The following is a 55,684-nucleotide window of genomic DNA, read 5'->3' as shown; positions in this document are numbered from 1 at the left end:
CGAAGAGATGTCGCCGAACGTGTTCTACACCGGGGCAGCGCCCAACCAGCAAGCCATTCCAGCGGTCGAGTACCTGATGAGCGAAGACGGCGGCAGCGCCAAGCGCTTCTTCCTGCTGGGCACCGACTACGTCTACCCGCGCACCACCAACAAGATCCTGCGCGCCTTCCTGCACAGCAAGGGCGTGGCCGACAAGGACATCGAAGAGGTTTACACCCCGTTCGGCCACGCCGATTACCAGACCATCGTCGCCAACATCAAGAAGTTCTCCGCAGGCGGCAAGACGGCAGTGATCTCCACGGTCAACGGCGACTCCAACGTGCCGTTCTACAAAGAGCTGGCCAACCAGGGCCTGAAGGCCACCGATGTGCCGGTGGTGGCGTTCTCGGTTGGTGAAGAAGAGCTGCGAGGCATCGACACAAAACCGCTGGTTGGGCATCTGGCAGCCTGGAACTACTTCGAGTCGGTGGATAACCCTGTCAATCAGAAGTTCGTCGCCGACTGGAAAGCCTACGCCAAGGCCAAAGGCCTGCCCGGCGCCGACAAAGCGGTAACCAACGACCCGATGGAAGCCACTTACGTGGGCATCCATATGTGGGCCCAGGCTGCTGAAAAAGCTAAGTCGACCGATGTCGACAAGGTACGCGAGGCGTTGGCCGGGCAGACCTTCAAGGCGCCGTCGGGCTTCACCCTGACCATGGACAAGACCAACCACCACCTGCACAAGCCGGTGATGATCGGCGAGATCCAGGATGACGGGCAGTTCAGCGTGGTCTGGGAGACCGAGCAACCACTGCGGGCACAGCCATGGAGCCCGTTCATTCCGGGCAACGACAAGCGCCCTGATTACGCTGTGAAAGGCAACTGATGCGCGGGGCCGCCTAGCGGCCCATTCGCAGGTAAGCCCGCTGCCACAGGGACGTTTCAGGGTTCAGCCCTTGCTTCTTACCTGTGGGCGTGGGTTCACCCACGAAGAATCCACCGTCGATAGCCAGGATTGCTCGCATGCTCAGACTCCTGTTCACTGTGCTTTTGCTCTTGCTATTACCCTTGGCCACTCAGGCCAGCGAGGGCGAATTTTTCCTGTCCGCCAAGCCCGCCGAGCAGGCCCGGCTGCTGGAAAGCTGGGCGGCACAACCCGATGCAGCGCGTTTGCCGTTGCTGGAAAACCTTCGCCAGGGCCGCATCGGGCCCGATGACACGCGCAAGGTGCGCCTGAACAACCGCCTGCGCGGCCTGATCGACAATGCGCTGGCCAGCCACCAACTGCTCGGCCAGAGCAGCGCCACCCGGCTGGCCGCCGCTCAGCAGCTGCAAAAGAGTGCGCAGCCGGCACAGATGGCTTTCCTCGACCGGCGCTTTGCCAGTGAGCCGGATGCCGCGGTGCATGCGGCCCTTGGCCTGGCTTTAGCCAACCTGCAACTGGGCGCCAGTGAGCCAGCGGTGCGCTTGGCTGCCGTACGCCTGCTTGGCGAGACCGGCGACCCGTTGGCGCGTACCCGCCTCGAAGCCTTGCTGCAAGCGGATGCCGAAAGCGACCCTGGGGTGCGCACCGCTGCCGAAACCAGCCTGGCCCAAGTCAAGCGCAAGCTGCTGATAGGCGAGCTGCTGGGCCAAGCCTTCAGTGGCCTGTCGTTGGGTTCGATCCTGCTACTGGCAGCACTGGGCCTGGCGATCACCTTCGGTTTGCTTGGGGTGATCAACATGGCCCATGGCGAGATGCTGATGCTGGGCGCCTACAGCACCTACATGGTCCAGGTGTTGCTGCAGCGCTATGCCCCTGGCGCCATCGAGTTCTATCCATTGATCGCCTTGCCGGTAGCCTTCGCGGTCAGCGCCGGGGTCGGCATGGCCCTGGAGCGCACGGTGATTCGCCACCTGTATGGCCGCCCACTGGAGACCCTGCTGGCAACCTGGGGCATCAGCCTGATTCTGATCCAGGCCATTCGCCTGCTGTTCGGTGCGCAGAACGTCGAGGTCAGCAACCCAGCGTGGCTCTCCGGCGGCGTCCAGCTGCTGCCCAACCTGGTACTGCCCTACAACCGCTTGGTGATCATCGGCTTCGCCCTGGCAGTGGTGCTGCTTACCTGGCTGCTGCTCAACCGCACACGGCTGGGCCTGAACGTGCGCGCCGTGACCCAGAACCGCAACATGGCAGCCTGCTGCGGCGTCTCCACCGGCCGGGTCGATATGCTCGCCTTCGGCCTGGGCTCTGGCATCGCCGGGCTGGGTGGTGTGGCGCTGAGCCAGGTGGGCAATGTCGGCCCGGACCTGGGCCAGAGCTACATCATCGACTCGTTCCTGGTCGTGGTACTCGGTGGCGTCGGGCAACTGGCCGGCAGCCTTTGGGCCGCATTTGGCTTGGGTATCGCCAACAAGCTGCTGGAACCGCAGATCGGTGCGGTACTCGGCAAGATCCTCATCCTTGCGTTGATCATTCTGTTCATTCAGAAGCGCCCGCAAGGCTTGTTCGCCCTCAAGGGACGGGTAATCGACTGATGAACCAGCCACTGCTTGTCACCGCTTCGCAAAAAGCTGGCCCACGCTTGTCACTGGCCATTGGGGCGGTCGTCGTGCCGCTGCTGGTGGCCCTGGCGTTGCTGTCGCTGCTGCCGGCTGATCATCCACTGCACGTTTCAGCCTACATCCTGACGTTGGTCGGCAAGATCCTGTGCTACGCCATCGTCGCCCTGGCGCTGGACTTGGTATGGGGTTACGCCGGGCTACTATCGCTGGGCCATGGCCTGTTCTTCGCCCTCGGCGGCTACGCCATGGGCATGTACTTGATGCGCCAGGCGGCCGGTGATGGGCTGCCGGGGTTCATGACGTTCCTGTCCTGGAGCGAACTGCCCTGGTACTGGGTGGGCACCGAGCATTTCGCCTGGGCCTTGTGCCTGGTGGTGCTGGCGCCCGGCCTGCTGGCCCTGGTGTTCGGCTGGTTCGCCTTCCGCTCGCGGATCAAGGGCGTGTACTTCTCGATCATGACCCAGGCCCTGACCTTCGCCGGGATGCTGTTGTTCTTTCGCAATGAGACAGGCTTTGGCGGCAACAACGGCTTCACTAGCTTTCGAACGATCCTTGGCTACGACATCGCCGCACAAGGCACTCGCGCGGTGCTGTTCCTGTGCACCGTCGGCCTGTTGTTGGCCAGCCTGTACCTGTGCTGGCGCCTGACTCAAAGCAAGTTCGGCCGTCTGCTCACCGCCGTGCGCGATGCAGAAAACCGCCTGATGTTCTGTGGCTACGACCCGCGCGGTTTCAAACTGCTGGTGTGGGTGCTCAGCGCCGTGTTGTGCGGCTTGGCAGGCGCGTTGTACGTGCCGCAGGTGGGCATCATCAACCCCAGCGAGATGTCACCGACCAACTCCATCGAGGCCGCCGTATGGGTAGCCCTGGGCGGGCGTGGCACCTTGATCGGCCCACTGCTGGGCGCCGGCCTGGTCAATGGCATGAAGAGCTGGTTCACCGTGGCATTCCCAGAGTTCTGGCTGTTCTTTCTCGGGGCGTTGTTCATCCTGGTCACGTTGTACCTGCCTAAAGGCGTAGTCGGCCTGCTGAAAAAAAGGAGCCAGCCATGAGAGGCGTGCCCCCGGTACACCCCGAATTCATGCTCGAACCGGTTTTCGACCAACTTGGCAGCGGCCGCGAGGCGATAGGCCTGGGCCAAACCCGCAAGACCGGGCTCGATACCCGTCATGGCACGGTGCTGAGCCTTGAGGACATCAGTGTCAGCTTCGACGGTTTCAAAGCCCTCAATGCCCTGAACCTGTACATCGGTGTGGGCGAGCTGCGCTGCATCATTGGCCCCAACGGCGCCGGCAAGACCACGATGATGGACGTGATCACCGGCAAGACCCGGCCCGACACCGGCAGCGCCTTCTTTGGCGATACCCTCGATTTGACCCGCATGAGTGAATACCAGATCGCCCAGGCAGGTATCGGCCGCAAATTCCAGAAGCCCACGGTGTTCGAAGCATTGACGGTGTTCGAGAACCTCGAGCTGGCCTTGAAGACCGACAAATCGGTATGGGCCAGCCTGACCGCGCGCCTTTGTGATGAACAGCGTCAACGCATCGAGCAAGTGCTGACGACACTGCGCCTGCTGCCCTTGGCCCAGCGCCAAGCCGGCCTGCTCTCGCACGGACAGAAGCAGTTCCTGGAGATCGGCATGCTGCTGGTGCAGGAGCCGCAACTACTGCTGCTCGACGAGCCAGTGGCGGGTATGACCGATGCCGAAACCGAATTCACCGCCGAGCTGTTCAAGGGCCTGGCCGGCAAGCATTCGCTGATGGTGGTGGAGCACGACATGGGCTTCGTCGGCAGCATTGCCGACCATGTGACCGTGCTGCACCAGGGCAGCGTGCTTGCGCAGGGCTCGCTGGAGCAGGTGCAGGCGGATGAGCGGGTGGTCGAGGTGTACCTGGGCCGTTAGACACCAGGCCCCTTCGCGGGTGAACCCGCTCCCCAAGGCCTTGAGATGAGCTGCAACATGGGGGAGCGGCTTTGGCCGCGAAGGGGCCGCTACAGGCAAAGCAGATTTCCCTGGAGTTGCACATGCTGAAAATCGACACCCTGCACCAGTACTACGGCGGCAGCCACATCCTGCGCGGCCTGTCCTTCGAAGCCAAGGTCGGTGAAGTCACCTGCTTGCTCGGGCGCAATGGCGTGGGCAAGACCACTTTGTTGCGCTGCCTGATGGGCTTGGTGCCGGCCCGCGAGGGCAGCGTCGAGTGGGAAGGCAAACCGATCACCACACTCAAGCCTCAGCAACGCGTCCACGCAGGTATCGCCTATGTGCCCCAGGGCCGCGAGATTTTCCCGCGCCTGACGGTCGAGGAAAACCTGCTGATGGGCCTATCGCGTTTCCCGGCCCGTGCAGCGCGAGAAGTGCCCGCGTTCATCTATGAGCTGTTCCCGGTGCTGGAACAGATGAAACAACGCCGTGGGGGCGACCTGTCCGGTGGCCAGCAGCAACAACTTGCCATCGGCCGGGCACTGGCCAGCCGGCCCCGCTTGCTGATCCTCGATGAGCCGACCGAAGGCATCCAACCCTCGGTGATCAAGGAAATCGGCGCGGTGATCCGGCGCCTGGCAGAACGTGGCGATATGGCGATCCTGCTGGTCGAGCAATTCTACGACTTCGCCGAAGCGCTGGCCGACCAATACCTGGTCATGGCCCGCGGCGAGATCATCCAGCGCGGGCGAGGTGAAAACATGCAGGCCGAAGGTGTGCGCGGGCTGGTAACCATTTAATCTGCAGCCATCGACTTTGCGAGACGCTGCCATGAGTTACCACATACGCGACGCCCTGTTCACCGATGTGCCGGGCATCCTCGACATCTACAACGATGCCGTGCGCAACACCACGGCGATCTGGAACGAAACCCCGGTAGACCTGGGCAACCGACAGGCGTGGTTCGAAGCAAGGGGTCAGCAAGGTTACCCGATACTGGTGGCCGTGGATCAGACCGGGGTGCTGGGGTACGCATCATTTGGCGACTGGCGCCCGTTCGAAGGGTTTCGCCTGACCGTGGAACACTCGGTGTACATCCGTGGTGACCAACGCGGGAAAGGCCTGGGCCCGGCGCTGATGGCCACCCTGATCGAGCGGGCGCGGGCATGTGGCAAGCATGTGATGGTTGCCGCCATCGAAAGCGGCAATGCTGCCTCGGTGCGCATGCATGAGCGGCTGGGCTTCGTGGTGACCGGGCAGATGCCTCAGGTCGGGGTGAAGTTTGGCCGCTGGCTGGATCTGACGTTCATGCAGCTGATGCTCCAAGATGATAGCCAGCCTACGACCTGAATGCTTAAGCCTGGGCGTCAACGTCGCGCAGTTTGTCCTTGAACCAGTTGCTGGTGGAATAGTTGCCTAATACCTCAAGCACACACTTGCCATCCTTGAAATAGCAAATAGTGGGTGCACTGGCGACGTGGTTGAATGTTGTGGGATCGTCCTTCACCAGCGCCAGCGGCACTCGCAGAAATGCGACTTTCTGCTCCTCGACGGCCCACTTTTCAACATACTCGGTCACCGCCCTGCTCGCCGAGCTACCCTCGCGAAAGACCTCGACTACAACGATCCCTTTGCGATTGATAGCCGCTCGATAATCTTGCTGGGTACCAGCAACTTGAACGCTCATCTGTAAAGCCCTCTTGGAAGGATTAAACACGACGCGTTCAAAATATGGAGTCGGGCCGGGGCTCGTCTACTGGCAGAATTAACAGGTCAACCCTGCACGAAACGCCCCAACCGCTGCCTGAGCATTGTGTTCTCGCTACGCAGTTGCTGCACTTCCTGCAGCAGCTCCAACGCCAGCGCTACGCCTTCCCACTCCAGTTCCAGCTCCCGATGCAGCTTCGCTGCACGCCTGGCCAACAGCGGCGCCTGATCGTCGAACAACCAGTCTTCCGGGGTTTGCCCGGAGGGCTCGACAATGCCGTGCTCGACGATTTCGATCACGTAGTCAGCCGTGATATCGGCTTCCTGACACAAGGTACGCATGTCCAGTTGAACGATCAGGGTGCTGCTCATGATCACTTACTCCATTGTGTCCTCGGGTCGAACGCAGCCTTCTCGGAAAGCTGGGTCCACAGTTCACGGGTTGCAGGGTCTGAAGCCGGTGGCATCACCACTTTGAGCTGAGCGTAAAGGTTGCCACGCTCACCGTTCTTGTTGGCCAGGCCCATGCCCGGCACGCGCAGGCGCTGGCCGCTCTGGCTGTCGGGGCGAATGGTCAGGTTGATCTTGCCGGTCAGGGTCGGCACGGCCACCTTGGTGCCCAAGGCTGCCTCCCACGGTGCCAGCGGCACGGTGATGATCAGGTCGTGGCCTTCGACATCGAACAGCGGGTGCGGCGCCATGCGCACGGTCAGGAACAGGTCGCCATTGGCACCGCCACCAACGCCCGGCGCCCCCTGGCCTTTGAGGCGAATACGCTCGCCATCGGTGACCCCGGCCGGGATCTTCACGTTCAGGGTCTTGGTGGTGAACCCGGTGCGTTGGCCGGCCGCATTGGTTTGTGGAACCTGGAAGCTGATCTGCTTGGATTCCTTGCTCAGGGTTTCTTCCAGGAAGATCGCCAGTTCCAATTCCACGTCCTGCCCTCGCCTGCCGGCACTGCGTTGTTGTTGCCGGCCGCCGCCACCGAACGGGTTACCGCCGCGAGCACCGAAGATCGAACTGAAGAAGTCGGAGAAGTCGCCGCTTTCGAAGCCCCCGCCAGGCCCGCCATCACCACCGCGGCTCTGCCACCCAGGCGGCGCCTGGAACGGCCGGCCATGCTGGCCGCCATACTTGCGGATTTCATCGAATTCGGCGCGTTTCTGCGCGTCGCCCAACACCTCGTAGGCCTCGTTGGCCTCTTTGAATTTATCCTCGGCGTCACGCTCCTTGCTGACGTCAGGGTGATACTTGCGCGCCAGCTTGCGGTAAGCGGCCTTGATCGCCTTCTCGTCCGCCGTGGGCTCTACGCCGAGTATCTTGTAATAGTCTTTGAAGTCCATCGTTGGATCACCAATGTGAATTTTCGTATTGCAGCTGTAGATAGGGGTCAAGCATAGCCTTTCAAGGTTCGCTTGGGGTTGCTTCAAGGCAGACGATCGGTCTTGATTCTGTAGCCAACTGGCATAAACTGCGCGGCCGTTTTGCCTCCGGAAGCTTTTTCCCATGTCTGACGTATCGCCGGCCCGCGCGCTGGGTATCGACTTTGGCACCTCCAACTCCACGGTCGGCTGGCACCGCCCAGGCGTCGAAACGCTGATCGCCCTGGAAGATGGCAAGATCACCCTGCCATCGGTGGTGTTCTTCAATATCGAGGAACGTCGCCCCGTGTATGGCCGCCTGGCGCTGCACGAGTACCTGGAGGGCTACGAAGGCCGCCTGATGCGCTCGCTCAAAAGCCTGCTGGGCTCCAAGCTCATCAAGCATGACACCAGCGTGCTGGGCAGCGCGCTGCCGTTCAAGGACCTGCTGGGCATGTTCATCGGCGAACTGAAAAAGCGCGCCGAAGCCGCCGCCGGTCGTGAATTCGACCAAGTGGTACTGGGCCGCCCGGTATTCTTCGTCGACGAAGACCCGGCTGCCGACCAGGAGGCCGAAGACACCCTGGCAGAGGTCGCCCGCAAGATCGGCTTCAAGGACGTATCGTTCCAGTACGAACCGATTGCCGCAGCGTTCGACTACGAGTCCGGCATCAGCCGTGAAGAGCTGGTGCTGATTGTCGATATCGGCGGCGGTACGTCCGACTTTACCCTCATCCGCCTGTCACCCGAACGGCACCTGGTGGCCGAGCGTCAGAGCGATATTCTCGCCACCGGTGGTGTGCACATTGGCGGCACCGACTTCGACAAGCAGTTGAGCCTGCAGGGCGTAATGCCGCTGTTCGGCTACGGCAGCCGGATGAAAAGCGGCGCCCTGATGCCCACCAGCTACCACCTGAACCTGGCCACCTGGCACACCATCAATGCCCTGTACTCGCAGAAATCGCAGCTGGCACTGGGCAGCATGCGTTATGACATCGAGGACACCTTGGGCATCGATCGCCTGTTCAAGCTGATCGAAGAGCGAGCTGGGCACTGGCTGGCAATGGAGGTGGAAACCAGCAAGATCGAGCTGACCGAACAGCTCAGCCGCCGCATCGACCTCAGCCGCGTGGAACGCGAACTGGGTGTGGACCTGACCCGAGCGCTGTTCGAGGAGGCCATCGAGGGGCTGCTAGAACGCGTGCGCGGCAGCGTGACCGAGTTGCTGGCCAAGGCCGGGGTGAATGCCAGCCAGGTCGACACAGTATTCTTCACAGGCGGCTCAAGCGGGATCCCAGCCTTGCGCAACAGCGTGGCAGCCATGCTGCCCAATGCGCAGCACGTGGAAGGCAACATCTTCGGCAGTATCGGTAGCGGCCTGGCGATCGAGGCACGCAAGCGCTACGGAGCGGCCTGATTGCAAGGGGGGCCGCCAAGCGGCCCCAGCCTTCGATCAAACCAGCTCGGCCCGCCTCAACTCACTTTTCAGGTACGCGTAATACACCGGGCCCGCTACCACACCAGGTAAGCCGAACGCTGCCTCGAACACCAGCATCGCCAGCAGCAGTTCCCATGCCTTGGCCCTGATCTGGCCACCGACGATCTTGGCGTTGAGGAAGTATTCGACCTTGTGGATCACGATCAGATAACCCAGCGCAGCAGCCGCCACCCAGATCGACAGCGACATGCCGACGATGGTGATCAGGGTGTTGGACATCAGGTTGCCGATTACCGGCAGCAACCCCAGCAGGAAGGTCAGCACGATCAGCGTCTTGGTCAGCGGCAAGTGTACGCCGAACAATGGCAGCACCACGGCGAGGAAGATGCCGGTGAAGGTGGTGTTGAGCAGCGAAATCTTGATCTGCGCGAAGACAATGTTGCGAAATGCCTGCACCAGCAGGCTCAAACGCTCGAACAACGCCGCGGCCAGAGGCTTGCGCCGTGAGATGTCAGGGATGCGCTGCAAGGCGATGATTGCCCCCAGGATCATGCCGATCAAAAGCGTCACGAACATGTGCGCCATGCCCTTGCCCACCAGTTGCAGGTCGCTCAGGTGGCTCTTGATCCAGTCGCCGATGGCCACCTTGAACTCCGCCGCACTGGCCGGCAGGTAGGCCTCGATGAACGGTGGTAACTGGCTGCGGGCGCGCTCGACCAGCACCATGAACTTGTCCAGCGATGCGCCAGGGTTCTCGGCTTCGTGCAACAGAAAACTGAAGGCGCCGGCGATCAACAGGGTCAGTGCACTGACCACCAATGTGCCGAGCAGCGCCACCGCCAGCCAGCGCGCACGCTGCCCGGCGATCAGCGGCTGCAGCCGTGGGGTGAGCATGTTGACCAACTCGAACACCAGCAGCCCGGCCAGCAGGCTGGGCAGTAATTTCAGGGGCAAGGCCAATAGCAGCCCGGCCATGACGATGACCAGGCTTGCCAGGGTGATCTGACGGGGGGTGAAAGTCATACAGCCTCGAAGGCAGACGGCGGGAATGCCCGCAGTCTGCCAGCCTTCACGACATAGGCATAGGCGCAGGTCACTTCTTCTTTAAGCAGTCGCTCATGAACGCTTTGCGCGCATCCCCCTTCAACGCTTGACTGGTAGCGTCGGCATTGCAGGTTTTCATCTTCTGCTGCTGGGTCTGAGGCATGTCTTTTTTCAGGCAGGTGCTCATGAACGCTTTGCGCTCATCACCCTTGAGTGATTTGGCGGTGGCGTCGGCGTTGCACGTTTTCATTTTTTCCTGTTGCGCCGTGTTGGCGGCAAAGCCTTGCGCGCTGAACAGAAGCGCCAACGCCAGCAGTGGCATGTGCAGCAATTTCATGGAGAGGTCTCCTTGTCTCCGCGCCCGATGCACGGACATGGGCCTGAGTGTAGACAAGAATTTTTACACGCATCCGCGCAGGCTTCAGGCCAGGCGGCCACTAAAGCCCGGCAGCCTTGAGCCGCGCCGCGTGCTCAGTGAACAACCTTAGTGGTTCGGCGCCCTTACCAACGGCGCCCAGCGAATGGTTGACGATATCCAGGTGGTCGAGGGGAAAGTCATCGCCAATCACCTGCCCCAGGTGCGAGCTGAAACGCCCGACCATGCCGTCGCAATGGCCTTTTTCCTTGACGAAACTGCGTGCGAACAGGCGGCAGAAACGGTTGCTGCCGTCAAACCGGTTGCGGCCTTTGTCAGTCAGGCCGGGCTGCAAGGTGCCGGACCAGGAGTAGTAGCGCACGCCGTTGACTTCGTAGGCGCCCTCCCCGCCCCACGTTTCGGGCAGCCCTTGAGGATAGGCCTGATTGAACAGCGCCACGCCGGCGCTGGTCAGCGATTGATGGGAAGCGTGCACGTCTATTGGCAGTGGCTGACGGCGCCAGCCCGTTTCCAGCCATACCAGCATAATCGCCAAGCCATGCAAGATGGCCTTGAGAACGCGGCCTTGGGGCGAATCTCCGGGGGCTGTGCGCTCCAGGTGGTCAGCCAGCTCCGAGCCATGGTTAGGGCCAGCCACGGAAGTGACCGAAGCCACTCGGTCAGGGCGGCGGGCAGCGGCGTAACGTGCACTCAGCGCCCCTTGGCTGTGGCCGATGAGGTTGACCTTGGCCGCTCCGGTGCGCCGGCAGATGTCCTCGATGATTGCCAGCAGTTGTTCACCGCGCACCTCGCTGGAGTGCAATGGCGAAACCTGCACGGCAAATACCTGGGCGCCCCCGTTGCGCAGCGCCCGGACGATGCCGAACCAGTAGGGGTAAAGCAGCACGCGGACGAAACCGAGCATGCCTGGCACCAACACCAGTGGGTACCGCGTTGCCAGATCCTGCGCCATTGCATGGCCCCTCTGCCTAGACGATCTCGCCAACACTACAGAAGCTTGAATGACCATCGCAATCGAACTCCCGGCGCGCCGCGAGGTTCCAAACCAAACAGACCCTTAGCAAGGAGCGGGACCTATGTACAAACAGACCCTGGCTATACTTCTGGCCAGCGCCACGCTGGCAGCGTGCAGCAACCGCCCGGAAAACCCTGTGGACTACGTGACTTACCGAAACGAGCCGCTGGTCAAGCAGGTGGAGAACGGTATGACCATGCAGAAAGTTATCGCCATTGGCGGCAGCCCGTCGAATGTCATCGACCTGCCAAACGGTGGCACCTGCAACGACTACATTCTTAACCGTGACGGCCACCAACAGCCGTACTACGTGCGCTTCGATGCCACCGGCCACGTCGATGCCAAGGGCTTCAAAACCTGCAAACAACGAGAAGAAGACCGCAAGGCCGCCAACGGCGCCTGAGCCTTACGCCTATCCAGACCATCCGTTTTCAGCTGATTGGAGAGCATCATGAGCAATGTTGAACTGACCGATGTACAAACCTTGCGCAAACGTGCTCGCGAGCACGTCGAACAAGGTGCAGTGACTGAGGGTTACGACGCCGACCGTCAGGAAGTCCTGCGCTTGCTGAATGAGTCGCTGGCTACCGAATTGGTATGTGTCCTGCGCTACAAGCGCCACTACTTCATGGCTAGCGGCATCAAAGCCAGTGTTGCGGCGAGCGAGTTCCTCGAGCATGCCACTCAAGAAGCCGAGCATGCCGACAAACTGGCCGAGCGCATCGTGCAACTTGGTGGCGAGCCGGACTTCAATCCGGACAACCTGAGCAAGAATTCCCATGCCCAGTACGTCGAAGGCAGCACGCTGAAGGAAATGGTGCTGGAAGACTTGGTGGCGGAGCGTATCGCCATCGATAGCTACCGCGAAATCATCCAGTACATCGGCGATAAAGACCCAACCACTCGCCGCCTGTTCGAGGACATTCTGGCCCAGGAAGAAGAGCACGCGGACGACATGTCCGATCTGCTCGAAGGGCTGTAATTGAGTTTCCAGCTTGCTATTGGGGCTGTTTTGCAGCCCCAATAGCATTGGCGCACAGCCCCAATCTGCCCTTCCCTAAGCCGGCCTCGTGCCGGCTTTAGTTTGCCGCAGCTACAGCGTATACAGCGGCAAGCGCAGTCAGAACACCCTCACATACATTGCGCGTAAAGTGACTCCACAAACAAACCAGTCGCAGCGGATTTACCGCGAAAGGCTGCAAAGCAGCCCTGACAGGCGAACCTCACTGGCATCAGGGCACTGCGCCCTTTATTTTTTCGCCTTCACCGCAGCAGGCGCTTTGCCAGCTCTCATTTGCTGCAGCAATGGCGTGCATTGGTTGGGCTCATCGCCGCTACTAGGCGCTACCAGCGCCAGCAACCCTGCAGCAGGGCCTGCTACCACACCCAGCGCTACCATCCCCGCACCTCGCAATGCCAGCGGCACTGCCTGGACCCCAGCACTTGGCTTGGCGAAGGCCCCGCGTACATACAGCGGCGAGCGCAGCGAGAACAACCGCACGCCCTTGGACTCCGGATTGATCTTCAAGTCCAACTGCTCAGTGGCGAAGTTGGCCGTCCCATTGACATAGATGATCGCGTTCTCGGTATCGAAGATGAACAGACGCGTGCTTGCCAAGCCGTCCTTGATGCCAACGTCCGCTGCGGCGCAGTTGATCTGCACGTCCTCGTCGCCGAACAGCTTGCCAACCACGTAGTTACCGACATTAAGCCCGGCGATCTCCATCAGGCTGCGGCTGATGGCGCCATCGTTGATCAGCATGCGAAGGTTGCCATTGGCCGTGCCCAGCAAGGCAGCCACCGAATTGCCGCGGCCAGTGATGTCGGCATCGCCGTTGAGCTCGCCGAAGCTGGTTTGCATCGGTGCGAAGGTTGGGAACAGCTGCTTGAGTTTGAAACCGCGGGCCGTGAGTTGAGCGTGGCCTTGGAGCGGCACGTTTCGGCCGTCCAGGCGGATGTTGGCTGCCAGGTTCCCTCCCGCCACGCCAAAGCGCAGCGGTTCAAGGCGCAGCAGCCCATCTTCGAGGATTACGTGGGCCGACAAGTCGCTCAATGGCAGCTGTTCACTGTGCACGATGCGCTTGCCGGCGAAGCTTACGTCGGCATCCATGGCGCCCCAGCGCTCGGTGCGGAACTCCTCCACAGGCAGCACCTTGTCGGCGGGTTGCTTGCTCGCACCGCCGCGTGCCTTCTGCTCGGCATTGGAATCGGCACCGATCAGCGGCGCCAGGTCCTTGAACAACAGTTGATTGGACACCAGCTTGCCGGCCAGCTTCGGCCGCGGCTTGCTGGCGACGAAGCTCAGGTCGCCATGGATGTCACTGTTGCCGATTTTGCCGTTGAAATTCTGGTAGTTGAAATTGGCACCTTCAGGTGCGTGCAGGTTGACGCTAAGCCGACCATCGGTGGAGTAAGCCGGCGTATCGGGCAACGTTACCCCGGTCAATGGATACAGATTGCCCAGGCTGGCCCCAGACAGACGCAGACGCAGGTCCAGAGCGCCAAGATTGCGAGGATCAGTCAGGGTGCCAGCCAACACGACGTGGGTATCGGCGATACGCACGTCGGCCTGCAGCGGGAATGGCTGGCTGGCATCCTGCAAGGCCAGCAGCCCGCCGATTTTGCCGGTGCCTGATACTGGCTGGCCCTTGTAGCGACCTTGAGCTTTGAGACCAAATGCATAGTCTTGAGCCCCGCCCGCCTTCTCAGCGTTGGCCTTGCCGACGATCTCACTGAAGGGGATCGGTTTGCCGAGCGGATCGATCTGCACCTTCATGCTGGTTTTCAACGTCTGATCGTCGATGCTGACGTTGCCTTGGTCAAAGCCAATGGCACCGATATCCAACTCCCATTTGGACGGTGTTTGGTCTTCGTCTTTGGGCCCGAAGTCAAACGTCCAATTGGCGCGGCCATCGGCCAGGCGCGTAAGGCTCGCATTGGGCTTGGTGAGGTCGATGCGCGGGATGCTGATCTGCTGGTACAACAGCGGCAATGGCGCCAGACGAAATTCCACCCGCTCAAGCCCAACCATCTGGGGCTCCTTGAGCCAGTCGGGGTTGCCCAAGGTCAGGTCTTCTGCGATGAAGTGCGGCCATGGCACCCAGGCTCGCCAGCCTCCCTGGTCCGGTTCGGTACGCCAATGCACAGCGAGGTTGCCGTTGATCGCGAATGGCCGGTGCAGCGCTTCGGACACTTTTTCGTTGATCAGTGGCTTGACGCGGTTCCAGTCGAAGGTGGCAATGATGATCACCAGGATCGCCAACAGGGTCAGCAGAGTGGAAAGGGTCCAGACGATGATTCTGGCGGGGCGCGTCATTGCGTGAGTCTCCTGATGGCAAGGCACAAAGCAGGCGTAGCGATGGCATTCATTATTTCGGACTGATGAAAACCCGTCGGGTTTAATCGGCCTGTCCATGCTAGCGAGTTTTTTCAGCTTTCGTGCCCAGCTTTTGGCGTCGGCCATCCCCCACTGTTACCTCTTCCGGTACTGGCAAGCGCTCGTTTCACACCCGGAAACTGCCGCAATAGAGCCATCGCATCCGCTATCAATCGCATCGATTGTTACCATTACCCGTATGAACTTCTCTCTGGCGTCACCGAGCGTAGCATTGGCTCCGTACCCACTTTCCAGCCCCCGAGAGGAGCACCGAATCATGAAACGCACTCTGCTGACCCTGACCCTGTCCATCCTTGCTGCCAACGCATTCGCCCTTCCTGCTGCAGACCAGCACCTGACTGCCGAGTCGCGCTCCAGCGCCGCAGAAATTGCCCAACCGCTCAAAACCGTCGCCGAAGGTGGTTCTGACCGATTGATTGAGCGCAGTGGTCGGGTCGCTGAAGGTGGTTCTGACCGCCTGATCGAGCGCAGTGGCCGGGTTGCCGAGGGTGGCTCCGACCGCCTGATCGAGCGCAGTGGCCGAGTTGCCGAAGGTGGCTCTGACCGTCTGATCGAGCGTAGCGGCCGAGTTGCCGAAGGTGGCTCTGACCGTCTGATCGAGCGCAGTGGCCGGGTTGCCGAAGGTGGTTCCGACCGTCTGATCGAGCGCAGTGGCCGCATGGCTGAGGGTGGTTCCGATCGTCTGGTTGCCATCAGCCACGTGAGCTGATCACCATGACCGAAAACAACAACCGCTGTCACACCGTTTGCTCCCCTCCCAGCCCGGTCCATTGACCGGGCTTCGTTTTTTTATCTAGAGTGCCCAGCCTCACCTTCACAGAAACCAGCCCAATGCTGCCGCGCGCCGAACAGAAGCTACAGACCCGCCAGGCCCTGCTGGATGCTGCTTGCCAGCTGATGGAGAGTGGCCGGGGCTTTGGCAGCGTTAGCCTGCGCGAAGTGGCCAAGGCGGCGGGCATCGTCCCTACCGGTTTTTATCGGCACTTCTGCGACATGGACGCGCTGGGCCTGGCACTGGTCGCCGAGATCGACGCCACGTTCCGCCAGACCATCCGCCTGGTGCGGCATAACGAATTCGAACTGGGCGGTATCACCGATGCATCAGTGCGCATCTTCCTCGACGTGGTCAACGCCCACCGCGCACAGTTTCTGTTTCTGGCCCGTGAGCAGTACGGCGGCTCGCACGCCGTCCGTCAAGCCATCGCCTGCCTGCGCCAGAACATCAGTGACGACCTGGCCACGGACCTTGCGCGAATGCCGCGCTGGCAACACCTGGACAACGCCGCGCTGGCGGTGATGGCCGACCTGGTGGTCAAAACCGTGTTCGCGACCCTGCCGGAGCTGATCGATAACCCGCAGCCAGGTTATCCACAGTCGCTGAGCGCCCAGGAGAAAATCACTCAGCAATTGCGCTTCATCTTCGTGGGCGCACGCCACTGGCAAGGGCTGAGCAACCCGCATCCCTAGTTCTGCTACCATGGCGCCCTGCCCGAAAGTGACGAGCTCCAACATGCCCAGCCCCCTTCCTGCCCTGCCTGAATTGGCCCGATTCAACCAGCATTTTGCCGACTGCATCGTGCCTCTATGGCAAGGCCCTGGCTGGAATGCCGAGATGGCCCTGCCCTACGAGGCGCTCGACGCCGAACATCGCCCACTGCCGGTGCAGCGCTACCGCGCCATGGCCTGTGCTCGGCAGTTATACCTGTTCAGCAGCCGCATCGAGCAACCCGGCGCGGCCGAGCGGGCAGCGGCACTGCTGCGCTCGTTGCAAAAGCACTTTCATGACCCCGAGCATGGCGGCTGGTTTTACAGCATCGACGCCCAGGGCAAGCCACTGGACCGGCGCAAGGACCTCTACACCCACGCTTTCATCGTCTTCGCCTGCGCCCATTACTGGGGCAAGGTCGGTGACGGGCTGGTCGAAGCCACCCTCAACGCCGCGCTGGAAGTGGTGGATCAGCAATTTGCCCGGGACGACGGCCTATACGAAGCCAGCCTTGGCGAAGATTGGGCAGATCTTGGCAGCGGCCCACTGCAGAACCCGCAGATGCACCTGGCCGAAGCTTTTCTGCAAGTGCTGGCCGTGCGCGAGGACGCGCAGGTTCAGCAGGCGTTGCTGCAATTGTGCCAGGCATTGCAGGAGCACTTCATCGAGCCACAGCATGGCCTGATGCTGGAAAAACCGCTGGGGTCTGTGGATAACTGGTTCGAGCCAGGCCATCAGTTCGAATGGTTCTACCTGCTGGAAACTTCGTCATTGCTACACGGCACGCCGTTGCATGCTTCCTTGTCGCGGGCCTTCGGCTATGCCGAGCTTTGCGGGGTAAACAACGCCGCCGTACTGGCCATGCTCGATGTGGATGGCAACGTGCTGGATGCGACCCAACGGATCTGGGCCCAGGCCGAATACCTGCGGGCACTGGCGCTGCGCCCTGAGCATCAGGCAAAACTGCTGGTTCAGCTGAAGGCGATGGAGCAGCAGTTTCTGCATGCTCGGGGCTGGTATGAGTGCCGTAACGGTGAAGGCGTGGTGAGCCGGCATGATATGCCGTCGACCACGCCCTACCATCTGGCGACTTGTCTGAGCGGCCTTCTCAGCGCTGGCTGACCTAGCATTTTTGCCAGTTTCGGCCGCGTCATGGCGCTGCTAGGTTGGAACCTCCATCAACGAGGTGCCCATCATGGATAGACCAGCGTTCAAAGACTTCCTCGAAGCCCAGATCAATGGGGCCGCGAAGCAGATATTAGACAAACAGAAGGCCGACCTCGATCACATTGCCTTCGGCAAGCTGAGCTTTTTGCTCAGCCTTCGCCGCGTGGTGGACGGCACCGCGACCCGAGAGGACCTCGGGATGCATGATGCCGTCAACGATGTGCTGCAGACACTTGGCTTGATCGATTCCAAATCCACGTATCTGAAAATGATCCCCAAGTAGCCGGCTTAGGCTTTCGCCGAGCGATCGATCGAGAGCCCAGCGAAGTCCTGACGCACAGGCATCAATTCGAGGCTATTGATGTTGATGTGCGCAGGCTGGTTGAGAATCCAGAAAATGGTCTCGGCTATGTCCTGCGGCTGGATGGGCTCTGCGCCGGCGTAGGTCGCATCGTATTTGGCCTGATCGCCGCCATGGCGCACCAGCGAGAATTCGCTTTCGCACAGGCCAGGTTCGATGTTGCTCACCCGCACACCCGTGCCGCGCAGGTCGCAGCGCAGGCTCAAGGAGAACTGGCCGACGAAGGCCTTGGTGCCACCGTACACATTGCTGCCTGGATACGGGTAATTGCCCGCCACCGAGCCCACATTGAGGATCGACGCCCCGCGGCCATAAGCAATCAGGCGCGGCAGCAGCAGGCGTGTGGTGTACATCAGGCCTTTGATGTTGGTATCGACCATGGTGTCCCAGTCATCCAGGCTGCAGTTCTGCGCTGCATCCACGCCAAGCGCCAGCCCGGCGTTATTGACCAAACCACGCAATTTGTCGAAGCCGGCCGGCAGGCCGGCGATGGCCTGCTCCATGGCCTTGCGGTCACGTACATCCAGCACCAGACCATGCACTTGGGTTTTGGGCGAAAGCTCGGCGCACAGGGCATCCAAGCGCTCCTTGCGGCGCCCGGTGAGCACCAGCTGCCAACCAGCTTCAGCGAAGCGACGGGCGGTGGCCTCGCCAAAGCCGGAAGTGGCGCCAGTGATGAATACGGTGGACGTCATGCTCTGTTCCTCACGGTAGATTGTCATCGACAGCTTCGCAGCATGCCCGCGCCAGGTGCAGGCAGCAAGCCGCCAGAGCTACTGGTCATTTTTTGGTCATGTGCACGAAACACTTGTGTCAGCAGGCCCGGAGCCAGCTATACGCATGTTATCCACAGGGCTTTCCCCATTGATTGGGGGCAAGTTACCTCAGGCGGGCCCGGTGAATTGCGGGCCAGATCTGGAGATTGCTTTCAAGGTGATGGCTTAAAGCTTTCATCCATGCCGCCTACAGCCGTCTGTCCAAGGCTTTCCCACAGACTTATCCACAAGCAATCAAGCGCTGATGCAACTAGCCGGTGTCTTGTAAAAGCCCTGCAAATCCATGCCAAAACAGCGCCTGATCAAATTATGATCAGAAGCTTGTAAGCCACGGGTTAAGAGGGCTTGAGCGTGATGCCACCATGTTTTCCACAGGCGGTTCCACATTATCCGTGGAAAACATCAAGCCTGTGGAAACGGGGTTGGGATGCAGCGATCGGCATCGTCGGCAAGATCCATGCGACAAGTTGTCCACATCGCAACAGGGCTGCTACCGCAGCCCATATTGCGCGGCTCAGTGGCCGCCGAGGTAGGCGTTGCGCACCTCTTCGTTTACCAGCAGCTCCTGGCCCGTGCCGCTCATGCGGATTTGCCCGTTGACCATCACATAGGCTCGATCCGACAGCTTCAGGGCGTGGTTGGCGTTCTGCTCCACCAGGAAAATGGTCATGCCAGTCTTGGCTAGCTCGCGCAGGGTAGCGAAGATCTGCTTGACCACGATCGGCGCCAGCCCCAGTGACGGCTCATCCAGCAGCAATAGCTTCGGCCGGCTCATCAACGCCCGGGCGATGGCGAGCATTTGTTGTTCGCCACCAGACATGGTCATTGCACGCTGGTTACGCCGCTCCTTCAAACGTGGAAACAGTTCGAACATGCGCTGCATGTCCTCGGCTGCATGTTTGTCGCCGATGGGGATGGTGCCCATCATCAGGTTTTCTTCGACCGTCATGTCCGGGAACACACGGCGCCCTTCCGGCGACTGGGCGATGCCGTTGGATGCGATGTAGTGCGAGGTCTTGCGGGTGATGTCGGTGCCACGGTAGACGATCTGCCCCGAAGCTGCCCGGGGCTGCCCGAAGATCGACATCAGCAATGTCGACTTGCCGGCGCCATTGGCCCCGATCAGGCTCACCGTCTCCCCCTCGTTGATATGCATCGAAACTTTCTTGAGGGCCTGGATGGGGCCGTAGAACACGTCCAAGTCTTTGAGTTCGAGAATGGGTGCAGTCATACCAGCTCCTCTTCGTCAGCACCCAGGTAGGCGGCGATCACCGTTGGGTTGTGGCGGATTTCCTGCGGTGCGCCTTCGGCGATCACATTGCCGTGGTCGAGCACGACAATATGGTCGGAAATGCTCATCACCATGCCCATATCGTGTTCGATCAGCACCACGGTGATGTCGTGCTCGTCACGCAACACCCGGATCATGCCGCTCAGGGCTTCGGTTTCCTGGGGGTTGAGGCCGGCGGCCGGTTCGTCCAGGCAGATGATCTTCGGCCGTGTGCACATGGCCCGGGCAATTTCCAGGCGGCGCTGCTGGCCATAGGACAACTCGCCAGCCAGACGATTGGCGCAGTCGACCAGGTCGACCACCTCCAGCCAGTAAAACGCATGATCCAGAGCATCGCTCTCGGCCTTGCGGTAGGCCTTGGTATTGAGCACCCCAGCCAGCAGGTTGCGGTTTACCCACATGTGCTGGGCAACCAACAGGTTTTCCACCACCGACATTTCCTTGAACAGCCGGATGTTCTGGAAGGTACGCGCCAGGCCTGCACGGTTGACCAGGTGGGTACCGCCGAACATCTTGTAATACAGGCGGCTGGCAAAGCGCGCTGGGGATAGGAAGTCCGCGGCCTGGAAGCGTTCGCCGAGCAACTGGATGACATTGGTGTGGCTGCCGCGCACGTTGAGCTCGATGCGCCCGCCACTGGCCTTGTAAAAACCGGTCAAGCAGTTGAACACCGTGGTCTTGCCGGCACCGTTGGGGCCGATCAAAGCGAAGATCTGATTGCGTTTGACCTTCAGGCTGACATCACTGAGCGCCTTGATGCCACCGAACTGCATCATCAGGTTATCGACCGAGAGAATGATTTCGTCGCTCATGGCGCCACTCCTTTACGTGGGGTCACGCCGCTGCGGCTGATGCGGATCAAGCCTCGCGGTCGCCAGATCATCATCAGCACCATCAGCACGCCAAACAGCAGCACGCGGTATTCCGAGAAGCTGCGCAGCAGCTCTGGCGCAACGGTCAGCACGAACGCCGCGATCACCACGCCGACGGTCGAGCCCATGCCGCCAAGCACGACGATGGCAAGAATCAGCGCCGACTCGAAGAAGGTGAAAGACGACGGGTTGACGAAACCTTGGTAGGTAGCGAAGAACACCCCTGCCAGGCCCGCAGTAGAAGCACCGAGGGTGAAGGCCGAGAGTTTCACCAGCACGTGGTTCAGGCCCATCGAGCGGCAGGCGATCTCGTCTTCGCGCAGCGCCTCCCAAGCGCGGCCGACCGGCATGCGGGTGAGCCGGTGTTTGATGTAAAGCACCGCCAGCACCACCAGGAACAACACGGCGTAGATGAACACGAACTTGAGGTTGGCGTTGTAATCGATGCCAAGGAATTCGTGGATCGGCACACCGCCATCCTTGGCCCTGCGGCCGAACTCCAGGCCGAAGAAGGTCGGCGCTGGCGCGGGCATACCGTTCGGGCCACCGGTGAAGGACAACCAGTTGTTCAGTACCAGGCGAATGATCTCGCCAAAGCCCAGCGTCACAATGGCCAGGTAGTCCCCGTGCATTCGCAATACCGGGAAGCCGAGAATGCACCCGGCCAGCGCCGCAGCGATGGCCGCCAGCGGTAGCACGCTCCAGAAACCCAGGCCCAGGTACTGGTAACCCAGCGCCAGACCGTAGGCACCAATGGCATAGAACGCCACATAGCCAAGGTCGAGCAAACCGGCCAGGCCGACCACGATGTTCAGGCCAAGGCCCAGCAACACGTAGATCAGGCCGAGGATGACCACAGTCAGCAGGTATTTGTTGGCGAACACCGGGAAGATGATGGCAATCACCACCAGAGCCGGGATGATGTAGCGCAGCCGCGAGGTGTAGCCCGGCTCGCGCACATGCACGCCCGAACCACCGCTCTCGAAGCCTGCCAGCATACGCCGACCGGCAGCGGTTTGGACGTAAAGGCTGAGCAGAAAGCGCCCGAGCATCACCCCGCCGACCAGCCACGCTACCCGGCGAGGCTCGGCATTGAAGGAGTAACCGTCGAGCACCACGCCGACGATCGGGCCGAACACGATCAGCGCCAGCAAACCGGCGACGATGGTTTCGAGCAGGCTGCGTTTGATATCGAAACCTTTGGTTTCGGAGGCAGAGGCAATTTTGGCAATCGACATGTTCACACCTTAGCCACGAGCGGGCGGCCCAGCAGGCCTTGCGGGCGGAAGATAAGGATCATCACCAGCAGGGAGAAACTGAACACATCCTTGTAATCGGAGTTGATCAGGCCAGAGAACAGCGACTCGGAAATCCCCAGGATGATCCCGCCGAGCATGGCGCCAGGCAGCGACCCGATGCCGCCCAGTACCGCGGCGGTGAAGGCCTTGATACCGATGATGAAGCCGGCGTAGAAGTCGAAGGTGCCGTAGTTCAGGGTGATCAACACGCCGGCCAGTGCAGCCATCACCGCACCGATGACGAATACATAGGAAATTACCCGATCGGTGTTGATGCCAAGGATCGAGGCCATCTTGCGGTCTTGCTGGGTGGCGCGGCACATGCGGCCGAGCTTGGTGTACTTGATCACGTAGGTCAGCAGCCCCATGCCAACGAACGCCGCTACCAGAATGAAGATCTTGGTGTAGGTCAGTTGCACGAAGCCGGTGCCGACCTCGATGCGCATGGCACCTTCGAGTAGGGTCGGCACGCCTTGCTGGCGGGCGCCCTGGCTGATCTGCGCGTAGTTCTGCAGGATCAACGAAATGCCGATGGCACTGATCAGCGGTGCCAGCCGGGTGGAGTTACGCAGGGGTTTGTAGGCGATGCGCTCGATGGTGAAGCCATAGACGCCCGTGACGACGATGGTGAACAACAACGTGCCCAGCATCAGCAGAGGAAACGATTCGATACCGAAGTACGCCAGCAATGCCAGGCTGATCGCCGCGAGGTACGCGGAGATCATGTACACCTCGCCGTGCGCGAAGTTGATCATGCCGATAATGCCATAGACCATTGTGTAGCCGATGGCGATCAGGCCATAGACCGACCCTAGGGTCAGGCCATTGACCAGTTGCTGCAGGAAAATACCATCCATAACGCAATCTCACCTGAGCGAGGCTGCACGCGCGCAGATGCCCACGAGCTACCGATGAGGCAGCCTTGGCAGCGCAGCACGATGCAGGCCTCCGAATAAGGACAGGTACCGCAGGGGCAATGGCCCGGACGGGCGTCCGGGCCGGCTGCCGTTATTATTTTTGTTTTTCCAGCTGGTGGTACTTGCCTTGGGCATCCCACTGGTAGACCACGTAATCGGAGACGGTCAGGTCGCCCTTTTCATCCCACTTCTTCTGGCCCATGACGGTTTGCACTGGGTTGGCCTTGAGCCACTTGGCAGCGTCTTCGCCTTTGTTCGACTTGGCACCGTTGAACCCAGCGGCCAGCGCCTGCAGCGAGGCGTAAGCGTAGAGGGTGTAGCCTTCAGGCTCGGTACCTGCTTTGCGGAACTCTTCCACCACAGCCTTGCTGTCAGGCAGCAGGCGCGGGTCGGCGCCGAAGGTCATGTACACGCCATCGACGTACTGAGCACCACCGGCGGTGGACACCAATTCGTCGGTGACGATGCCATCATCGGACATGAACTTGACGTCCTTCAGACCCTGCTCGCGCAGTTGACGCACCAGCGGGCCGGCTTCAGGGTGCAGGCCACCGAAGTAGACCACGTCGGCACCGGCAGCGCGGATCTTGGTGACCACGGCGCTGAAGTCTTTCTCGCCACGGGTCAGGCCTTCGTACAGCACCGGCTTGACGCCGCGTTTTTCAAGCTGCGCCTTGGTGGCATCGGCCAGGCCTTGGCCGTAGGTGTCCTTGTCGTGCAGCACGGCAACTTTCTTGCCTTTGAGTACGTCGACGATGTAATCACCGGCGACGATGCCCTGCTGATCGTCACGGCCGCACATGCGGAACATGGCGCCAAGACCGCGCTCGGTGACCTGTGGGTTGGTGGAGCCTGGGGTGATGGCGATCACGCCGGCTTCGTCATAGACCTCAGAAGCGGGGATGGTGTTCGAGGAACAGAAGTGCCCTACTACGCCGATCACCTTGTCCTGGTCGACCAAGCGGTTGGCCACGGCTACGGCCTGCTTGGGCTCGCAGGCGTCATCGCCTTTGACCAGCACGATCTTCTCGCCATTCACGCCACCAGCGGCATTGATCTTGTCGGCCGCTGCCTGCGCGCCTTTCATGTACTGCTCGCCAAACGCTGCGTTAGCCCCGGTCATGGGGCCCGCGACGCCGATCTTGACGTCGGCCTGAACATACGAAGAAACACCCAGTGCCGTAGCGACGGCCAGAGCCAGGAAACCTTTCTTGTAAAACGTCTGCGACATGAGGCGGTGCTCCTAGAGTTTTTTTGGTTGGCACTACAACTTCTCAGCCCGTTGCTCCGAGCAAGCGCCGTGCCATCGGTTTTGTATTCCGGGAAATCACAGGGTCAAGGTCGCCTGCGAGCGACCGATGGGCGTCTCTTTATTGAGCGTGCAACCGTCTGCGACGCCAAAGGCGCCACCACACGTAAAGACAAGGCGCAACCAAACAGTGCCATCATTGCAACCATGCCAAGTGTTAACGTGCAACCATGCTGTAACAGTAGACGTCACCGAAGTGCACACCGCTGGTGCGCAAGTGCTACAGCCAGCACCGTTTCAAGGCTCGCCTGTGCACGAAAACCTCGCCTGGTTTGGCAGTAAAGGCACTTATGGCGACTTGGGCCTCATCCATAAAGGCCGGCGCAGACACTACGGCGGGCAAAAGACTGGCACAATGTGCAGCATTCGCCGCTTCTGGAGTCACATTGATGAGCGAGAGCGCATTCGCCGAGCGCATCGTGCACAACCTGCTCGACACTGATTTCTACAAGCTCACCATGATGCAGGGCGTGCTACACAACTACCCGGATGCTGATGTGGAGTGGGAGTTTCGCTGCCGCAACGGTGAGGATCTACGCCCCTACCTGGCTGACATCCGCCACCAGCTCGAACTGCTAAGCGACCTGACGCTCGATGATGGCCAACTGGGTTTTCTCGAACGCATCAGCTTCCTCAAGCCAGACTTCCTACGCTTTCTGCGCCTGTTCCGGTTCAACCTGCGCTATGTGCACGTTGGTATCGAGAACGATCAATTGGCCCTGCGGCTCAAAGGCCCATGGCTGCACGTGATTCTTTTCGAAGTACCGCTACTGGCCATCATCAGCGAAGTGCGCAACCGCCACCTGCACCCGCGCATGCGCCTGGCCGAAGCCCGGGACCAGCTCTATCGCAAGTTCGACTGGCTGCGCGCCAATGCCAATGACGACGAGCTGGCAAGCCTGCAAGTGGCTGATTTCGGCACGCGCCGGCGCTTTTCCAGCCGTGTTCAAGAAGAGGTGGTGCGGGTATTGCGCGATGAATTCCCTGGCCGCTTCGTGGGCACCAGCAATGTGGACCTGGCATGGAAGCTGGATATCAAACCGCTGGGCACCATGGCCCATGAATGGATAATGGCCCACCAACAGCTCGGCCCGCGCCTGATCGATAGCCAGATTGCCGCGTTGGATTGCTGGGTCCGCGAGTACCGTGGGCTGCTTGGTATCGCACTGACCGATTGCATCACCATGGATGCCTTTCTCAACGACTTCGACTTGTACTTCGCCAAGCTGTTCGACGGCCTGCGCCATGACTCTGGTGAGCCGCTGGCCTGGGCGGAAAAAGCCATCGTCCACTACCAGAAGCTGGGTATAGACCCAATGACCAAAACCCTGGTGTTCTCTGATGGCCTCAACCTCACCCGCTCGCTGGAAATTTTCCGTGCGCTGCGCGGGCGCATCAATGTCAGTTTCGGCATAGGCACCAACCTGACCTGTGACATCCCAGGGGTGGCGCCGATGAACATCGTGCTTAAAATGACCGACTGCAACGGCTCGCCGGTTGCCAAAATCTCCGACGAAGCCGCCAAGACCCAGTGCCGCGACGAGAACTTCGTCGCTTACATGCGTCATGTTTTCAACGTCCACAGCAAGGAGTAACCCATGCAAGCGGTTCAGCAAGAAATTGCCCAGGCGCTGAAAGTGCAGCCGCCGTTCGCCGATGCCGCTGCGCTCGAGGCCGAAGTCGCCCGCCGCGTGGCGTTCATCAAGGACTGCCTGGCCAATGCCCGGCTCAAGACCTTGGTGCTGGGCATTAGTGGGGGGGTCGACTCATTGACCGCAGCCCTGCTCGCCCAACGCGCGATCAACGAACTGCGCGCAGAAACCGGGGACAAGGCCTACACCTTCATCGCAGTGCGCCTGCCCTACCACGTGCAGCATGACGAGCATGACGCCCAAGCCTGCCTGGAGCTGATCAAGGCCGATGAGGTGCACACCGTCGACATCGCACCTGCAGTCAAAGCCCTCGCCGCAGAAGTGGTGGAGCTGAAGAATGGCTCACCGAGCCTGGTGGACTTCGTGGTCGGCAACGTGAAGGCGCGCACGCGCATGGTGGCCCAGTACACCATCGCTGGCGCCCGCGCAGGCCTGGTGATCGGTACCGACCATGCCGCCGAGGCGGTGATGGGCTTCTTTACCAAATTCGGTGATGGCGCCTGTGACCTCGCGCCGTTGAGCGGCTTGGTGAAAAACCAGGTGCGAGCGATCGCGCGCAGCTTTGGTGCGCCAGAGGCGCTGGTGGAGAAGGTGCCGACGGCCGATCTCGAAGACCTCGAACCCGGTAAACCCGACGAGGCTTCCCATGGCGTGACCTACCAGCAGATCGATGACTTCCTGCATGGGCTGCCGGTGGATCAGGCCGCGTTCGACATCATCGTCGCCACCTACCGCAAGACCCAGCACAAGCGCGAACTGCCGTTCGCCCCGTGAAAAACAACCGGGGCCGCATGGCGGCCCCGGCCTTATCTGCGCGCTTACTTGAGCGTTACAGTGCCTTTCATCATCGAGATGTGGCCAGGGAACGAGCAGAAGAAGCCGTACTTCTGATCAGCTGCAAGCTTGGACACATCGAACGTAAGCTTGTCGGTCTCGCCTGCACCGATGATCTTGGTGTGGGCGATGACTCGCTCATCACCGTCTTTGAGGTAGCTTTTCTCGATCCCGGCGGACAGACCGTCGGTTGCGATTGCCTGCATGTCAGCTTCCTTGCTGATCACCACGTTGTGCCCCATGACGTTCTTCGGCAGGTTGCCGGAGTGGGTCAGGGTGACGGTGAATTCTTTGCAGCTTTTATCGACGACGATGTCCTTGGTGTTGAACGACATCTGGTCGGTCGAGTCAACGGTCACCGAGCACTCGGCGGCGAAGACAGAAGCGCTGGCGAGGGTCAGCAGGGATACCGCTACAGCTTTCGCAAACATCATGAATCTCCTTGGCAGGGTTTTATCAATTGCGATACTGCCTGAACCCTTTCAGCCCTGCATGATGTGGGTCAAGGGCATGTCAAGTGGCCAGCCAGTAGAATTGTTCAATGGATTGTATACAACCAATCTAAGGGCACATCATGCACTTTTAATAGACGATGGGACAACATTTGAATTAGGAGCCATCGCTATGTCCCTCTCAAGTTTCATGAACAGCTTGCTCGCCGCCTACGCCCAGGGCGCCACAGGGGCCAGTTGCGAATTCTCGCGGCCGGAGTAGATCCACAATTGGAGGGATCGGACCATTGGCATTACCCTGTGGCCATCTGACTGGAGAAGCAGGATGTCCTTACGTTCCATTTGTGTTTTCTGTGGTGCCAGCATCGGCACCAACCCCGCCTACCGTGAAGCCGCTGTGGCACTGGGCCAGGCGATTGCCCGGCGAGGCATGACATTGGTCTATGGCGGTGGCGCGGTAGGCTTGATGGGTACAGTGGCTGATGCAGCCATGGCGGCCGGTGGCGAAGTGATCGGGATCATTCCCGAAAGCCTGATGAATGCTGAAATTGGCCACAAAGGCCTGAGCCGATTGGAAGTGGTCGACGGCATGCACGCCCGCAAGGCGCGCATGGCTGAATTGAGCGACGCCTTCATAGCTCTGCCGGGTGGCTTGGGCACACTGGAGGAGCTGTTCGAGGTATGGACCTGGGGGCAATTGGGCTACCACGCCAAGCCGCTGGGGCTGCTCGATGTGAACGGCTTCTATGAAAAGCTCGGCGGGTTCCTCGACCACATCGTCGAAGAAGGCTTCGTGCGGCCTGCGCATCGGGCAATGTTGCTGCTGGCGCAGCAAGCAGATCAACTGCTGGACGCCATGGCGCATTTCGAGTCGCCCGTAGTGCCGAAGTGGGTCGACAAGCAGCCAGATTGATCGCGACGGCGATCCTGGCTACTTGCCCCCTGCTGAAGCGGCTTCAGCCACGAAGAAGCCGTCACCGCAAAACAGGTCCGCCGCTCTCAGGAGGCTCTGTGGAGCACCTGGGAGCTTAGCGTGGTATCACGGGTTGCCGTGGCTTCTTACCCTTGCCGCCACCACTCTTGGCCGCTTCTTTGCGCTCCTTGGCCGCTTGCTGGTTACGGGCAAACGCCTCGGCCTTGGCTTTCTCGCGCTTGTCCCACGGCTTGCTGCCATCGCTACCACGCGGCGGCAGGCCAGTGTGCTGGGTCAGGATCTTCTGGTCCTTGCCCACCTTGTGGCTGCCAGCTGGGGTAGAGTTCTTGCGGCGCGCGCTCTGGTAGCTATCGGTCTGCGGCTGGTGCAGCGGGATCAGCTGGTGCTTGCCCGGGCCGATCAAGTCGGCACGGCCCATGCGCTGCAGCGCCTCACGCAGCATCGGCCAACCCTTGGGGTCGTGATAGCGCAAAAACGCCTTGTGCAGGCGGCGTTGCTCATCGCTCTTGACGATCTCGACGCCTTCGCTCTTGTAAGTGACCTTGCGCAGCGGGTTCTTGCCCGAGTGGTACATGGCCGTGGCAGACGCCATCGGCGACGGATAGAACGCCTGCACCTGATCGGCGCGGAAGCCATTGCCCTTGAGCCACAGGGCCAGGTTCATCATGTCTTCATCGGTGGTGCCTGGGTGCGCTGCGATGAAGTACGGGATCAGGTACTGCTCCTTGCCCGCCTCTTTGGAGAACTTCTCGAACATACGCTTGAAGCGGTCATAGGTGCCGATGCCCGGCTTCATCATCTTGTCCAACGGACCACGCTCGGTGTGCTCCGGGGCAATCTTCAGGTAACCGCCAACATGGTGGGTGACCAGTTCCTTGACGTACTCCGGCGACTCAACCGCCAGGTCGTAACGCAGGCCCGAAGCGATCAGGATCTTCTTCACCCCCGGCAAGGCACGGGCCTTGCGGTACAGCTCGATCAGCGAGCTGTGGTCGGTGTTGAGGTTTTCACAGATGCCCGGGAACACGCACGATGGCTTACGGCAGTGCTTCTCGATGTCGTGGCTCTTGCAGGCGATGCGGTACATGTTGGCGGTTGGCCCGCCAAGGTCGGAGACCACGCCGGTGAAGCCCGGCACCTTGTCGCGCATCTCCTCGATCTCGTTGAGGATCGACTCGTGGGAGCGGTTCTGGATGATGCGGCCTTCATGCTCGGTAATCGAACAGAAGGTGCAGCCACCGAAGCAGCCGCGCATGATGTTGACCGAGAAGCGGATCATCTCGTAAGCCGGGATGCGCTGCTTGCCGTAGGCCGGGTGTGGCACTCGCGCGTAAGGCATGCCGAACACGTAGTCCATCTCTTCGGTGCTCATCGGAATGGGTGGCGGGTTGAACCACACATCCACTTCGCCGTGCTTCTGCACCAGAGCGCGGGCATTACCCGGGTTGGTCTCCAGGTGCAGCACGCGGTTGGCGTGGGCGTAGAGTACCGGGTCATTACGCACCTTCTCGAACGACGGCAGGCGAATTACCGACTTCTCTCGGGTCACGCTGGGGCTGTCGAGAATTTGTACGACCTTGGCTTCGTTCGGGTCGTCCTGCTCGCCCTTGGCCTGCTCGATGGCACAGGCTTGGGTGTCCTGGGTGTTCACGTAGGGGTTGATGATCTTGTCAACGCGCCCTGGGCGATCGATACGGGTCGAGTCGATCTCGAACCAGCCTTGCGGTGTATCGCGGCGCACGAATGCGGTGCCGCGCACGTCGGTGATGGTTTCGATCTTCTCGCCATTGGACAGGCGCTGGGCCACTTCGACGACCGCGCGCTCAGCGTTGCCGAACAGCAGGATGTCGGCGCTGGCGTCGATCAGAATCGAGTGGCGAACCTTGTCCTGCCAATAGTCATAGTGGGCAATGCGGCGCAGCGAAGCCTCGATGCCTCCGAGCACGATCGGCACATGCTTGTAGGCTTCCTTGCAGCGTTGGCTATACACAAGGCTAGCCCGATCCGGGCGGCTACCGGCAAGGCCACCGGGGGTGTAGGCGTCGTCGGAACGAACCTTTTTGTCCGCGGTGTAGCGGTTGATCATCGAATCCATGTTGCCGGCGGCCACCCCGAAGAACAGGTTCGGCTCGCCTAGCTTCATGAAGTCGTCTTTGGACTGCCAATTGGGCTGGGCGATGATGCCCACGCGAAAGCCCTGGGCCTCCAGCAAGCGGCCAATGATGGCCATGCCGAACGACGGGTGGTCGACGTAGGCATCACCGGTCACGATGATGATGTCGCAGGAATCCCAGCCGAGCAGATCCATCTCCTCCCTGCTCATTGGCAGGAAAGGTGCTGGCCCGAAGCATTCGGCCCAGTACTTGGGATAGTCGTAGAGTGGTTTGGCTGCTTGCATGTCAGTGACCGGTTCTGGTGTGCAGGGAAATCGCGGGCGCGGAATATAGCACAAATTTTGACCAAATCCGACGGTGGTTGTCGGATTCATGGGTTCAGCCCAGTGGCTTATTCGTCGTCGTCGAAGTTGTACATGCCCGGCGCAAGGTTCTCGAAGCGGGTGTACTTGCCGATGAACGCCAGGCGCACGAATCCGATGGGGCCGTTACGCTGCTTGCCGATGATGATTTCCGCCACGCCCTTGTGTTCGGTTTCGGGGTGGTACACCTCGTCGCGGTACACGAACATGATCACGTCGGCGTCCTGCTCGATCGCACCGGACTCACGCAAGTCGGAGTTCACCGGGCGCTTGTTCGGCCGCTGTTCCAGGGAGCGGTTGAGCTGCGAGAGCGCAATCACCGGGCAGTTGAATTCCTTGGCCAAGGCTTTCAGGGAGCGGGAAATTTCGGAAATTTCGTTGGTCCGGTTGTCACCGGCCGACCCTGGGATCTGCATCAGCTGCAGGTAGTCGACCATGATCATGGCGATCTCGCCATGCTCTCGGGCCAGACGCCGGGTGCGCGCGCGCATCTCGGACGGGCTGATGCCCGCAGTATCGTCGATGAACAGCTTGCGGTCGTTGAGCAGGTTGACGGCCGAGGTCAAGCGCGGCCAGTCGTCGTCGTCCAGCTGACCGGAACGCACCTTGGTCTGGTCGATGCGGCCGAGCGACGAGAGCATACGCATGATCAGCGATTCGCCTGGCATCTCTAGGGAGAACACCAGCACCGCTTTGTCGGTGCGCAGAACGGCGTTCTCCACCAGGTTCATGGCAAAGGTGGTCTTACCCATCGATGGGCGGCCCGCGACAATGATCAGGTCGGCTGCCTGCAGTCCGCTGGTCTTTTCGTCCAGATCGGTGAAGCCGGTGGATACGCCGGTGATGTCGCTGTCGGAGTTGAACAGCGTGTCGATACGGTCGATGGCCATGGTCAACAGTTCGTTGACCCCCACCGGGCCGCCGGTCTTCGGCCGCGCCTCGGCGATCTGGAAGATCTGCCGTTCAGCATCGTCGAGGATTTCTTCGGCGTTGCGCCCTTGCGGGTTGAAGGCGTTGTCGGCGATATCGGTACTGATGCTGATCAGTTGGCGCAGCGTCGCACGCTCGCGAATGATCGCGGCGTAGGCCTTGATGTTGGCTACCGAGGGCGTGTTCTTGGCGAGCTCTGCCAAGTACGCAAGGCCACCGACCTGGGATGAAAGGCCTTCCTTGTCCAGTTGCTCGTGCAGGGTGACGACGTCGAACGGTTGGTTGGCGTCGGCCAGTTTGTGCACGGCACGGAAGATCAAGCGGTGGTCATGCCGGTAGAAGTCGCCATCCGACACTTGGTCCAGCACCCGCTCCCAGGCGTTGTTGTCCAGCATCAGGCCACCGAGCACGGCCTGTTCGGCCTCGATGGAATGCGGCGGCACCTTCAGGGCTGCGGTTTGCAGGTCGAGCTGTTCGGAGTTGGTGATCTCGTTCATGGCCACGAAAGAATTCTGGAGGATGAAAAAGACAAAGGGCACGGCCTGAATGAACAGGACCGTGCCCGATGTTAACCGGCTATCCCGTTAGGGACCACCGGTCAGCGCAGCTTAGGCAGCTACGACGACCACACGTACGGTGGCTTCAACGTCGCTGTGCAGGTGCACGGCTACGTCGTATTCGCCAACTTGACGGATGGTGCCGTTCGGCAGACGAACTTCAGCTTTGGCCACTTCAACGCCGGAGGCGGTCAGGGCGTCAGCGATATCGTGGGTGCCGATCGAACCGAACAGCTTGCCTTCGTCGCCAGCGGTGGCAGTGATGGTCACTTCCAGCTCGGCCAGTTGGGCAGCACGGCTTTCAGCCGAAGATTTACGGTCAGCAGCTGCTTTTTCCAGCTCGGCGCGACGCTCTTCGAACGCAGCCAGGTTGGCGGCGTTGGCAACGGTGGCCTTGCCGAATGGCAGCAGGAAGTTACGGCCGTAACCAGCCTTAACTTTTACTTTGTCGCCCAGGTTGCCCAGGTTAGCGACTTTTTCCAGCAGGATCAGTTCCATTTGGTAAAACCTCTTAACTTTTAACCTTCACCGTTCGCGGAGTCTTTCCCCGGAGGGGACTTGCGACCGCGAAAATCAATCAGGCTGTCGACAATGGCCAGGACCATCAGCAACGGGTAGATCAGCTGCATGATCAGCGGCAACGTCACGTACATGCCCACCAGCCAGAAACCGGCCAGTCGCCCCTGTGCCACCAGCCCATGCATCAAAGCGATGCCGGCCAGCACCAGAACCAGGCTGGATGCCGATGCCAGGATGATGAATTGCGACCCGATGAACGGAGCCACCACCATCACTGCCACCAATACCGCCATGGTCTGCTTTGGCAACTTCAACGCGCGAAACTCGCGGCCGAAGCCTCCAGGGTTGTACAACGCCGCCTGCCAATAACGCGCCAGCACCAGGGCCAACACGCTGAACAATTGCACCGTCACTGCTGTGGAGGCGACCAGCACAGGGCGGATCAGCTCACCGGAGAGCACCGGCTGCCCTTCGATTTTCGGCATGGCTTCGGCAAATGCCTTGGCCAGCACATCGAAGGTTTGCGCCAGCGCCATGTCGAGCACGAGGCTGAAAACCACGGCGAACACGGCACTGGCAAGCAGCACACGGCTCCAGGGATGCTCGGCGCGCAGCAGCGCGGCCAGGCCCAGGGCACCGGCGATCACCAAAAAGGTGATCGGATCGCCCATGAACCACACGGCCAGCCCGGCCAGCAGGCCGCCAGCGACGACCGTTGAAGCATCCTTGAAGCCACGCCGCAGCAGCACAAGGCTGCCAGCAGCGGCACTCAACCAGAACAGCAGCGGCAGTACCGCGCTGATGACCACCACCAGGGTGGCCTGCACACGACCGCGCATGATGAAACTTGCTAACGCTCGCATGCTAATCCCTTACTGCTTGTCGACGACCCGGTCTCAGCGGCCGTGGCTGTCGGTGTAGGGCAGCAGGGCCAGGAAGCGGGCGCGCTTGATAGCGGTAGCCAGCTGACGCTGATAACGAGCTTTGGTACCGGTGATACGGCTTGGAACGATCTTGCCGGTTTCGGATACGTAAGCTTTCAGGGTGTTGAGATCTTTGAAGTCGATCTCTTTCACGTCTTCAGCAGTGAAGCGGCAGAATTTACGACGACGGAAGAAACGTGCCATTTAATAGGCTCCTCTAAAGGTCCGTGGATTACTCGTCAGCGTTATCGCTGGAGTCGCTGTCATTGCTGTCGTCGCCATCGGCGGATTCAGCATGCTCAGGACGCTCACGACGCTCACGGCGCTCGCTGCGGTTTTCTTCAGCCTTCAGCATCTCGGATTGGCCGGTTACGGCTTCGTCGCGACGGATGACGAGGTTACGGATAACGGCATCGTTGTAGCGGAAGTTGTCTTCCAGCTCGGCCAGGGCCTTGCCGGTGCACTCAACGTTCAGCATCACGTAGTGAGCCTTGTGAACATTGTTGATTGCGTAGGCCAGTTGACGACGGCCCCAGTCTTCCAGGCGGTGGATTTTGCCGCCATCTTCTTCGATCAGCTTGGTGTAACGCTCAACCATGCCGCCGACTTGCTCGCTCTGGTCCGGGTGAACCAGGAAGATGATTTCGTAATGACGCATGAATGCTCCTTACGGGTTAGTAGTCTGCCAGCGAATCTGGTCAGACAAGGAGTGAATGACACTGTATGTCTTGCACGGAGGGAAGGCACATGGGCGCCTGCCAGCTCGGCAAGGGGCGCAATTGTAGAGAAGGCTTGGCGCACAAGCAAGGTGATTGGTGATTATTTGAACAGCCTGATACATATTCACAGGCTGATGGCCCGTTCGCGGATTAACCCGCTCCTACTGCAGCCGCGCAAGGCATGAGCCTACGCGATAGCGATCGGAGCGGATTGACCCGCAAGGGCAGAAGCAGGCTGGATATCAGCGCTTGGCCTGACGCTGGCGCACGGCTTCGAACAGGCAGACGCCTGTGGCCACCGACACGTTCAAACTGCTGACGCTACCGCTCATGGGCAGTTTCACGAGGAAATCGCAATGCTCCCGGGTCAAGCGGCGCATGCCCTTGCCTTCTGCACCCATGATCATCACCAGCGGGCCGGTGAGGTCCTGCTGATAAATCTCCTGCTCGGCCTCGCCGGCAGTCCCGACCACCCAAAGGCCACGCTGCTGCAGCTTCTCCAGTGTGCGCGCCAGGTTGGTCACCGCCACCAGCGGAATCACCTCGGCTGCACCGCAAGCGACCTTGCGCACCACCGGTGTCAGGGTGGCCGACTTGTCCTTGGGCACAATCACTGCAGTTGCACCGGCAGCGTCGGCGGTGCGCAGGCAGGCGCCAAGGTTGTGCGGGTCGGTCACGCCATCGAGCACCAAAATCAGCGGCGGGGTTTCAGTACGCTCAAGCAACTCCTCGAGCATCAATTCGCCCCACACCTGGCTCGGGCTGACCTCGGCAACGACGCCTTGGTGCACACCCTCGACCCAGGCATCCATCTCACGGCGCTCGGCCTGGCCGACCGGCACCCGGTTTTCTGCGGCCAGTGCCAACAGCGCCTGCATGCGCGGCTCGCTGCGCCCCTCAGACAGCCAGATCTGCTTGACCCGCTTGGGATGATGCTGCAGCAATGCCTGCACGGCGTGTACGCCGTAGATTTTTTCCAGCTGACTCATGACTTGTTCTTGCTCTTGCGTGGCGCGCCGGACTTCGACGGGCCTTTACGGTGCTTGGTCGGCTTGCCGGACGTTTTGGCACCCTTGTCAGACTTGCTGCTGGCGTGGCCGCCACTGCGCGCCTCGCTCATCAGTGCCTTTTTCATCTCGCGGCTCTTGCGCACTTCGGCATTACGCTGCACGGCGTCTTTGGGGAAGTACGCTTCGGCCGCTTCGCTTTTGCGGCTGCGCGGCTTGGGTGTAGCCCTGGCTTCGACTGGCGCTTGAGGCGCGGCTTCGCCCGCTTCGCTCTGCGGCGTAGCGCTACCACGGCCTTTGCGGCCGACAGGCGCACTGAGCTGCTGCTCAGAGACTTCGAAGTCGATCTTGCGCTCGTCGAGGTCAACGCGCATGACCTTGACCTCGATGGTATCGCCCAAACGGAAACTGCGACCCGTACGCTCGCCGGACAGGCGGTGGTGTACCGGATCGAAGTGGTAATAGTCACCGGGCAGCGCACTGACATGCACCAGGCCTTCGACATAAATGTCAGTCAGTTCGACGAACAGACCAAAGCCGGTGACCGCTGTGATCACACCTGGGAAGGTCTCGCCCACGCGGTCTTTCATGAACTCGCACTTGAGCCAGTTGACCACATCGCGGGTAGCTTCATCAGCGCGGCGCTCGGTCATCGAGCACTGCTCGCCAAGCTGGTCCAGAGCATTCACATCGTACGGGTAGATACGCGCCTTGGGGATGCTCATGGCACCGGCACGCTTGACGTGCGGGGTATCGACCTTGGAGCGGATGACGCTTCGGATTGCACGGTGCACGAGCAAGTCCGGGTAACGGCGGATCGGCGAGGTGAAGTGCGTGTACGCCTCGTAGTTCAAGCCGAAGTGGCCGTTGTTGTCGGTGCTGTACACCGCCTGGCTCAACGAGCGCAGCATCACGGTCTGGATCAGATGGAAGTCCGGGCGCCCGGCAATGCTCGCCAGCAGTGCCTGATAGTCCTTCGGCGATGGGTCCTTGCCCTTGTGCAGGGTCAGCCCAAGTTCGCCGAGGAAAGCGCGCAGCTTTTCCAAACGCTCCGGTGGCGGGCCGTCATGCACCCGATAGAGAGCCGGGACTTCGTGCTTTTGCAAGAACGCTGCAGTGGCAACGTTCGCCGCCAGCATGCACTCTTCGATCAGTTTGTGCGCCTCGTTGCGCACCGTCGGGCGGATTTCCGCGATCTTACGATCTTCCCCGAAGATGATACGGGTTTCCTGGGTTTCGAAGTCGATGGCACCACGGGCATGACGGGCATCCACCAGCACTTTGTACAGGTTGTACAGGTTCTTGAGGTCCGGCAGAACCGCTTTGTACTCTTCTCGCAGCGCCTTGCCCTCGCGGGTACGGGCATGCTCAAGCATGCTGCTGACCTTGTTGTAGGTTAGCCGGGCATGGGAGTGGATGACGCCTTCGTAGAACTGATAATCGACCATCTGGCCGGCTTTATTCATGGTCATTTCGCAGACCATGGCCAACCGATCGACGTGCGGGTTCAGCGAGCAAAGACCGTTGGAAAGCTCCTCAGGCAGCATCGGCACCACACGCTCGGGGAAATAGACCGAGTTGCCGCGTTGCTGGGCTTCGTTATCCAGGGCAGAACCCAGGCGCACGTAGCTGGACACGTCGGCGATTGCCACGTAGAGGCGCCAGCCACCGGAGAACATGCGCAGCTTGCCCAAGGGTTCGCAGTACACGGCATCATCGAAGTCGCGCGCGTCCTCGCCGTCGATGGTGACGAATGGCAGATGGCGCAGGTCGATACGCTTCTCTTTGTCCTTCTCCTGGACTTCGGAGCGGAACTTGCGCGCTTCCTTGACCACATCGTCTGGCCAGACATGGGGAATGTCGTAGCTGCGCAGGGCAACGTCGATTTCCATGCCCGGGGCCATGTAGTTGCCGATCACCTCGACCACATCACCCTGGGGTTGGAAGCGCGGCGTAGGCCAGTGGGTGATCTTGATCTCGACGAACTGGCCAATCTTGGCCCCCCCGTTGCGCCCGGCGGTTACCAGCACTTCCTGCTGGATCTTCGGGTTGTCCGGCGTGACATAGCCGATGCCGCCTTCTTCGAAGTAGCGGCCGACTACGCTTTCATGCCCACGGGAGACGACTTCGACCAGCACGCCTTCGCGACGGCCACGGCGGTCGACGCCAGAAACACGGGCCAGGGCGCGGTCGCCGTCGAACACCAGGCGCATCTGCGCAGGGCTCAGGAACAGGTCTTCACTGCCGTCATCAGGGATCAGGAAACCAAAACCGTCACGGTGGCCGGAGACGCGGCCGCAGATAAGGTCGAGCTTGTCCACCGGGGCATAAGTGCCGCGCCGGGTATAGATAAGCTGGCCGTCGCGCTCCATGGCGCGCAGTCGGCGGCGCAGCGCTTCGATCTGGTCTTCCTCATGAAGACCGAATTCTGCCGCCAGCTCCTCGCGCGCGGCCGGTTCGCCACGGTCGGCAAGGCGCTGCAGGATCAGCTCACGGCTGGGGATAGGGTTGTCGTATTTTTCCGCTTCGCGAGCGGCCTCGGGATCGAGGGATTGCCAATCGGCCATCAGAAGGGGTTCACCTTGGTATATATAGATAGGAATTCTGGCATGTGCGTATTGAAACCGGAAATGTCAGCCTTGGACAGCCCCCGCTGCTGCATATAAAGAGGGGCAAATGGCCTTCGGAATCAACAAGTTGAATTTTTTGAAATTTTTTTTGCTTGGGGGGTTTACAGCCCCCGAGGCCGTCCGTATAGTGCGCACCACAACGACGGACAACCCCGAAGTTGTAGTAGAGATGAGCGGCGCTGTAAAGCATCAGGTAATCTCGAAATGTGTGCCCAGGTGGCGGAATTGGTAGACGCGCTGGTTTCAGGTATCAGTGGCTTAACGGCCGTGGAAGTTCGAGTCTTCTCCTGGGCACCAAGTATTTCAAGTAACAGATGACCAAGGATCTGTTACTACTGTGTGAAGCGAACGATAGTCGCATTCAACAGATGATGTAAAGCTTTGCCCAGGTGGCGGAATTGGTAGACGCGCTGGTTTCAGGTATCAGTGACTTAACGGTCGTGGAAGTTCGAGTCTTCTCCTGGGCACCATACAAAAACCCACTAGCTTGCTAGTGGGTTTTTTCTTGCCTGCATTTTTTATCCCCTCCCCTGGCGACGGCGGCATTGCCCATCGGTCTGCCCATGAATTTCTCGTCAGCCGGCCACATGAGAAACGATTTCGTTTACCATTGTTTCCGAATATGTAGCCGTAAGCGAGGAAGTACCCGCATGACGATCCGCCCGCAACCGCTGATGCGCACCCTGGCAGCCGCAATTCTGAGCCTGGTGATCGGCGCCCCGGCCGCCATGGCAGATGAGCCGGTCACCCTGACCATGTACAACGGCCAGCACAAGGAAATCGGCGAAGCCATCGCCAAGGCCTACGAGGCCAAGACCGGCATCCACATCAATATCCGCAAGGGCAGCAGCAATCAGCTGGCTAGCCAGGTCATCGAAGAAGGCGACCGCTCGCCAGCCGACCTGATCTACACCGAAGAATCCCCACCATTGAACAACCTGGGCGAACTGGGCCTGCTGGCTAAGATCGATGACGCCACAGCCAACATGGTGCCCAAGGAATATGTAGGCGCCAACGGCACTTGGATGGGTATCACGGCGCGTACCCGTATCGTGGTCTTCAATCCGAAAAAGGTGGACGAAAAAGACCTGCCGACAACGGTCATGGACTTCGCCAGCCCGGAGTGGGAAGGTCGCGTAGGCTATGTGCCGACCAGCGGCGCTTTCCAGGAGCAGGCCGTGGCCATCTTGAAGATGCACGGGCGTGAGGCCACCGAAGAATGGCTGACTGGACTCAAGGCTTTCGGCAAGACGTACACCAACAACATGGTCGCCCTGAAGGCCGTTGAAAAGGGTGAAGTCGCTGCGGTCCTGGTGAACAACTACTACTGGTATGCACTTGAGCGCGAGCGCGGCAAGCTGGACAGCAAGCTCTACTATCTGGCCGATGGCGATGCCGGCAACCTGGTCACCATCTCCGGCGCCGCAGTGGTCAAGGCCAGCAAACACCCGAAAGAGGCACAGGCGCTGCTCAACTGGATGGCCAGCGAAGAAGGCCAGCGCGTGATCACCCAGACCACCGCCGAGTACCCGCTGCACAAGGGCATGGTTTCCGATCGCGGACTGAAACCGTTCGAAGACCTGCGCCCACCGAAAATCTCGCCTGCCGATCTGGGCAATGCCGAGGAAGCGATCGAGCTTGAACGCGAGGTCGGCCTGCTCTGATGACTGCTGCCCTGTCCCAGCCGGTGCCGGTACGCTTCGTACCGCGCCGCAAGCGCCCATCGACCTGGGTGGTGCTGCCTGTGCTATTTCTGGTGGCGATGAGCCTGCTGCCGTTGCTGTACGTCGCCATGAAGGCCTGGGAAGCTGGGTGGCGGGAAGCACTGCACCTACTCTGGCGTCCCTTTGTCTGGGGCCTGATGCGCAATACCCTGCTGCTCATGGCTGGGGTGACGCTGGCGTGCATGGTCGTAGGCCTGGCTCTGGCCTGGCTATTGGAGCGCAGTAACCTGCCCGGCCGCCGGCTATGGGGCGTGGTGCTGTGCCTGCCGTTCGCAGTGCCGTCGTTCATCAGCAGCTTCACCTGGGTGTCGCTGAGCTCGGACTTCGAAGGGCTGGGCGGGGCGATCATGGTCATGGCGCTGTCCAAATACCCACTGGTATTCCTGCCGGTGGCCGCCACCCTGCGCAATCTCGACACTTCGCTGGAAGAGTCTGCACGCACACTGGGCTACAGCCGCTGGGGCGTGTTCCGCAAAATCACTCTGCCACTGTTGTGGCCGTCGATACTTGGCGGCGCGCTACTGATCGCATTGCACATGCTGGTCGAGTTCGGCGCCTTGTCGATCCTCGGGCTGCAGACTTTCACCACGGCGATCTACCAACAGTTCGAGCTGGAATTTAGCAACGCCAATGCGGCCATGCTCTCAGCAGTACTGCTTGCACTGTGCTTGCTGATGCTGTGGCTTGAACTGCGAGTGCGCGGCAAAGCTCGCCATGTGCGCATTGGCCAGGGCGTAGCACGCCGCGGGCAAGCTGTGCGCCTGCGAGGCTGGATGCCTTTGGGGCAACTGTTCTGCCTGGGCCTGGCCATTCTCGGCAGCGGGATTCCGCTGGCGATGCTGGGTTACTGGCTGAGCGTGGGCTCTTCGGCAGCCTTCCCGGTGGCCGCGATCAGCAAGGCTCTGCTGACCTCGTTGTCGGTTTCACTGGGGGGGGCGGGCGTCTGTGTGCTGTTGGCGTTGCCGGTCAGCTTCCTGGTGGTGCGCTACAAAGGCCGCCTGGCCATGTGGGCAGAACGCCTGCCGTACCTGCTGCACGCCCTGCCCGGCTTGGTGATCGCCCTGGCGCTGGTGGTGTTCTCGTTGCACTACGTGCCAGCGCTGTACCAGACTACCGCGCTGTTGCTGCTGGCTTATGCGCTGCTGTTCCTGCCATTGGCCCAGGCGCCGGTACGCACCGCGCTGAACAAGGCTTCGCCGACCCTCGAAGAAGCGGCCCGCACCCTGGGTGCCAGCAGCTTCGCGGCGTTCTGCCGGGTGACCCTGCCGATCATCTTCCCGGCCATGGCGGCGGCCTTCGCCTTGGTGTTCCTTGATGCAATGAAGGAGCTTACAGCTACCCTGCTGCTCAGCCCGACTGGCATGACCACCCTGGCCACTGAGGTCTGGGCGCATACGGCCAACGTCGAGTTTGCAGCGGCGGCGCCTTATGCGGCGCTGTTGATTGTGGTTTCGGGGTTGCCGGTTTATCTACTAACTACGCGGATGTATTTGAACAAAGCTTGAAAATGGGTCCAGGCTGACAGACAGCCTGGACCGCTAGCAACACAACCTTACGGGCTAGTAACATTTTCAAGATTAACTGCCTACAAATCGCAACCATCCCCAAAGTGCAATAAGTGACAAAAAAATAGCAGCTTGAACGAACCACAACCCAACAAGCACACACCGCAATCGCTCAGGGAATTTTTTCACATCTTCAACATCCAGCACTCCCTTACGAACACAAAGCGACCGTATCGACAATAAAAGAGACACCGAACCGGTACGCATTATTTTACCCAGCAAGCCCGCGTGACCAAAAATCTTTTTGTTGCCCAAAACCATCGAGCTGTTGGAAAGCAACGACTCTATGTAATTCACATAGCGAACCGAAACATATATCCATACAGCCATGATTATGAACATGGCCATCATCAAAGGAAGGCCTAACCATCTGAGGTCGAAGCCATTCATTGAGTTACCTCATACAACAACTCACCTAACATCTCGCCGATATCTCCCACGACCGAACCGCCTGCGGCGCCACCAATAGCACCCCCGATCACAGTGCACGCGAGGGCCCCCGGGCCGCCTGTCGCTATCCCGAGGAACATTACACACCCAGCTCCACCTAGAGACCCACCAATCGCCCCTCCAGCGAACGATCCCCCCGTACTACCAAGCAGGGAGCCGCCCTCCACATACCTGGCCTTCCTGCAGTCTTCTGGACGTCCGAATGCACAGGCATGATGGATACTCAAACCCGTTGAAGCTACGTCGAGCCCCAAGCCGATGTAAGTACCCGACTTTATGAAATTTGCTGCTTTCGAAACTCCAGCAACTTTCTCCGCATATCCAGCAATTTCGCCTGTGTGAAGGTAGCTCTTGGTGGAGATCTCCAGAGTTCTTTTCATCGCGCCTTTATTGCGCAGCCCTGAACCGTAAGCAGCCATTTTGTTCAACTGTTCTTCCAATCTAACGAACAAAACCATCCTCTTGGCGTAAAATTCGTCGCGTGCTTTCAGCGTCCCGCTTTTCAAATAGTGCCGATGTAATATCTCAATTTCTTCCAACGTTTTCTTGATTGCCTCAAGGTGCCTGTGCCACCCGTCGCTCACAGCTCCCACCCCCATCGACGCATGGGCCAGCAAGCTTTTCAACATCTCGTAGTTATCCAGAAAAAAATCATCTACGCCTGCGCCATTGATTTCAAGCTGGTGGTGTATCCCCGCCGCCTTCGCCATCAAAAATGCCTCATGACTCGTACATGACGGTGTATTCGGGTCGCCCACAATCACTAGCTCCCCACCAACAACTACTCCATTGGCGATATGCGCATTCAATACATCAAACTTGGCCCGCTGGTTGGCCGACATCGGGGTGTCGGCCTTCAGGGACTCATACGACTGCGCTTGCGGATTAATGAAGCTGCGCGCCTCGGACATGGTCGCACCTCACGCATACTTCTTATTGTTGATGCGGTCCCAACCGCCCGTGACGTTGCCGCCAGCAATGCCGTCAGGGTGTTTCTGCCGCGTGTAGGTCGTCTTTATGCGCCCGTAGTTAAGCTGCACGACTTCCACTGGCACCCCAGCGCTGGCGCTCTGTGCATAGTCGGCGATGATCACTTCCTCTAGGACGACTTCGTAGTACTTGAGCTTATCGCCACCAGCACGACAGAGCACGAGCTTCACCTCCTTCAGGTGCTGCCCGGCACAGCTAGCCTCCAGCAGCTTGCAGCTAGCACTGTCCAGGTATTTGGTGAAGGTAAAGTTGGTGAGCGTGGTGCGGCCTGATGATGCGCCGCCCGCTGAGCTTGCGGTGGCAGAGGTACTCTGGTTTGCACCGAACTTGTAGCCGATGATTTCGATCCAGTTGGGGTACTGCTCGTCCAGCGCTTCGCCAGTGATTTCCGCGATTTGAATATAGGCATCGAAAGCCATGCTTACCTCTCCTTGGTAAAGATTGGGCTGATAACGACGATGTTCCGACATCGCCGCCCTGAGGTTGCTCCTGAAGAAAGCTGCGAAGTTTGCCGAGAGCCTCCAGGCCCGATTGACACTAGCTCCCTGTGTCTAGCGCTGCAACAGCAAACATTCTAACGGGATCTATTTGGGAAATTTCCTACAATTTTGATGAAGATGCAGGCTTGATCACGTAAATGAATGCTTCACCCTCACATTCAGGGCTGCCTACAAATTCGCCAGCATCCGACGCACGATGAAGCCATGCACCTGGCCAACCGGCAGCATGTATAGCCGGCCAAAGGCGTTGAAACACCGCACCGACGTGGTCACTTTCAAGCGCAGCCCAGCCACCTCCATGCAGACCATCACCGCCAAGTGCGTATCACGCGAGGTCAGCACCAGTTGCTGGTCGCTGATGGCCTCGACGGTGAAGAAGTCCAGATGCTCACCTATAGCCGGCACATGCCCTGGGTCGCGGGGAGAGAAGCCATGGATATCGGCGACATTGAAACGACGCGAGATGAAGTCACGAATGCGGAAGGCCCTGGCCAGCCAGCCTGGGACATCCGAGGTCATGGCGCAGTAGGCTTGCAGGGCGGTCATCGGGGCAGTGAGCTGTACGCTGGCACTGTGGAGAAAATCGAGGTCGGCCTGGGCGGCGACCAATTGGGCGGACATGAGCAACTCCCTTGTCATGTTTCGCCCACAGCATATCAACAGCGCGAGTTGGATGGCACGGGCTTCGCCCGTGTTCGCGGCGGTTCGACGCCTCGACAAGCCCGCTCCCACAGGGTCCGCACCAGGGCTCGGCAATTGGGCAAGGCAGTTGCCCCAACTTACGCCCGAAACTGACCAAGGCTGGCGCGCAACTGGGCCGCCAGATCATCCAGCACCTTGCTGCTGGCCGTGGTCTGCATCACCACCTCAGCCGAGCGCTCGGCCTGGGCATGGATGTTTTCCACCCTCCCACGCACCGCCTGTGCACCATGGGCTTGCTGCTCGGCAGCCCGGGTCGCCACGCCGATGGCAGCATGCACCTGCTCCACGGCGGCCTGTACCGACTGCTGGCGACGCTCGTTGTCACGCAGCACCAGCAGCCCTTCACTGGCCTTGAGCCCGGCCTGGCTGATGGTCGCCACTGCTTCCTTGGCACCCTTCTGCAGCGCGGCAATATGCGCTTGGATATCACCGGTAGAGCTTTGGGTTTTGCTCGCCAGCGCCCGCACCTCATCGGCCACTACAGCAAACCCGCGACCCGTCTCGCCAGCGCGTGCCGCTTCGATTGCAGCGTTGAGGGCCAGCAGGTTGGTCTGTTCGGCGATGCCATGGATGACTGTCAGCACCACTTCAATCTGCTCGCTCTGCTTGGCCAGGCGCTCGATCACCTGCGAGCCAGTTTCCACCTGGCCGGCAAGGTTCTCGATCAGGCTTGCCAGTTGCGTCGAGGAACGACTGTTCTCATCGGTCGCCTGGCGAATGTCCACGACCTGCTGCAACGCCGCCTGCATGGCATGGCTTTCAGCCTGGGCCTCGTCGGCCATGCTCGACAGATCGCGCAGGCTGGCGGCCACTTCGTCACGCTGCAACGCCGCCGCGGCATCGGCGCCGGCATTGCGCTGGGCCATGGTGCCGATCTCGACACCGGTGCGCTGGGCCACCTCACCGGCCTCGCGGACGATGGGCTGTAGTTTGTCGACAAAGCGGTTGACCGCCGAAGCCATGTCGCCAATCTCGTCACGGCTGTCGAGGGGCACCCGCTTGGTCAAGTCGCCCTCCCCGGCCGCCAGGTCATTGAGGGCAGTGATCAACAGGCGCAACTTGCTCAACACCCGGCGCCCCAGTACCACGGCCACCACCAACAGCACGCCCAGCCCCACCACGACCAAACCTAGGCCAATGCGCCAGCGCAGCTCGGCCGCCGCCTCGCGCACGCTCTGTGCGGTGTTGGCTTGCATGGCACTGGCGCTGGCCTGCGCGGTTTCCAGGCGCTCGCGAAGGGCCTTGCCGCTATCGGCCGCCGCAGCGCCGAGGCTGTCGCCCACCAGTTGCTCGCCACTGGCGATCAAAGCGCTGAAGCGCTGGTCGAGCGCTTTGAGCTCTTGGTCAACGCCCGCCGTTGAAACGCCCATCAGCACTTTGCCTATCTCGGCACCGTTGGGGTTGATGGAGGCTTCGACGTAATACACCGCCGGGTCGCGGCGTGCCGCCTCCAGCACCTTGTCCAGTGCCCGCTCGCCCTGGCCCTTTTCGATCAAGGCCTGGTTGATCGGGTTCTGCCGGTTCAGATACCGGGTCAGGTGCTGGCCCTGAGCATCGTCGTAGATCACGAAGAGAACATTGGGGTTGCGCTGGGCGCGGCGGGCGAACTCGGAAAGCACCGGTACATCGTTGTCCCAGATCGCCCGTGGGGCCACCGAGGCCAGCAGCTCAGCCATATCGTTGGCCGAATCCTTGAGGTTTTTTTCCAAGGTGGCACGCAGTTGTCGCTGCTCGTCCTGCAAGCGTGTGGAAAGCCCCGCGCTCAAGCGCTGGCGGGTGCTGCTGGAAAGGCTCTGCAGCCCGGTGCGCACGTCTTCTCCTGCCTGCTCCAGTTCGTTGGCGAGCTGGCGGCTGTCATGGCCCAGACGCTCGCCCAGGTCAGCCTCCAAGGCCGTAACGGTGCTTCGGGCCAGCGCAACGGCAACCAGTACCTGCACCAAAAGGGCGATACCAAGGGCAACAAACACAGGCCGCAAGAGGCGGCTTCGTAACAATGAAAGGATTGCAGACACGGTGTAACCCTCGTGTTTTCTGGCGCCACTACTTTGATGGCATCTACAGAGACTTCTTACAGCAAGGGTTGTGCCGCAGGCAGCGGGGAGATACGCCAAGGTCTAGGAGGCCGACCAATCGTGTATCCAAATGAAAACGCCGCGCTCCTTTTCAGGAGCGCGGCGTTGGCTCAACCTGGATGAGGATCAGGCGAACGGATGGCGCAGAACGATGGTTTCGTTGCGGTCAGGGCCGGTCGAAATGATATCGATCGGGGCGCCTACCAGCTCTTCGATACGCTTGATGTAGTTACGCGCAGCTTGCGGCAGCTCTTCCAGGGTTTTCACGCCCAAGGTCGATTCGCTCCAGCCCGGCATCTCTTCGTACACCGGCTCCAGGCCGATGTAGCTGTCAGCATCGGACGGGGCATCGATGACGGCACCGTTCTCGTTTTTGTAGCCAACGCAGATGTTGATGGTTTCCAGGCCGTCGAGCACGTCCAGCTTGGTCAGGCAGATGCCCGAAATGCTGTTGACGTCGATGGCGCGGCGCAGGATGACGGCGTCGAACCAGCCGCAACGGCGAGCACGGCCAGTGGTCGAACCAAACTCATGGCCACGCTTGGCCAGGGTGGCACCGGTTTCGTCGAACAATTCAGTCGGGAACGGGCCGGAACCCACGCGAGTGGTGTAGGCCTTGGTGATGCCCAGGATGTAGTCCAGGTACATCGGGCCAACGCCGGAACCGGTGGAGATGCCACCTGCAGTGGTGTTGGAGCTGGTCACGTACGGGTAGGTACCGTGGTCGATGTCCAGCAGCGAACCCTGAGCACCCTCGAACATGATGTCCTTGCCGGCGCGGCGCAGGTTGTGCAGCTCGGCGGTGACGTCGAGCATCATCGGTTTGAGCTGTTCGGCATAGGCCATGCACTCGTCCAGGGTCTGCTGGAAGTCGATTGCCGGCTCTTTGTAGTAGTTCACCAACTGGAAGTTATGGTAGTCCAGCAGCTCACCCAGCTTGGCGGCGAAGCGCTCGCGGTGGAACAGGTCGCCAACGCGCAGGCCGCGACGAGCAACCTTGTCTTCATAGGCTGGGCCGATACCGCGGCCGGTGGTGCCGATCTTGGCTTCGCCACGGGCTTTTTCACGGGCCTGGTCCAGGGCCACGTGGTACGACAGAATCAGCGGGGCTGCCGGAGAGATACGCAGGCGCTCGCGCACCGGTACGCCTTTCTCTTCCAGCTTGGTGATTTCACGCATCAAAGCGTCTGGAGCAACGACTACGCCGTTGCCGATCAGGCACTGGACGCCTTCACGCAGGATGCCCGAGGGAATCAGGTGCAGAACGGTTTTTTCACCGTTGATCACCAGGGTGTGGCCAGCGTTGTGGCCGCCCTGGTAGCGCACTACAGCGGCAGCATGTTCGGTCAGCAGATCGACGATCTTGCCTTTGCCCTCATCACCCCACTGGGTGCCCAGGACGACGACATTCTTACCCATTACATTGGTCCTCATTCACGCAAACTTGGTTGCCGGCCTACTGCCGACGCAGAAACTCACTGGGTCAGCGGCAGAACCTGCCAGCGCCCGTCTTGCTGAATCAATTGCCGATCACAATCCGCCTCGAGAGCAGCACTCAACGGCTGGCCAGGCAGAGCCTGGACCACACGCTGGCCCTCGCTGCGCAACTGGCAGACCTGCTGCCAGAGGGCCGCGTCGCCACTGTCCGGCATCCAGATGCCGCCAGTTGGCAATACGACCTCCGCTCGCCCCAGTGTGACCAGGGTCTTCAAATCCGTGGAGAAACCGGTAGCCGGACGCGCCCGGCCAAAGTCGGCCCCGATGTCATCGTAGCGCCCACCCTGAGCGATCGATTGACCCTCGCCCGGCACGAATACAGCGAACACCACACCGGTGTGGTAGTTGTATCCGCGCAGCTCGCCAAGGTCGAAGTACAGCGGCAGCTGCGGGTAGCGCGCGGCCAGGCGGTCAGCGATCGCCAGCAGGTCGTCCAACGCAGCCAGCACGCTGGCTGGGGCACGGCCCAAGCGCACACGGGCTTCGGCCAGCACTTCACGACCACCGCACAGCTCGACCAGAGCGCGCAGCATGCTGCCCAGATCCTTGGGCAGGTCGGCAGTCAGCGCCTGCACTTCATCGACCGACTTGCGCTGCAGGGCGTCGAACAGTTGCTGCTCGACTGCACCCGACAGGCCAGCCGCACGCGCCAGGCCGCGGTAGATACCGACGTGACCCAGGTCCATGTGCACATCGGCCACATCGGCCAGTTGCAGCGTGGCGAGCATCAGGCTGATGACTTCGACGTCGCTGGTAGGGCTGGCGTCGCCGTACAACTCGGCACCCAGCTGGATTGGGCTGCGCGAGGTGGACAGGGCGCGGGGCTGGGCGTGCAGCACGCTGCCTGCGTAGCACAGCCGGCTCGGGCCTTCACGTCGCAGGGTGTGGGCGTCGATGCGCGCAACCTGCGGGGTGAAGTCGGCGCGGAAGCCCATCAGGCGGCCCGACTGCGGGTCGACCACCTTGAAGGTGCGCTGATCCAGGTCCTGGCCGGCGCCGGTCAGCAGCGACTCCAGGTACTCGATATGCGGGGTGACGACCAGCTCGTAGCCCCAACTCTGGAACAGGTCCAACACCTGGCGGCGCGCGATCTCGATACGCGCAGCCTCAGGTGGCAGTACTTCCTCGATGCCATCTGGCAGCAGCCAGCGGTCTACCGTTGCCATTACGCCATTTCCCCTCTGGTCCGGGCGGCTCGCCAGCTGGCTAGCCGTCAGTAAAGCTGGTATCGCGCACAGCAGCGGGCAGCACTGATCCCAGCGCAGCCACCGTACCCGATACCCTCGAATTGCCTTGCGAGCTGACCAAACCGTCAACTGGCGCTAGGCCAATCAACCTTGCAGACGCAAAAAAGCCGGGAAATTTCCCGGCTGCCGCATCATACACCCCTTTTCATTCAGGATGCACCCCGCCTGGTGTTTTAGCTGCCAGGCGGGGTGCCGCTGGATGAAGATCAGGGCCTGAGCATCAAGGCTTGCTCTTGTCCAGGAAGCGGAAGAACTCGTTCTTCGCGTCCAGAACCAGCACGTCGCTCTTGCTGGAGAAGCTTTCACGGTAGGCCTGCAGGCTACGGTAGAACGCGTAGAAATCAGCGTCCTGGGTGTAGGCCTTGGCATAAATGGCGGCCGCCTGGGCGTCGCCGTCACCGCGGGTCTCTTCCGCTTCGCGATAGGCTTCGGCCAGCAACACACGGCGCTGGCGGTCGGCATCGGCGCGAATACCTTCGGCCAACTCGTTACCCTTGGCACGGTGTTCGCGGGCTTCACGCTCACGCTCGGTGCTCATGCGGTCGAACACGCTGCGGTTGACTTCTTTGGGCAGGTCGATGGCCTTGACGCGTACGTCGACGACCTCGATACCCAGCTCCTTATTGGCCATGCGGTTCAGCGATGCAGTGATGTCAGCCATCAGCGCATCGCGCTCACCCGAAACCACCTCGTGCAGGGTACGCTTACCGAACTGGTCACGCAGGCCGCTTTCCAGGCGACGCGACAGACGCTCGTCGGCAATCTGTTTCATGCCGGAAGTAGCGGTATAGAAGCGCTCGGCATCCTTGACGCGCCACTTGGCGTAGGCGTCGACCATCACCGCTTTCTTCTCCAGGGTCAGGAACCGCTGGGTCGGTGCGTCGAGGGTCATCAGGCGTGCATCGAACTTACGCACCTGGTTCACGTACGGGATCTTCACGTGCAGGCCAGGCTGGACATCGGCCTGTACCACCTTACCGAAGCGCAGCAGCACTGCCCGCTCGGTCTGGGACACGATGTAGAAGCTGTTCCAGGCCACGATAGCCAGTACCACTACGGCAATCAGGGCGATCAGCGATCGGTTGCTCATCAGCGGCTCTCCCTAGTGCGCAGCGGCTGCTGTTGCTGTTGCAGGTCTTGCGCCGTACGCGCGGCCGCATCGTTGGCCGACGGGCTGACGCTGCTGCCCGGGGTGGCGGCTTTGCGGCTACCTTCGACCATTTTGTCCAGCGGCAGATAGAGCAGGTTGTTCTGCCCATCCTTGGCCGTGACCAGGACCTTGCTCGAATTGCTGTAGACCTCTTGCATGGTCTCCAGGTACAAGCGCTGACGGGTCACGTCAGGGGCCTTGCGGTACTCGCCGACCAGTTTGGTGAAGCGGTCGGCCTCACCCTTGGCACGGGCGATGACCTCATCGCGGTAGCCGTTGGCGTCCTCGATGATGCGCTGCGCCTGACCGCGGGCTTCGGGCACCACGCCGTTGGCGTAGGACTCGGCCTGGTTGCGGGCACGCTGCTCGTCTTCGCGGGCGCGGATCACGTCATCGAAGGCTTCCTGCACTTCACGCGGGGCTGCCGCGCTCTGTACGTTGACCTGGGTGACGGTGATACCGGTGCGGTAGTTGTCGAGGAAGCGCTGCAGGCGTTCGCGGATATCCACGGCCATCTGCTCACGACCCTCGGTCAGCACCTGGTCCATCGAGGTGGAACCCACCACATGGCGCAGGGCACTGTCGGTCGCATGCTGCAGGCTGACCTCAGGCTGGTCGACGTTGAGCACGAAATCCTTCAGGTTGCTGATCTTGTACTGGACGGTCAGCGGCACCTCGACGATGTTCTCGTCTTCGGTGAGCATCTGCCCCTGCTTGGTGTAGGCACGCTCGCGCGTGACGTTTTCCATGTATTTGCGATCGATTGGCGGGAAGTAGATGTTCAGGCCGGGACCGACCGTCTCATAGTACTTGCCGAAGCGCAGCACCACGGCCTGCTCCTGCTCGTCGACCACGTACACGGCGCTGTACAGCCAGATTGCAGCAAGCACCGCCAGGCCGATGCCCAGCAGGCCGAAGCCACCACCCTTGCCGACATTGCGGTCACCGCCGCCACGTTTCTTGCCACTGCCGAACATACCGTTGAGGCTGTCCTGCAGCTTGCGGAAGGCCTCGTCCAGATCCGGTGGACCCTTCTTGTCGCCACCACCGCCGCCACCGCGACGGCCGCCCCAGGGATCCTGATTGTTCGAGTTGCCACCCGGCTCGTTCCAAGCCATAGCGCTCTCCATCTGATAAAGCAAAGACGCGCCCACGGCGCGCCGTCCAATGCTACAGAATGCCTGCCACTGCTGCCCGACGACCTCACCGGGCATTTATTGCAAAGTGTGTTGCTCGACAAACACTTGCGGCTCCATGCCTTCCCGACTGACCAGGCGATTCAATTCGACCCTGGGCAGACGAACACTCAGCAGACTGCGCCCTTCTTCGTCATGCTCTTCACTTTGCACGGCACCCAAGGCAAAGAATTGCGCGCGCAAGCGGGCAAAACGCTGCTCAAGACACAGGGTACCGACAAACAGATCATCCCCCAGCAACTCGGCAATCGCCTGGCCGACAAGCTCCAGGCCACGTCCATCTCGTGCAGATACCCAGACCCGCTGCGGCTTGCCATCGGCATCGCGTTGAATCTGCGGCTCGACATCTTCAAGCAGGTCGAGTTTGTTATAGACCTCGAGTATCGGCAAGCCTTCGGCACCGATCTCTCCCAACACGGCCAGCACCTGCTCGATCTGCTCCATGCGCTCAGGCTCATGGGCGTCGATCACGTGCACCAGCAGATCGGAGTTGCTCGACTCTTCGAGCGTAGCCCGAAATGCCTCAACCAGCTTGTGCGGCAGGTGGCGAATGAAGCCCACGGTGTCGGCCAGCACGATCGGGCCCAGGTCGGCCAATTGCAGCCGGCGCAGGGTCGGGTCCAGGGTGGCGAACAACTGGTCGGCCGCGTATACCGCTGATTCGGTCAGCGCATTGAACAAGGTGGACTTGCCGGCGTTGGTGTAGCCAACCAGCGATACCGAAGGAATGTCCGCACGCTTGCGGCCGCGACGGGCCTGCTCACGCTGGCTGCGCACCTTCTCTAGGCGCCCCTTGATCTGGCGGATACGCACCCGCAGCAGACGGCGGTCGGTTTCCAGCTGGGTTTCACCCGGCCCGCGCAGGCCAATACCACCCTTTTGCCGCTCCAGGTGAGTCCAGCCGCGTACAAGCCGCGTGCTCATGTGATCAAGCTGTGCCAGTTCGACCTGCAGCTTGCCTTCATGGGTACGCGCCCGCTGGGCGAAGATGTCGAGAATCAGCCCGGTGCGGTCAAGCACGCGACACTCGAAGACGCGTTCGAGGTTACGTTCCTGACTGGGCGTGAGGGTGTGATTGAAAATCACCAGGTCTACCTGTTCGGCTTTGACCAGGTCGCGCAATTCCTCGACCTTGCCGCTGCCAATCAGGTATTTGGCCGTAGGCTGATGCCTGGCTACCGTGGCCAAGGAGACGATGTCGGCTCCGGCCGATAATGCCAGTTCCTGAAACTCCTGCGGGTCTTCGCGCGCCTCAGGGTTCTGACCTTCCAAGTGAACGAGCAACGCCCGCTCACCACCACCGTGGCGCTCAAAGAACAATGCAGGCTCCTATCAGGCGTTGCCTGGCTCGCTGTCGCCGTGTTCGGAATCGGACGGGCTTGGCAGGCGAACCGGACGAGCAGGGACGACGGTCGAAATGGCGTGCTTGTAGACCATCTGGCTGACAGTGTTCTTCAGCAGTACCACGAACTGGTCAAAAGATTCGATCGAGCCCTGCAGCTTGATCCCGTTGACCAGGTAGATCGAAACCGGGACCTTTTCTTTTCTCAGTTGATTCAAGTAAGGGTCTTGTAGCGAATGCCCTTTTGACATATGCCGCACTCCTGTAAGGATAAATATTGGAAAATCACAAAAATCGATAAGTTCAGGCCGCCCCTTCGCAAGAATAGACGGCTATCAGCAGGGACTCAGCTCAATATGGAGACGGCCCCAAGGTATTTCAAGGTGCGGGACAGATTGTCGCAGGCCAGGCTGTCGAGCCAGTGCACGTCAGGCCAGCCACGCAGCCAGGTGAACTGCCGCTTGGCCAGCTGTCGAGTAGCGATGATACCGCGTTCGCGCATCTCATTCTCAGTCAGCTTGCCGTCCAGGTAATCCCAGACCTGTCGATACCCTACAGCCCGTATAGACGGCAGCCCGGCGTGCAAGTCACTTCTGGCCCGCAGCGATCGGACCTCGTCGACGAAGCCCTGTTCCAACATTTGCGAAAATCGTAACGCAATTCGTTTGTGCAGAATGTGACGGTCAGCCGGGGCGATCGCCAAACTCGCGACAGTATAGGGCAAATGCCCGCCAGCGCCTGCGTCTGCGGCGCTACTTTCAGCGAATTGACGCTGGCGGTGAGCGGTCATGCTCTGGCCGCTGACCCGATAAACTTCCAGCGCTCTGATAAGCCGCTGCGGGTCGTTGGGGTGGATACGCGCTGCCGACTCCGGGTCCACCAGTGCCAGTTGCCGGTGCAGCTCAACCAAGCCCAGCGCCTGGGCCTCGGCCTCAAGGGCCGCGCGCACAGCAGCATCGGCCGCCGGCATGTCCGCCAGGCCTTCGATCAACGCCTTGTAATAGAGCATGGTGCCGCCCACCAGCAGCGGGATTTTGCCGCGCGCGCTGATGTCGGCCATCGCCTCCAAGGCGTCAGTGCGAAACTGAGCGGCCGAATAGCTTTCGGCCGGGTCGCGGATATCGATCAAACGATGCGGATAGGCCGCCAAGGTTTCTTTGGAAGGCTTGGCCGAACCGATGTCCAGGCCGCGGTACACCAGCGCCGAGTCGACGCTGATCAGCTCGCAAGGCAGCACTTTGGTCAGCTCGATGGCAAGGTCGGTCTTGCCGGCAGCCGTCGGGCCCATGAGAAAGATTGCAGGTGGCTTGCCGCTCATGTCATCGACCGCGCAGGAAAAGTTTGTCCAGATCGTCCAGGCCCATCTGGGTCCAGGTCGGACGACCATGGTTGCACTGACCGCTGCGCTCGGTGTTTTCCATGTCGCGCAGCAGGGCATTCATCTCGGGGATTGCCAGGCGCCGGTTGGCACGCACCGCGCCGTGGCACGCCATAGTACCGAGCAACTCGTTGAGATGCGCCTGGATTCGGTCGCTGGTGCCGTACTCCATCAGGTCGGCGAGCACGTCTTGCACCAGGCGATTGGCCTCGGCCTGCTTGAGCAGTGCTGGGATCTGGCGGATCGCCAGGGTTTCTGGCCCCAGCCGCTGCAGCTCGAAGCCCAAGCGCTGAAACCACTGGCCGTGTTCCTCGGCGCAATCAGCCTCGCGCTGGCTCAACGCCAGGGTTTCCGGCACGAGCAGTGGCTGGCCACTGAGCCCTTCGCTGGCCATCGCCACCTTCAAGCGTTCGTACATGATTCGCTCATGGGCCGCATGCATATCCACCAGCACTAGCCCTACGGCGTTTTCGGCCAGGATGTAGATACCCTTGAGCTGTGCCAGGGCGTAGCCAAGGGGCGGGATGTCGCCCTGGCTTTCTGGCAACCCCGTGGATGCTGGCGCAGCATCGTTGAGTGGCTTGAAGAACTCCCGATAGACCGCCTGGGCTTCGGCGGCAGGCAATGGCTGCGAGGGGCGCGGGGTGTACTGGTACTGATAACCTGCGCCACTGCCGCCATTGGAAATGCCATGCTGCGGCGCCTGCGGCTGCTCGAGCACAGGCGAGGCCAAGCGCATTTCACCCTGGGGGCCGAACTCGCCGGCTTGCTGCCCGGTCGCTCGGGCCTGGTCGGGAACAGCGGCTGGGGCGGCCAGCTGGTCTTCTGGACGTACGTCAGCCAGGGCCCGGTGCAGTGTGCCGTAGAGAAAGTCATGCACCGAACGGCCTTCGCGAAAGCGCACTTCGTGCTTGGTCGGGTGCACATTGACGTCGACGCCGTTGGGCTCTAGTTCCAGGAACAGCACGAAAGTCGGGTGCCGACCGTTGAACAGTACATCCCGGTAGGCCTGCCGCACGGCGTGGGCGACCAGTTTGTCCCGCACCGCGCGGCCATTGACGAAGAAATACTGAAGGTCCGCCTGGCTGCGCGAGAACGTCGGCAGGCCAACCCAGCCCCACAGGCGCAAGCCATTGCGCTCGACATCGATCGGCAGCGCCTGCTCCATGAACCCCGGGCCACATATGGCACCAACCCTTCGCGCACGGGCGGTTTCATCATGGGCCTCATGCAGGCTGAGAATACTCTTGCCGTTATGGCGCAGATGAAAGCCTACATCGAAGCGGGCCAGAGCCAGGCGCCGGATGACTTCCTGCAGGTGATCGAATTCGGTCTTTTCGGCCTTGAGAAACTTGCGCCGGGCCGGGGTATTGAAGAACAGGTCGCGCACCTCGACCGAGGTGCCGACTGGGTGCGCAGCGGGCTGCACACGGGGTGTCATGTCACGGCCTTCGGTCTCGACCTGCCAGGCTTCACCTGCACTGGCGGTGCGCGACGTCAGGGTCAGCCGCGCCACCGAACTGATCGAGGCCAGCGCCTCGCCTCGGAAACCCAGACTCAAAACGCCTTCAAGATCTTCGAGTTCGCGAATCTTGCTGGTGGCGTGACGGGCCAAGGCCAGGGGCAAGTCATCTGCGGAAATACCGCTGCCATCGTCGCGCACACGCAGCAACTTCACCCCGCCCTGCTCGACCTCAACATCGATGCGACGAGCCCCGGAGTCCAGGCTGTTTTCCAAAAGCTCCTTGGCCACCGACGCTGGCCGCTCGACCACCTCACCTGCGGCAATCTGGTTGGCCAGCCGCGGGCTTAGCAGCTGTATGCGCGAGCCGCCACTCATTGTGCGGCCAGCGTGGTAGCAGGAATGTCGAGTTGCTGGCCAACCTTGAGCTCATCGCTCTTGAGGTTGTTGGTGCTGCGCAGGCTGGTCACGCTGACTTGATAGCGCACAGCGAGCATCGCCAGGGTTT

General features: G+C 60.8%; 55 protein-coding genes and 2 tRNA genes (1 of these 57 cut by a window edge). 20 read left to right on the top strand and 37 right to left on the bottom strand.

Annotated elements, in window-relative coordinates; translation table 11 throughout:
- Positions 1–868, top strand: the 3' portion of a protein-coding gene (gene urtA / locus J5M56_RS18335; protein ID WP_186476406.1) for an urea ABC transporter substrate-binding protein. 398 nt of this gene lie to the left of the window's left edge; the window shows 868 of its 1,266 coding nt (coding positions 399–1,266); the start codon falls outside the window, past its left edge; the stop codon is at positions 866–868.
- Positions 869–881: 13 nt separating this feature from the next.
- Here urtA and J5M56_RS27075 read toward each other — a convergent pair whose 3' ends face one another.
- The gene (locus J5M56_RS27075) at positions 882–1,007 is read right to left on the bottom strand and encodes a hypothetical protein (RefSeq protein WP_261744227.1); all 126 of its coding nucleotides are present in this window, start codon (positions 1,005–1,007) and stop codon (positions 882–884) included.
- Between J5M56_RS27075 and urtB the strand changes: the two genes are divergently transcribed.
- The 5 genes from urtB (at position 1,006) to J5M56_RS18310 (ending at position 5,803) form a co-directional block, all read left to right on the top strand.
- Entirely contained in the window at positions 1,006–2,499 is a 1,494-nt protein-coding gene (urtB, locus tag J5M56_RS18330; protein WP_186476405.1) for an urea ABC transporter permease subunit UrtB, read from the top strand. The two genes, J5M56_RS27075 and urtB, sit on opposite strands and share 2 nt — an antisense overlap.
- On the top strand, positions 2,499–3,578 hold the full coding sequence (urtC, locus tag J5M56_RS18325; protein ID WP_060477915.1) for an urea ABC transporter permease subunit UrtC: 1,080 nt from the start codon (positions 2,499–2,501) through the stop codon (positions 3,576–3,578). The genes urtB and urtC overlap by 1 nt, the downstream gene beginning before the upstream one ends.
- Complete coding sequence (gene urtD / locus J5M56_RS18320; RefSeq protein ID WP_186476404.1) at positions 3,575–4,432, top strand: urea ABC transporter ATP-binding protein UrtD; 858 nt, start codon at positions 3,575–3,577, stop codon at positions 4,430–4,432. The genes urtC and urtD overlap by 4 nt, the downstream gene beginning before the upstream one ends.
- Before the next feature lie 122 nt (positions 4,433–4,554).
- Entirely contained in the window at positions 4,555–5,253 is a 699-nt protein-coding gene (gene urtE / locus J5M56_RS18315) for an urea ABC transporter ATP-binding subunit UrtE (RefSeq protein ID WP_060477916.1), read from the top strand.
- A gap of 31 nt (positions 5,254–5,284) precedes the next feature.
- Positions 5,285–5,803 carry a GNAT family N-acetyltransferase gene (locus J5M56_RS18310; RefSeq protein ID WP_186476403.1) on the top strand — a complete coding sequence of 173 codons (519 nt, stop codon included), beginning with the start codon at positions 5,285–5,287 and terminating at the stop codon, positions 5,801–5,803.
- Positions 5,804–5,807: 4 nt separating this feature from the next.
- Here J5M56_RS18310 and J5M56_RS18305 read toward each other — a convergent pair whose 3' ends face one another.
- The 3 genes from J5M56_RS18305 to cbpA form a co-directional block, all read right to left on the bottom strand.
- Entirely contained in the window at positions 5,808–6,140 is a 333-nt protein-coding gene (locus J5M56_RS18305) for a thioredoxin (RefSeq protein ID WP_060477918.1), read from the bottom strand.
- Positions 6,141–6,226: 86 nt separating this feature from the next.
- On the bottom strand, positions 6,227–6,532 hold the full coding sequence (locus J5M56_RS18300) for a chaperone modulator CbpM (RefSeq protein ID WP_060477919.1): 306 nt from the start codon (positions 6,530–6,532) through the stop codon (positions 6,227–6,229).
- Positions 6,533–6,534: 2 nt separating this feature from the next.
- Positions 6,535–7,503: a curved DNA-binding protein gene (gene cbpA, locus J5M56_RS18295; RefSeq protein ID WP_186476402.1), complete on the bottom strand. Its 969-nt coding sequence runs from the start codon at positions 7,501–7,503 to the stop codon at positions 6,535–6,537.
- A 163-nt stretch (positions 7,504–7,666) separates the two neighbouring features.
- On the opposite strand from cbpA, the gene J5M56_RS18290 reads away from it, so the two are divergent.
- Complete coding sequence (locus J5M56_RS18290; protein ID WP_186476401.1) at positions 7,667–8,938, top strand: Hsp70 family protein; 1,272 nt, start codon at positions 7,667–7,669, stop codon at positions 8,936–8,938.
- A gap of 36 nt (positions 8,939–8,974) precedes the next feature.
- On the opposite strand, the gene J5M56_RS18285 is transcribed toward J5M56_RS18290, so the two are convergent.
- The 3 genes from J5M56_RS18285 to J5M56_RS18275 all read right to left on the bottom strand — a co-directional run bounded on the left by J5M56_RS18285 (position 8,975) and on the right by J5M56_RS18275 (position 11,331).
- Entirely contained in the window at positions 8,975–9,982 is a 1,008-nt protein-coding gene (locus J5M56_RS18285) for a hypothetical protein (protein ID WP_060477922.1), read from the bottom strand.
- 70 nt (positions 9,983–10,052) lie between these two features.
- On the bottom strand, positions 10,053–10,340 hold the full coding sequence (locus tag J5M56_RS18280) for a PsiF family protein (RefSeq protein WP_186476400.1): 288 nt from the start codon (positions 10,338–10,340) through the stop codon (positions 10,053–10,055).
- A 100-nt stretch (positions 10,341–10,440) separates the two neighbouring features.
- Positions 10,441–11,331, bottom strand: coding sequence for a triacylglycerol lipase (locus J5M56_RS18275; RefSeq protein ID WP_186476399.1), 891 nt, complete (start codon positions 11,329–11,331; stop codon positions 10,441–10,443).
- Positions 11,332–11,455: 124 nt separating this feature from the next.
- On the opposite strand from J5M56_RS18275, the gene osmE reads away from it, so the two are divergent.
- Both osmE and J5M56_RS18265 read left to right on the top strand, forming a co-directional pair.
- Positions 11,456–11,797: an osmotically-inducible lipoprotein OsmE gene (gene osmE / locus J5M56_RS18270; RefSeq protein ID WP_060477925.1), complete on the top strand. Its 342-nt coding sequence runs from the start codon at positions 11,456–11,458 to the stop codon at positions 11,795–11,797.
- Between the two features lie 48 nt (positions 11,798–11,845).
- Positions 11,846–12,376 (top strand): ferritin-like domain-containing protein, encoded by a 531-nt coding sequence (locus J5M56_RS18265; protein ID WP_186476398.1) that lies wholly within the window; start codon positions 11,846–11,848, stop codon positions 12,374–12,376.
- A 267-nt stretch (positions 12,377–12,643) separates the two neighbouring features.
- On the opposite strand, the gene J5M56_RS18260 is transcribed toward J5M56_RS18265, so the two are convergent.
- Positions 12,644–14,710: an AsmA family protein gene (locus J5M56_RS18260; RefSeq protein ID WP_207937487.1), complete on the bottom strand. Its 2,067-nt coding sequence runs from the start codon at positions 14,708–14,710 to the stop codon at positions 12,644–12,646.
- A gap of 337 nt (positions 14,711–15,047) precedes the next feature.
- On the opposite strand from J5M56_RS18260, the gene J5M56_RS18255 reads away from it, so the two are divergent.
- The 4 genes from J5M56_RS18255 to J5M56_RS18240 all read left to right on the top strand — a co-directional run bounded on the left by J5M56_RS18255 (position 15,048) and on the right by J5M56_RS18240 (position 17,727).
- Positions 15,048–15,500, top strand: coding sequence for a phage infection protein (locus J5M56_RS18255; protein ID WP_207937486.1), 453 nt, complete (start codon positions 15,048–15,050; stop codon positions 15,498–15,500).
- Between the two features lie 122 nt (positions 15,501–15,622).
- Positions 15,623–16,258 carry a TetR family transcriptional regulator gene (locus J5M56_RS18250; RefSeq protein WP_186476395.1) on the top strand — a complete coding sequence of 212 codons (636 nt, stop codon included), beginning with the start codon at positions 15,623–15,625 and terminating at the stop codon, positions 16,256–16,258.
- A gap of 43 nt (positions 16,259–16,301) precedes the next feature.
- On the top strand, positions 16,302–17,399 hold the full coding sequence (locus J5M56_RS18245; RefSeq protein ID WP_243430827.1) for an AGE family epimerase/isomerase: 1,098 nt from the start codon (positions 16,302–16,304) through the stop codon (positions 17,397–17,399).
- Positions 17,400–17,472: 73 nt separating this feature from the next.
- Entirely contained in the window at positions 17,473–17,727 is a 255-nt protein-coding gene (locus J5M56_RS18240; RefSeq protein ID WP_207937484.1) for a hypothetical protein, read from the top strand.
- A 5-nt stretch (positions 17,728–17,732) separates the two neighbouring features.
- On the opposite strand, the gene J5M56_RS18235 is transcribed toward J5M56_RS18240, so the two are convergent.
- From J5M56_RS18235 to J5M56_RS18210, 6 genes are all read right to left on the bottom strand, one after another.
- A complete protein-coding gene (locus J5M56_RS18235; protein WP_207937483.1) occupies positions 17,733–18,500 on the bottom strand; it encodes an SDR family oxidoreductase in 768 nt (255 codons plus the stop codon).
- Positions 18,501–19,095: 595 nt separating this feature from the next.
- Positions 19,096–19,812: an ABC transporter ATP-binding protein gene (locus J5M56_RS18230; RefSeq protein ID WP_060477933.1), complete on the bottom strand. Its 717-nt coding sequence runs from the start codon at positions 19,810–19,812 to the stop codon at positions 19,096–19,098.
- A complete protein-coding gene (locus tag J5M56_RS18225) occupies positions 19,809–20,684 on the bottom strand; it encodes an ATP-binding cassette domain-containing protein (RefSeq protein ID WP_060477934.1) in 876 nt (291 codons plus the stop codon). The genes J5M56_RS18230 and J5M56_RS18225 overlap by 4 nt, the downstream gene beginning before the upstream one ends.
- Positions 20,681–21,982, bottom strand: a complete 1,302-nt coding sequence (gene livM, locus J5M56_RS18220) for a high-affinity branched-chain amino acid ABC transporter permease LivM (RefSeq protein ID WP_060477935.1) — start codon at positions 21,980–21,982, stop codon at positions 20,681–20,683. Before livM ends, J5M56_RS18225 begins: the two co-directional genes overlap by 4 nt.
- Positions 21,983–21,984: 2 nt before the next feature.
- Complete coding sequence (locus tag J5M56_RS18215; protein WP_054887845.1) at positions 21,985–22,899, bottom strand: branched-chain amino acid ABC transporter permease; 915 nt, start codon at positions 22,897–22,899, stop codon at positions 21,985–21,987.
- 154 nt (positions 22,900–23,053) lie between these two features.
- Complete coding sequence (locus J5M56_RS18210) at positions 23,054–24,190, bottom strand: branched-chain amino acid ABC transporter substrate-binding protein (RefSeq protein ID WP_207937482.1); 1,137 nt, start codon at positions 24,188–24,190, stop codon at positions 23,054–23,056.
- A gap of 467 nt (positions 24,191–24,657) precedes the next feature.
- Between J5M56_RS18210 and pncB the strand changes: the two genes are divergently transcribed.
- Both pncB and nadE read left to right on the top strand, forming a co-directional pair.
- Entirely contained in the window at positions 24,658–25,863 is a 1,206-nt protein-coding gene (gene pncB, locus J5M56_RS18205; RefSeq protein ID WP_186476392.1) for a nicotinate phosphoribosyltransferase, read from the top strand.
- Positions 25,864–25,866: 3 nt separating this feature from the next.
- Positions 25,867–26,694 carry an ammonia-dependent NAD(+) synthetase gene (gene nadE / locus J5M56_RS18200; protein ID WP_060477939.1) on the top strand — a complete coding sequence of 276 codons (828 nt, stop codon included), beginning with the start codon at positions 25,867–25,869 and terminating at the stop codon, positions 26,692–26,694.
- 44 nt (positions 26,695–26,738) lie between these two features.
- Here nadE and azu read toward each other — a convergent pair whose 3' ends face one another.
- Positions 26,739–27,185 (bottom strand): azurin, encoded by a 447-nt coding sequence (azu, locus tag J5M56_RS18195; protein WP_186476469.1) that lies wholly within the window; start codon positions 27,183–27,185, stop codon positions 26,739–26,741.
- A gap of 346 nt (positions 27,186–27,531) precedes the next feature.
- Here azu and J5M56_RS18190 point away from each other — a divergent pair, with 346 nt between their 5' ends.
- Entirely contained in the window at positions 27,532–28,119 is a 588-nt protein-coding gene (locus tag J5M56_RS18190) for a TIGR00730 family Rossman fold protein (RefSeq protein WP_207937481.1), read from the top strand.
- 115 nt (positions 28,120–28,234) lie between these two features.
- Here J5M56_RS18190 and J5M56_RS18185 read toward each other — a convergent pair whose 3' ends face one another.
- From J5M56_RS18185 to rnr, 8 genes are all read right to left on the bottom strand, one after another.
- A complete protein-coding gene (locus J5M56_RS18185) occupies positions 28,235–30,538 on the bottom strand; it encodes a YgiQ family radical SAM protein (protein ID WP_207937480.1) in 2,304 nt (767 codons plus the stop codon).
- Between the two features lie 107 nt (positions 30,539–30,645).
- Positions 30,646–32,043 carry a replicative DNA helicase gene (gene dnaB, locus J5M56_RS18180; RefSeq protein ID WP_060477967.1) on the bottom strand — a complete coding sequence of 466 codons (1,398 nt, stop codon included), beginning with the start codon at positions 32,041–32,043 and terminating at the stop codon, positions 30,646–30,648.
- 111 nt (positions 32,044–32,154) lie between these two features.
- The gene (gene rplI / locus J5M56_RS18175) at positions 32,155–32,601 is read right to left on the bottom strand and encodes a 50S ribosomal protein L9 (RefSeq protein ID WP_012316464.1); all 447 of its coding nucleotides are present in this window, start codon (positions 32,599–32,601) and stop codon (positions 32,155–32,157) included.
- Positions 32,602–32,621: 20 nt separating this feature from the next.
- Positions 32,622–33,485, bottom strand: coding sequence for a hypothetical protein (locus J5M56_RS18170; protein ID WP_186476389.1), 864 nt, complete (start codon positions 33,483–33,485; stop codon positions 32,622–32,624).
- Positions 33,486–33,518: 33 nt separating this feature from the next.
- Positions 33,519–33,749, bottom strand: coding sequence for a 30S ribosomal protein S18 (gene rpsR, locus J5M56_RS18165; RefSeq protein WP_003249563.1), 231 nt, complete (start codon positions 33,747–33,749; stop codon positions 33,519–33,521).
- A gap of 28 nt (positions 33,750–33,777) precedes the next feature.
- A complete protein-coding gene (gene rpsF / locus J5M56_RS18160) occupies positions 33,778–34,203 on the bottom strand; it encodes a 30S ribosomal protein S6 (RefSeq protein ID WP_013974420.1) in 426 nt (141 codons plus the stop codon).
- 303 nt (positions 34,204–34,506) lie between these two features.
- A complete protein-coding gene (gene rlmB / locus J5M56_RS18155; RefSeq protein ID WP_060477944.1) occupies positions 34,507–35,253 on the bottom strand; it encodes a 23S rRNA (guanosine(2251)-2'-O)-methyltransferase RlmB in 747 nt (248 codons plus the stop codon).
- Entirely contained in the window at positions 35,250–37,838 is a 2,589-nt protein-coding gene (rnr, locus tag J5M56_RS18150; RefSeq protein ID WP_186476388.1) for a ribonuclease R, read from the bottom strand. The genes rlmB and rnr overlap by 4 nt, the downstream gene beginning before the upstream one ends.
- Positions 37,839–38,111: 273 nt before the next feature.
- Here rnr and J5M56_RS18145 point away from each other — a divergent pair.
- From J5M56_RS18145 to J5M56_RS18130, 4 genes are all read left to right on the top strand, one after another.
- Positions 38,112–38,198 (top strand) — tRNA-Leu (locus tag J5M56_RS18145).
- Between the two features lie 86 nt (positions 38,199–38,284).
- Positions 38,285–38,371, top strand: a tRNA-Leu gene (locus tag J5M56_RS18140).
- A 180-nt stretch (positions 38,372–38,551) separates the two neighbouring features.
- Entirely contained in the window at positions 38,552–39,565 is a 1,014-nt protein-coding gene (locus J5M56_RS18135; protein WP_207937479.1) for an extracellular solute-binding protein, read from the top strand.
- Entirely contained in the window at positions 39,565–41,130 is a 1,566-nt protein-coding gene (locus tag J5M56_RS18130) for an iron ABC transporter permease (RefSeq protein ID WP_207937478.1), read from the top strand. The genes J5M56_RS18135 and J5M56_RS18130 overlap by 1 nt, the downstream gene beginning before the upstream one ends.
- A 72-nt stretch (positions 41,131–41,202) precedes the next feature.
- Here J5M56_RS18130 and J5M56_RS18125 read toward each other — a convergent pair whose 3' ends face one another.
- The 14 genes from J5M56_RS18125 to J5M56_RS18060 form a co-directional block, all read right to left on the bottom strand.
- Positions 41,203–41,580: a hypothetical protein gene (locus J5M56_RS18125; RefSeq protein ID WP_186476386.1), complete on the bottom strand. Its 378-nt coding sequence runs from the start codon at positions 41,578–41,580 to the stop codon at positions 41,203–41,205.
- On the bottom strand, positions 41,577–42,551 hold the full coding sequence (locus tag J5M56_RS18120; protein WP_186476385.1) for a hypothetical protein: 975 nt from the start codon (positions 42,549–42,551) through the stop codon (positions 41,577–41,579). Before J5M56_RS18120 ends, J5M56_RS18125 begins: the two co-directional genes overlap by 4 nt.
- A 9-nt stretch (positions 42,552–42,560) precedes the next feature.
- Positions 42,561–43,049, bottom strand: coding sequence for a type VI secretion system tube protein Hcp (locus tag J5M56_RS18115; protein ID WP_186476384.1), 489 nt, complete (start codon positions 43,047–43,049; stop codon positions 42,561–42,563).
- Positions 43,050–43,298: 249 nt separating this feature from the next.
- Positions 43,299–43,751 carry a DUF2867 domain-containing protein gene (locus tag J5M56_RS18110; protein WP_186476383.1) on the bottom strand — a complete coding sequence of 151 codons (453 nt, stop codon included), beginning with the start codon at positions 43,749–43,751 and terminating at the stop codon, positions 43,299–43,301.
- A gap of 158 nt (positions 43,752–43,909) precedes the next feature.
- Positions 43,910–45,844 (bottom strand): methyl-accepting chemotaxis protein, encoded by a 1,935-nt coding sequence (locus J5M56_RS18105; RefSeq protein ID WP_186476382.1) that lies wholly within the window; start codon positions 45,842–45,844, stop codon positions 43,910–43,912.
- 186 nt (positions 45,845–46,030) lie between these two features.
- The gene (locus J5M56_RS18100) at positions 46,031–47,323 is read right to left on the bottom strand and encodes an adenylosuccinate synthase (protein WP_028688256.1); all 1,293 of its coding nucleotides are present in this window, start codon (positions 47,321–47,323) and stop codon (positions 46,031–46,033) included.
- A gap of 56 nt (positions 47,324–47,379) precedes the next feature.
- Complete coding sequence (locus tag J5M56_RS18095; RefSeq protein ID WP_060477951.1) at positions 47,380–48,567, bottom strand: ATP phosphoribosyltransferase regulatory subunit; 1,188 nt, start codon at positions 48,565–48,567, stop codon at positions 47,380–47,382.
- A 301-nt stretch (positions 48,568–48,868) separates the two neighbouring features.
- Positions 48,869–49,738 carry a protease modulator HflC gene (hflC, locus tag J5M56_RS18090; protein ID WP_186476381.1) on the bottom strand — a complete coding sequence of 290 codons (870 nt, stop codon included), beginning with the start codon at positions 49,736–49,738 and terminating at the stop codon, positions 48,869–48,871.
- Positions 49,738–50,916, bottom strand: a complete 1,179-nt coding sequence (gene hflK, locus J5M56_RS18085) for an FtsH protease activity modulator HflK (RefSeq protein ID WP_060477953.1) — start codon at positions 50,914–50,916, stop codon at positions 49,738–49,740. The genes hflC and hflK overlap by 1 nt, the downstream gene beginning before the upstream one ends.
- Before the next feature lie 96 nt (positions 50,917–51,012).
- The gene (hflX, locus tag J5M56_RS18080; RefSeq protein ID WP_060477954.1) at positions 51,013–52,314 is read right to left on the bottom strand and encodes a ribosome rescue GTPase HflX; all 1,302 of its coding nucleotides are present in this window, start codon (positions 52,312–52,314) and stop codon (positions 51,013–51,015) included.
- Positions 52,315–52,326: 12 nt separating this feature from the next.
- Positions 52,327–52,587, bottom strand: coding sequence for an RNA chaperone Hfq (gene hfq, locus J5M56_RS18075; RefSeq protein WP_027920748.1), 261 nt, complete (start codon positions 52,585–52,587; stop codon positions 52,327–52,329).
- A gap of 95 nt (positions 52,588–52,682) precedes the next feature.
- The gene (gene miaA, locus J5M56_RS18070) at positions 52,683–53,654 is read right to left on the bottom strand and encodes a tRNA (adenosine(37)-N6)-dimethylallyltransferase MiaA (RefSeq protein ID WP_060477955.1); all 972 of its coding nucleotides are present in this window, start codon (positions 53,652–53,654) and stop codon (positions 52,683–52,685) included.
- A 1-nt stretch (position 53,655) separates the two neighbouring features.
- Positions 53,656–55,554 (bottom strand): DNA mismatch repair endonuclease MutL, encoded by a 1,899-nt coding sequence (mutL, locus tag J5M56_RS18065; RefSeq protein ID WP_186476379.1) that lies wholly within the window; start codon positions 55,552–55,554, stop codon positions 53,656–53,658.
- Positions 55,551–55,684: LysM peptidoglycan-binding domain-containing protein (locus J5M56_RS18060; protein ID WP_207937510.1), on the bottom strand; the 134-nt coding region annotated here is incomplete at its 5' end. The genes J5M56_RS18060 and mutL, both read right to left, overlap by 4 nt.

It is taken from the genome of Pseudomonas sp. 51_B (genome assembly GCF_017491595.1).
Taxonomy (GTDB): Bacteria; Pseudomonadota; Gammaproteobacteria; order Pseudomonadales; family Pseudomonadaceae; genus Aquipseudomonas; species Aquipseudomonas promysalinigenes.
Note: the sequence above shows the minus strand (reverse complement) of the source record. Positions and strands in the feature narration are given on the sequence as shown.

Excerpts from the sequence above, each read along its gene's own strand:
- urtB (WP_186476405.1), top strand. The coding sequence starts at position 1,006 with ATGCTCAGACTCCTGTTCACTGTGCTTTTGCTCTTGCTATTACCCTTG.
- J5M56_RS27075 (WP_261744227.1), bottom strand. The coding sequence starts at position 1,007 with ATGCGAGCAATCCTGGCTATCGACGGTGGATTCTTCGTGGGTGAACCC.
- urtC (WP_060477915.1), top strand. The coding sequence starts at position 2,499 with ATGAACCAGCCACTGCTTGTCACCGCTTCGCAAAAAGCTGGCCCACGC.
- urtD (WP_186476404.1), top strand. The coding sequence starts at position 3,575 with ATGAGAGGCGTGCCCCCGGTACACCCCGAATTCATGCTCGAACCGGTT.
- urtE (WP_060477916.1), top strand. The coding sequence starts at position 4,555 with ATGCTGAAAATCGACACCCTGCACCAGTACTACGGCGGCAGCCACATC.
- J5M56_RS18310 (WP_186476403.1), top strand. The coding sequence starts at position 5,285 with ATGAGTTACCACATACGCGACGCCCTGTTCACCGATGTGCCGGGCATC.
- J5M56_RS18305 (WP_060477918.1), bottom strand. The coding sequence starts at position 6,140 with ATGAGCGTTCAAGTTGCTGGTACCCAGCAAGATTATCGAGCGGCTATC.
- J5M56_RS18300 (WP_060477919.1), bottom strand. The coding sequence starts at position 6,532 with ATGAGCAGCACCCTGATCGTTCAACTGGACATGCGTACCTTGTGTCAG.
- cbpA (WP_186476402.1), bottom strand. The coding sequence starts at position 7,503 with ATGGACTTCAAAGACTATTACAAGATACTCGGCGTAGAGCCCACGGCG.
- J5M56_RS18290 (WP_186476401.1), top strand. The coding sequence starts at position 7,667 with ATGTCTGACGTATCGCCGGCCCGCGCGCTGGGTATCGACTTTGGCACC.
- J5M56_RS18285 (WP_060477922.1), bottom strand. The coding sequence starts at position 9,982 with ATGACTTTCACCCCCCGTCAGATCACCCTGGCAAGCCTGGTCATCGTC.
- J5M56_RS18280 (WP_186476400.1), bottom strand. The coding sequence starts at position 10,340 with ATGAAATTGCTGCACATGCCACTGCTGGCGTTGGCGCTTCTGTTCAGC.
- J5M56_RS18275 (WP_186476399.1), bottom strand. The coding sequence starts at position 11,331 with ATGGCGCAGGATCTGGCAACGCGGTACCCACTGGTGTTGGTGCCAGGC.
- osmE (WP_060477925.1), top strand. The coding sequence starts at position 11,456 with ATGTACAAACAGACCCTGGCTATACTTCTGGCCAGCGCCACGCTGGCA.
- J5M56_RS18265 (WP_186476398.1), top strand. The coding sequence starts at position 11,846 with ATGAGCAATGTTGAACTGACCGATGTACAAACCTTGCGCAAACGTGCT.
- J5M56_RS18260 (WP_207937487.1), bottom strand. The coding sequence starts at position 14,710 with ATGACGCGCCCCGCCAGAATCATCGTCTGGACCCTTTCCACTCTGCTG.
- J5M56_RS18255 (WP_207937486.1), top strand. The coding sequence starts at position 15,048 with ATGAAACGCACTCTGCTGACCCTGACCCTGTCCATCCTTGCTGCCAAC.
- J5M56_RS18250 (WP_186476395.1), top strand. The coding sequence starts at position 15,623 with ATGCTGCCGCGCGCCGAACAGAAGCTACAGACCCGCCAGGCCCTGCTG.
- J5M56_RS18245 (WP_243430827.1), top strand. The coding sequence starts at position 16,302 with ATGCCCAGCCCCCTTCCTGCCCTGCCTGAATTGGCCCGATTCAACCAG.
- J5M56_RS18240 (WP_207937484.1), top strand. The coding sequence starts at position 17,473 with ATGGATAGACCAGCGTTCAAAGACTTCCTCGAAGCCCAGATCAATGGG.
- J5M56_RS18235 (WP_207937483.1), bottom strand. The coding sequence starts at position 18,500 with ATGACGTCCACCGTATTCATCACTGGCGCCACTTCCGGCTTTGGCGAG.
- J5M56_RS18230 (WP_060477933.1), bottom strand. The coding sequence starts at position 19,812 with ATGACTGCACCCATTCTCGAACTCAAAGACTTGGACGTGTTCTACGGC.
- J5M56_RS18225 (WP_060477934.1), bottom strand. The coding sequence starts at position 20,684 with ATGAGCGACGAAATCATTCTCTCGGTCGATAACCTGATGATGCAGTTC.
- livM (WP_060477935.1), bottom strand. The coding sequence starts at position 21,982 with ATGTCGATTGCCAAAATTGCCTCTGCCTCCGAAACCAAAGGTTTCGAT.
- J5M56_RS18215 (WP_054887845.1), bottom strand. The coding sequence starts at position 22,899 with ATGGATGGTATTTTCCTGCAGCAACTGGTCAATGGCCTGACCCTAGGG.
- J5M56_RS18210 (WP_207937482.1), bottom strand. The coding sequence starts at position 24,190 with ATGTCGCAGACGTTTTACAAGAAAGGTTTCCTGGCTCTGGCCGTCGCT.
- pncB (WP_186476392.1), top strand. The coding sequence starts at position 24,658 with ATGAGCGAGAGCGCATTCGCCGAGCGCATCGTGCACAACCTGCTCGAC.
- nadE (WP_060477939.1), top strand. The coding sequence starts at position 25,867 with ATGCAAGCGGTTCAGCAAGAAATTGCCCAGGCGCTGAAAGTGCAGCCG.
- azu (WP_186476469.1), bottom strand. The coding sequence starts at position 27,185 with ATGTTTGCGAAAGCTGTAGCGGTATCCCTGCTGACCCTCGCCAGCGCT.
- J5M56_RS18190 (WP_207937481.1), top strand. The coding sequence starts at position 27,532 with ATGTCCTTACGTTCCATTTGTGTTTTCTGTGGTGCCAGCATCGGCACC.
- J5M56_RS18185 (WP_207937480.1), bottom strand. The coding sequence starts at position 30,538 with ATGCAAGCAGCCAAACCACTCTACGACTATCCCAAGTACTGGGCCGAA.
- dnaB (WP_060477967.1), bottom strand. The coding sequence starts at position 32,043 with ATGAACGAGATCACCAACTCCGAACAGCTCGACCTGCAAACCGCAGCC.
- rplI (WP_012316464.1), bottom strand. The coding sequence starts at position 32,601 with ATGGAACTGATCCTGCTGGAAAAAGTCGCTAACCTGGGCAACCTGGGC.
- J5M56_RS18170 (WP_186476389.1), bottom strand. The coding sequence starts at position 33,485 with ATGCGAGCGTTAGCAAGTTTCATCATGCGCGGTCGTGTGCAGGCCACC.
- rpsR (WP_003249563.1), bottom strand. The coding sequence starts at position 33,749 with ATGGCACGTTTCTTCCGTCGTCGTAAATTCTGCCGCTTCACTGCTGAA.
- rpsF (WP_013974420.1), bottom strand. The coding sequence starts at position 34,203 with ATGCGTCATTACGAAATCATCTTCCTGGTTCACCCGGACCAGAGCGAG.
- rlmB (WP_060477944.1), bottom strand. The coding sequence starts at position 35,253 with ATGAGTCAGCTGGAAAAAATCTACGGCGTACACGCCGTGCAGGCATTG.
- rnr (WP_186476388.1), bottom strand. The coding sequence starts at position 37,838 with ATGGCCGATTGGCAATCCCTCGATCCCGAGGCCGCTCGCGAAGCGGAA.
- J5M56_RS18135 (WP_207937479.1), top strand. The coding sequence starts at position 38,552 with ATGACGATCCGCCCGCAACCGCTGATGCGCACCCTGGCAGCCGCAATT.
- J5M56_RS18130 (WP_207937478.1), top strand. The coding sequence starts at position 39,565 with ATGACTGCTGCCCTGTCCCAGCCGGTGCCGGTACGCTTCGTACCGCGC.
- J5M56_RS18125 (WP_186476386.1), bottom strand. The coding sequence starts at position 41,580 with ATGAATGGCTTCGACCTCAGATGGTTAGGCCTTCCTTTGATGATGGCC.
- J5M56_RS18120 (WP_186476385.1), bottom strand. The coding sequence starts at position 42,551 with ATGTCCGAGGCGCGCAGCTTCATTAATCCGCAAGCGCAGTCGTATGAG.
- J5M56_RS18115 (WP_186476384.1), bottom strand. The coding sequence starts at position 43,049 with ATGGCTTTCGATGCCTATATTCAAATCGCGGAAATCACTGGCGAAGCG.
- J5M56_RS18110 (WP_186476383.1), bottom strand. The coding sequence starts at position 43,751 with ATGTCCGCCCAATTGGTCGCCGCCCAGGCCGACCTCGATTTTCTCCAC.
- J5M56_RS18100 (WP_028688256.1), bottom strand. The coding sequence starts at position 47,323 with ATGGGTAAGAATGTCGTCGTCCTGGGCACCCAGTGGGGTGATGAGGGC.
- J5M56_RS18095 (WP_060477951.1), bottom strand. The coding sequence starts at position 48,567 with ATGGCAACGGTAGACCGCTGGCTGCTGCCAGATGGCATCGAGGAAGTA.
- hflC (WP_186476381.1), bottom strand. The coding sequence starts at position 49,738 with ATGAGCAACCGATCGCTGATCGCCCTGATTGCCGTAGTGGTACTGGCT.
- hflK (WP_060477953.1), bottom strand. The coding sequence starts at position 50,916 with ATGGCTTGGAACGAGCCGGGTGGCAACTCGAACAATCAGGATCCCTGG.
- hfq (WP_027920748.1), bottom strand. The coding sequence starts at position 52,587 with ATGTCAAAAGGGCATTCGCTACAAGACCCTTACTTGAATCAACTGAGA.
- miaA (WP_060477955.1), bottom strand. The coding sequence starts at position 53,654 with ATGAGCGGCAAGCCACCTGCAATCTTTCTCATGGGCCCGACGGCTGCC.
- mutL (WP_186476379.1), bottom strand. The coding sequence starts at position 55,554 with ATGAGTGGCGGCTCGCGCATACAGCTGCTAAGCCCGCGGCTGGCCAAC.